Source organism: Arsukibacterium tuosuense (assembly GCF_900215315.1).
In the GTDB taxonomy this organism is placed as follows: domain Bacteria; phylum Pseudomonadota; class Gammaproteobacteria; order Enterobacterales; family Alteromonadaceae; genus Alishewanella; species Alishewanella tuosuense.
On record NZ_OBEB01000002.1, the window covers coordinates 461,374 to 519,044 of the forward strand.

Consider the following 57,671-nt stretch of genomic DNA (forward strand, 5'->3'; position numbering starts at 1 on the left):
TCCAGTTCATGCGCCAGCATTTCGTAGCTTAAACTTAGCGGCGAGCGGCCTGAACCGTTCAAACCATGTAGCTTGCCGGATTTGGCATCCCAGACGATAGCGTATAAATCACCGCCAATACCATTGCCGGTAGGTTCCATTAAACCCAGTGCTGCGTTGGCGGCGATGGCCGCATCAATGGCATTGCCACCCTTTTTCATGGTATCCAGCGCAATCTGGGTAGCCAGCGGGTGGCTGGTCGCGGCCATGGCGTTCTGGGCTATTACTTCTGAGCGGCTGGCAAAGTCGTGGCCGGTAACCCGGTCGTAGGCTGTGACAGCATAACTTGCCAGCAGCGCGGTGCTGGCAAGCAGGCTAACAGAGAAACATAATTTCATGGTGGTTTACCTTAGTTAATATTAATGCCACGCTAGCGGCTGCAGACAGTAATTGCCAGCGCCTTTCGACCAACGGGCCCTGGTTAACGATCAGCCGGGCTGACTAAATGCACTGACAGGGCGGTTTTTTGTGGTGCAGTTAATGGCAGAGCCTGTTGTTGCTGATAGTTAAACTGCACCATTGTGGTAGTGCCGGATGCGCATCTAACCCCGTTTTGCCAGGCCTCCTGATAAACGTCAAACGAGCTGCCACCAAGCCGGCTGATAAAGGTGCGAATTTCTACTGGCTCACCATACTGAGTTTGGGCATGATAGTCGATAGTGACCCGGGCGATGATCAGCGGCCATTGTTGCAGATTCAGTTGCGGGGTAAAAATGCGAAATACCGCGGTACGGGCCCCTTCAAACCACACCGCAAATACGGTGTTGTTAATATGCCCCAGGGCATCGGTTTCAGAAAAACGGGGCTGAATAACTTCGCTAAACATAACCAGGAATACTCATGACAGATTTTATAGAGGTGTACGATAATGCGTTAAGCCCGGACTTTTGCCAACAGCTAATCACGCTTTTTGACAGCAGCCCGCATCGGGTGCCGGGCCGCACTGGCGCCGGAGTAGACACCAGTAAAAAAATCAGTACCGACTTATATTTAAATCAGCATCCGGAATATCAGGCGGCGATGCAGCAGATAATAGATGCAACCAGCCAGTATGCTGCCGAGTACTTTGCCAAGTATCACTTCGCGCTGATCGCGCCGGTAGGGTTAACGGTCAGCCACCCGCAAACCGGCCAGCCATTGGCGATTACCCATGAAAATTATGCTGAGTTTGGCGCACCGAAAGCCGCCGATTTTATGCGGACCCTGTACCGTTTGGGGCCGGTTCAGGCGCAAAAGTATCAGGCAGGCAAAGGCAATTATAATTACTGGCACTGTGAGGTCTACCCGCAGTTACCGCATAACGAGCCCTTGCACCGTACTTTGTTATTTATGTTTTATTTAAATGATGTAGCCGAAGGCGGCCAGACCGAGTTTTTCTATCAGAATAAAGCCATTAGCCCGAAAGCTGGCCGGATGGTCATTGCGCCCGCCTACTTTACCCATACTCATCGCGGCTGCACACCGGTCAGCAACGATAAATATATTCTGACCAGCTGGATTTTATTTAACCGCGCAGAGCAGCTTTACGGTCCGCCACAAAGTTAGAATAATAAAAAGCCCCTGCAGAACAGGGGCTTTTTCGTGGCAGAAGCCAGCTTAGAAACTGTAGCTGACACCCAGTTCGAATGAACGCTCAGGGCCAACATAAATACCCTGGCGTAAGCCGGTGATATAGCGTTTATTGGTCAGGTTTTTCACCGCACCAAATACCCGGACATTGTCTGCCAGTTTATATTGAGCAGTTAAATCCAGCACCGTGTAAGAGGGCATTAAACCGCCCCAAATCCCGCCGGCAGCGCCGTCCGGGATGTCCAGCGTATTGCTGGCATCGCCATACTGCTCACCACGGTGGTGGGCTGTCAGGGCGGCACTTAACTTTTCCAGTTGGTAGTTAAGGGCCAGGTTGGCAATAATTTTCGGTGCATAAGGTAAACGGTTACCCTGGTTTTCACCGCTTTTAAACTCAGAGGTCGGCACCCAGGTCGCGTTACTGTGAATACTGAAACCACCAGCCAGTTGGTAGCCCAGCATAAACTCCATACCGCGATGTTCGGTTTCACCGGCGTTAGACTGCGATAAATTCGGATCACTGTTACCGGTAACCACCTGATTACTGAAATCCATCATAAAGGCAGCAACTTCATAACTGATCTTGCCCTGTTTGCCACGCAAGCCCAGCTCATAGTTGGTGGAACGTTCACCATCCAGGTCCTGATCAGTCAGACCATCCAGCGCTACACCGTTCGATGCCGGTGAGAATGCCCGGTATACACCACCATACAGCTGTGCTGCTTCATTCAGGTTATAAGTAGCACCGATACCCGGCAACACTTCGGTATTGCTGGTTTTGGCAGTGGCGTTATTGTCAGTCAGTATCAACCGGGTTTGCTCATATGATTCAACCCGCAAGCCAGGCGTTACGGCAAACTGGTCATTCAGTTCAATCCGGCTCTGGGCATAGGCTGCCACACTGTCGGCAGAATCTATCCGGTGGCGGTCATTGACACCGGTGCGATCTGCGCTACGCACTGCCCGGATCCGGGTATCGTTGGCTTCTTCCTGCATAAAACGCAGACCAAGTTCACTGTTGGCGGTTAAGCCAGCAAGGTTATGGTCTACATTTAAGCGGGTTTCAATGCCCACCCGGTCGAATGAACGGTTGTTGCCGGTTAATGCGTCGGTATAGACCCAGCGGCCTGCTTCGTTTGAGGCGGCGCTATCAACATTATAGCGCCAGTAGTCCCTGCTCATTTCGCTCCAGTACAGCAGTGTTTTTAATGTTGCGTTGCTGGAGAGGGTCCACTCATGGTTGATATCAAAGGCAGTGCGGTCAGTCAGAAAATAATCGTCTGGCGCAGGATTATAATCTGCACCTGCCAGATAATCGGCCAGTAATAAGCCGCGGTAAGAAATGTTAGCGTCGTTTTCATAACGCGATATTTTGATACCCAGCTTCTGGTTGTTACTGAAAATAACCCCGGCCTTGGCCATCACATCGGTCATTTCATAATCTTTGTCCATAAAGCCGTCACTGCTGGCATGGGTAGCAACAATACCGGCAAAGGCATCGCCCGAGGCAGATTTGCCGCCGGCTTCCACGTTAACTTCCTGCATATTGAACGAGCCAGCGCGACCCGTTAAGGTTACACCATCATCTGGTGTTTTAGTCTGATAGTTGACCACGCCACCGATGGTCGAAGGCCCATAACGCAATGATGCCGAGCCTTTTAACACTTCTACCTGCTCGACCCGCTGGATCCGTGGATTAAAATAACGGTCGTTACCAACAAATAAGCCAGGCGCTACCGGTACACCGTCTTCCAGCATTAACGACTTTGACTCGCTGGCAGATAAACCGCGGATACCAAAGTTTGCCACTACTGAGGTTTCTTCTTCACTTTTTATATTAATGCCCGGAATACGACGCAGAATATCTTCGGTAGATAACGGCTGAATTTGCTCAATTTGTTCACGGTTAATAATAACCACAGTACCGGTCTGGTCCAGTAATACCGGATTAGCAGTGCCAACCACCCGGATAACTTCCAGCGCTGGCATAATGGTTTTACGTTCTGCTTTGTTCTCGTTGTTTTCAGCACTAACTGTTTGCTGTTGAGCAACAGCGCTCAGTGATAGCGTGGCCAGAGCAACAGCCAGTGATAAGCGTGACATTTTAGCCCGCATAACGACTCCTTTAGATCGACAGACGAATTTTAATGGGCGCAATTAGAACACAACTTAAAATGCGAATCAATCTCATTAGTGTTATTTAGGTTTTGGTAAAGTTTAGCGTGATGAGTGTTTGGATAAGCGCTGGACAGCAGATCGCCTGAACAGGCGGATTGAAAAACAGCAGGCAGTTAAGTTAAGCCCGCTGTTTAGTCGGGGGGGCGGTAATTAGTTGTCGCGGTTAACCGGTTTTATCATCTTCAGGTGAGGAATATCATCTTCCAGATAAGGTTCACTGGCGCTTTCAAAACCAGACTCCTGATAAAACTGCTGCAAATAACACTGGGCAGAGATATGAATATCCATATCCGGCCAGAATTGTTCTGCCACTTCCAGGGTTTTGTCCATCAGAACCCGGCCAAGGCCCAGGCGGCGGGCGGTTTGTGACACGCATACCCTGCCAATACCCGGAAAGCCAGGGAAGCTGACATCTGGTGCCAGTACCCGGGAATAGGCAATGACTTTGTCGCCTTTTTTCAAAATAATATGGCGGGTTTGCGGATGCAGATCTTTATCATCTAATTCCGGATAGGGGCAATTTTGTTCTACTACAAATACGTCAACCCGTAACTGTAGCATCGAGTAAAGCGTTAAGGTGTCCAGTTCGGCAAAAGTCTGTACTTGCCATTGCATATACTAAGTTCCCTGTTTTACTGCGCGAACGCAATCTGCCAGAACTATATCAGAGGCAACCCTGGCAACGCCAGTAGCCAGCGGGAAACAGGCTGGCAAAAATATGGCAAGTATCACAAAAATGCTATTTTATTGTAACTGTTTTGCCATTTACTGCCGGTTTAATAGAGCGACCTAATCATCCGTTCAAATCCGGAGTAATAATAATGACCGACAGTAAAACCGCAACCAGTGTAAATATCGATAACTCAGGGATCGATCCACAAACTAACTTTTCTGTTAATCCGACTTTTGCTGCGATAGTGGAAAGCCGGATGGCCCGCCGCCGTTTTTTAAAAGGCAGTGTCGGTGCTGCCGTCGCCGCCATTATTGGCAGTTCTCTTACTGCGTGTAGCAGCAGCGACAATGAAGCAGCGCCAGCGCCGGTCGTACCGCCGGTAGCAGAAGCGCCGTTGCTGGGGTTTGCTGCAGTTGCTGCCAGCCGGGTTGATACCGTGCTGGTACCTGAAGGTTACAGTGCCAGCGTATTGCTGCCATGGGGCACCCCGCTGGCCGGAGATTATCCGGCCTACCTGGCAGATGCCAGTAATACCGGTCAGGACCAGGAGCAACAGGTGGGCATGCATCACGACGGTATGCACTTTTTCCCAATAGATGCCCGCAGCAATGGCAGCAGCTCTACTGAGGGCTTACTGGTATTTAACCATGAGTATATCGACCACAATCTTATTCATCCCAATGGCATTGATGCTATCCCGCGGCTGGCGGATCAGGTTCGCAAAGAAATGGCCGCGCATGGTGTCAGCGTTGCCCATATTCAGCAGCAGGCCGACGGTAGCTGGCAGCTGGTGAATAACAGCCCGTTTAACCGACGGATAACCGCGGCAACGCCAATGGAGCTGGCCGGCCCGGTACGCGGGAGTAACAAAGTCGTGACTAAATACAGCCCGGAGGGCAGCCGCACCCGCGGTACCCTGAACAACTGTGGCAATGGTTTTACGCCCTGGGGCACCTATTTAACCTGCGAAGAAAACTGGGCCGGCTATTTTGTTAACACCGACGCGGAGCAACCACGTGAACATCAGCGTTATGGCGTGTCTGGTAGTAACGGTCGTTACTTCTGGGAAACGGCAACACCGGCCGCTGACCAGTATCAGCGCTTTAATGCCAGTGCAACGGCGGCGAGTGCCAGTGAAGACTACCGCAACGAGCCCAATACCTATGGCTGGATTGTCGAGATAGACCCTTTTAATCCGGATAGCGTGCCACAAAAACGCACCGCGCTGGGCCGCTTTGGCCATGAGGGTATTATTTTTGGCAAACTGGAAGAAGGTAAACCCCTGGTACTGTACTCAGGTGATGACTCCCGCTTTGAGTATATTTATAAGTTTGTCTCGGCCGCACCTTATTATCAGAATACAGCTGGTGGCCATTTGTTAAATGACGGTGTGTTGTATGTGGCCCGTTTTAATGACGACGGCAGCGGTGAATGGTTGCCGCTGGACATTAACAACGCTGATTTTCAGACAAAAGCCAGTGCCGCCGGGGTGGCGTTTGCTGACCAGGCAGACGTACTTCTGAATACCCGGCTGGCGGCTGATGTGTCCGGGGCGACCAAGATGGATCGGCCGGAGTGGGGTGCAGTGCATCCTGACACCGGAGAAGTTTATTTTACCCTGACCAATAACACCCGGCGCACAGCAGAGCAGCTGGACGCCGCTAACCCCAGAGCAAACAACACCACTGGCCATATTATCCGCTGGCATGAGCGCGATACCCAGGAAGCTTTGGCATTTGACTGGGATATCTTCCTGTTAGCCGGTGATGTTGGCACCGAAACGCCGGGTACTGAGCTGGTGCTGGATGCCGACAATCATCTGGCCAGTCCGGACGGCTTGTGGTTTGATAAAAACGGCCTGCTATGGATCCAGACCGATATGAGCGGCAGTCAGCAGGGCGAAGGCCCCTATGGTAATAACCAGATGCTGGTCGCCGATCCGGTAACCCGGCAGATGAAACGCTTTTTAGTTGGGCCGACGGATTGTGAAGTAACCGGTATCAGCGCCACACCGGATATGAAAACCCTGTTTGTTAATATCCAGCACCCGGGCGATCGTTCCAGCCCGGATAACTTCACCAGCCACTGGCCTGACGGCGGCAGCAGCCGGGCGCGCTCAGCCACGGTAGTCATTACCAAAGACGACGGTGGGGTGATTGGTAGTTAAGTAACGGGAAGTAAGGTAACTACTTGCTAAGTAAAAAAAAGCCGGCAGAATCTCTGCCGGCTTTTTGCTTGTTATCGCTATGGACGCAGCCAATCCGCCTAACGCTTTTTCGGGATCCAGGCCATTTGTAACATGGTCTTTACCCGCTATAATATTTATCTGTGCCCTGATTGGTGTGGTTTTTGGGGTTTACCCTGCCATAAAAGCCTCAGAGCTCGATCCGACCACCGCACTACAAACCGACTAAAGCTAGCATGAGGTGAGTTTTATGCGTGATCCTTTTCTACAAGCTGCCATTGACGAAGCCAAAAAAGGCCTGGCCGAAGGAGGTATCCCTATTGGTTCGGTGTTGGTGATTGATGGCGAAATTGTTGGTCGCGGCCATAATCAACGAGTACAACAAGGTAGCGCCATCTTGCATGCCGAAATGGATTGTTTTGAGCAAGCCGGTCGTTTATCACCCGCCGATTACAAAAAAGCCACGCTTTACTCTACATTGTCGCCTTGTGATATGTGCAGCGGCACTGCGTTACTGTACGGTATACCAAAGATCGTGATTGGTGAAAATCACACCTTTCAAGGTCCGGAAGCTTATTTGCGTAGCCGCGGTGTTGAGCTAAATATCGTCCAGGATGAAGAGTGCATAAAACTGATGCAAGACTTTATTGCCGCTGCGCCAAACTTATGGTTTGAAGATATTGGCAAGGTATGAGTGCCCTTAGACAAAAATCAATAGAAATCAATAGGGTCAGAAAATCAATAGGGTCAGAGACATTGATTTTTGGTCACTAGCGGGCTAGCGCTTCTCAGGTATTTCACGGAAGAAACCCGATGGCCGCATGCCCCAAAGTTAATCAACTCAGCGCTTTTTCGGGATCCAGGCCCAGGTCATGCTGGCATTCACCGGCTCAACCCCGGCGCTGTCGGTGATGGTTACTGCTACTGTCACTTCGCCTTTATCATCGTTATGCATCGCTGCTATCTGCTCGTCGGTCAGGGTCGCCACCGCCGTTAAATCGCCGCTTGAGCGTTTAATATAATCAATTTGCATTTGTTTTAGCAGCGGTAACTTGCTGTCGGGCAGGTGAATGCCGACTAAAAAGCCGGTGGCTGATTCGGCCAGTAGGCCGGTAGCGGCCGCATGCACTGAACCGATGTGATTCTGGGCCTTTTTGCGGTTTTTCAACCGCAGTACCGAGCGGCTACCTTTTAGCTCCAGCACTTCCACCCCAGCGGTGCCGGCAAACTTAATCACCCGGCCAAATACCGTGCTTAACGCAAAAGCCTGCAATGCCGCAGGCAGCTGATAACACTTACTGACGATACGTTGCAGCTTGTTCGGTTTGGTTGCCGTTTGCTGTTGCGACTGGGCTTGGCTCATAGTGGTCTGACCTGGCGATTATTTTGCTTACTATGCCCTCGCGAAACTGCAATTGCAAGCAGCCGCTGCTGTAACCAGAGATAGCTAACACCACAGCTCACTCACCGGGGTATCCGGGCTATAGCGGTGGCTTAGCTGCGCCTGAAATAGTTCGGCACTGGCGATGGCGTCTGTTACTGCATGATGTGGCCGGTAAGGCGGCAACTGATAACGGCTGCGGCTGGCATCCAGCCGGATAGAAACCTGCTGGCGCCGGCGCAGTTTATCCCACCAGCTAAGTGGCCTGGCACGGTGCAGGCGGGCTTCCAGCTCCAGGGTATCGATTACCGGAAATAAAATACTCTCACCTAACCTGACTTTTACACTGGCAGCCAGAAAGTTGCGTTCAATCTGGCGGTAGTGTACCACTGCTACTTTTCCTGCCAGCAATGGCAGCAGTTCCGGCAATACGGCACTGAGGTCGGGCGCATTGCTTACTTCAGAATGGGTGATCCGGTGCACAGTAACTGAATTGTCAGTCAGGGCAAAGCGGGGTTTCAGCAACCATTGGCGGGCTTGCGAACTGAAAATTCGCTGCAGATTAAAAGGCACCAGGCCAATACTGACAATGCCGTTGTCTTCTGCACTTAAGCCGGTGGTTTCAAAGTCGATGGCAACCAGCGGTACCTGGCTGATTGGTGTGCTGGCCGCTATCATACCGTTACTATAAAACTGCTGTAGCAGCGGATGTTTAGCTATGGCAGCTTGCTGTTGATAGTACTGCTGCCAGTCAGTACTGGTACTATCCTGTTTAGTCTGGTCAGCCTGGTCGGGTCCGAGATAAAGCATGTTTACCTCAGGCTTTAAAATGAAACTTCAGGAATTTCTGCGCGTTGCTCAGCACCTGAAAGGCTTCTTTTAAGTGCTTGCGTTCAAATTCCGACAGCTGCTCGGGCAGGACATTGTTATCGGGCTCCTCGCCGTTTCTAAGGGCCGCCGCCTGATGCCGAATGCGGGTCATGGCGATGACTTCAAACGCATCACGTAAATCTTCAGCCCGGCCTTTGGGCAACACTTTGGCGGCAATAATCTGCTGTAAGCGGCTGAATGAGTTGCTTTCGGTTGAGCCAATAGCCAATGCATGAATGCGGATTAAATCGACAAAGGGAGCGGTGCCGCGGCGCTTTATATTTAAAATATTGTTTTGCTTGCCGTCCTGCTCCATGACGAAGTCTTTAAAAAAACCCAGCGGTGGCGTGCGGCTAAGCGCGTTGCGGGTCATGCTGGCTAAAAACAGCGGTTGTTTTTGGGCCAGCTTACTGACCAACTGCTGTAATTGTTCAGCCCATTTGAGCTCGCCCCATACGCCATCCAGATCAAAAAAAATGGAGCTGTGCAGTAAACGTTCAGCTGAGGGTTGGCTAATCCAGTTCTGAAAATACTGCTGCCAAACGTGCAATGGCTGACGCCACTCAGGATTAGTAGCCATTATCTTACCGGTGCAATAGGTATAACCACAGGCGGCCAGACCATCGGAGACAAAGCTGGCCAGTTGTTTAAAATAATCGTCGTGTAACCTGGGGTCAAAGCGGTTGTCCAGGATCAGAGCATTGTCCTGATCGGTCAGCACAAGCTGCTCGTCGCGGGCCATAGAGCCCAGCGCCAGAAAACAATAGGGTACCGGCGGCGGTCCCAGCTCAGCTTCAGCTAACTCCAGTAGTCGTTGTTTAAAGCTGCGGCCAATGGCTGCCATCGCGCTGCCAATCATTTGCGAATTGGCATCTTCGTTTACCATTCGCACGAAGCAGGCATGCACATCCGGTACCAGTGCCTGCAGTTCATCGACGGTTTGCTGGCGGAAAATACGGCTAACCACATACAGGCTGCTTTGTGATTCGAAACGGATAATATCGGAAATGGCTATTACGCCAACCGGTTGTTGCCGTTTTAACACCGGTAGATGATGCAGATTATGGCGTAGCATCAGCATCATCGCTTCAAAAATATACTGTTGCTGTTCAATGGTTACCGGGTTGGCCGACATGATATCGGTGACCGGAATTTCTGACTTTAAACCCGGTGCCACTAACCGGCTACGGATATCTTTATCGGTAATAATGCCGGCCAGGTGCTGCTCCGTATCTAAAATAAGTAAGGAGGAGACACTTTGTTCGGTCATCAGCTGTGCAGCCTGCCAGACACTGGCATCGCTGCCGATGGTCACCGGTTCCCGGCTAAGCAGAGTGCTTACCGTGGCGCCGAGTAAATCGGCCCGAGCCTGGCTGCTGGCCTTACTGGTTTTACGCCGCTCACTGTCGCCAACCTGGACATAGTCTGCAAAAAATTCATTGTCATCAAACAGCTGTTGAAATATTTCATCCGGAATAAAATAAATAAGGGTATCTTCCAGCGCTGTCGCCGGAAAGCGCACTTTGGCTCCGCGCAATAAACCTTGCTCACCAAAAAAGCCGCCTTCGCTCATCCGGTTGTATAAATCACCATTGCGCCGATAGGTTTCCACCGCGCCACTGCGGATCAGATGCAGGGCCTGCAATGGCTCGTTAAAACGTAAGATCTCGCTGCCTGCTTTGAAATAGCCGATATCAATACTAAGCGCCACTTGTTGTAGTTGCTCAGCTGGCAATTCCTGAAACGGCGGGTGCCGCTTCAGAAACTCCAGGATTTCAATCTGCTCAATTTCCATGGCTGCTGAACCTAGTTGCCACGGGGTTCAGACATCAGGCCTTTTACCACCGCCACACAGGAGGCCAGCAGCACTATGGTAAAGGGAAAACCGGTCGACACTGCCATCGCCTGTAATGCGACCAGACCCCCTCCCAGAATAAGCGCTATCGCAACCAGGCCCTCAAAGGTACACCAGAATACCCGCTGTGGTGTTGGTGCATTGACCTTACCGCCGGCGGCAATAGTATCGATAACCAACGAACCGGAATCTGATGAGGTCACAAAAAACACCACTACCAGGATAATAGCAATAAACGACGTAATACCTGCCAGTGGCAGGGCATCCAGCATACTGAATAACTGCAGCGGCAGGGCGGCCTCAACCGCGGCCATATAACTGTCCTGCACGACCTGGCTAATGGCAGTGCCGCCGAAAACGGTCATCCATAACACGCAGGCCAGTGACGGAATCAGCAGAACCGAGATTAAAAACTCCCTTACGGTGCGGCCGCGCGAGACCCGGGCGATAAACATCCCAACAAATGGCGACCAGCTAATCCACCAGGCCCAGTAAAAGGCAGTCCAGCCCTGGGAAAAGTTAGCATCTTCCCGGCCAAATGGGTTGGCCAGCGCCGGTAAATGCTGAAAATAGGCACCCAGGTTAGCAAAAAAGCCTGTCATAATTGCCAGGGTAGGACCAACGATAATGACAAACAGCAACAGTAACGCTGCCAGAGTCATATTAATTTCTGATAAACGTTTAACACCTGCTTCCAGACCAGCCAGCACAGAAAGCAGCGCTATCATGGTAATGCCGATAACCAGCAGAATTTGGGTCGTGACGCCTTCCGGCCAGTTGAACAGGTAGTTTAAACCGGCACTGGCCTGCGATGCACCCAGGCCAAGCGAGGTGGCAAGGCCAAACAACGTAGCAAATACCGCCAGAATATCAATAATGTGCCCGGGCCAGCCCCAGACGCGCTCGCCTAATAGTGGATAAAAAACGGAGCGAATAGTCAGCGGCAAGCCTTTATTGAACGAGAACAACGCCAGGCCCAGCGCCAAAATAGCGTAAATCGCCCAGGGGTGCAGGGCCCAGTGGTAAATAGTCGCTGCCATACCCAGCCTTTCGGCTGCTAATGCATCGCCAGCGGCACCAGCCAGCGGCGCCCAGTCGGTTCTTACGCCGTCCACCACGGTGGTGCCGGCAAAGGCGCTGTTAAAATGCGATAACGGCTCTGACACGCCGTAAAACATCAGGCCGATGCCCATACCGGCGGCAAACAGCATCGAAAACCAGCCAACATAACTGAAATCCGGGGTCGCTTCAGTGCCGCCGAGGCGCACCTTACCCAGTGGAGAGACAATTAAGCCCAGACACAGCAGCACAAAAATATTGGCGGCACTGATAAAAAACCAGTCCAGATTGCTGGTAAGCCAGCCGCGCATATCGCTAAACAATAATGCCGCCTGGCTTTGAAAGATTAGGGTTAATAGCACAAAAGCAATAATGCTCAGACCGGAGATTAAGAACACCCGGTTATGAATATCCAGGCCAAAGGGGCCCACTTTTACGACTATGTTGTCCTGGCCAACCTGATAATCGGTATCTATCGGATTAACTTTGCCATCTGGGATCATCGGATCCTTTTCAGTTGTCATTATTATGTCCTTATTGTTATTTTAAAAATAATAGCCAATATTAATATTGAAGCGCCGTTCGGTTTCACTGCTGTCGCCGCTGGCGCTGCCGCCAACAAAGGGTTGGTTTTTAGCATGAACTAAATCGAAATAGGTAAACAGACCACCCGCTGCCACAGAGAAGCCGGTAATGTTCATCATGGTGTCGCGGCTGCCATCAGACTTGTCGTACACCAGGCCATAGTTGTTATAAAACTGCAGGCCGGTCACCGGACCCCATTCCACCGGCATACTGTAGGCCAGGTTTACGGTAGCTGAGGTGGCCTCGGCGGCAATTGAATCATAAAATGCGTAGGCACCAACGGCCATCCGGTCTGCGCCATTGTCAACGTCGTACTGATACTTGGTGTATTGCAGTTGCAGGTTCCAGTTGTGGTAGTGACTATTGCTGTGCACTGCCCAGGCATGGTAATCACCGGCGCGGGTCTGACCGTTATGCAGCCCGCCCGCTAACGCCGATACACCCAGCTCGGTTTTCAACTCGCCCTGACTGACATGGTAACCAAAACGACCGCTCAGGGTATTGTATTCACCCAACGGTTGGGCCGGGTCGTCATAAATGCCATCACCGGGAAGGCGGGCACCAACAATATCATACGAATAGCGGTCAGCCCGGCTGCCAACGTAACCATCTACCCCGCCGAGTTCATCGTTTTTAAAGAAACCTAAATCCAGTTGCCAGTTATCACTCAGTTGGCGCTTAAATAAGATGCCTAAATCGTGATCATCTTCCAGCCCGATATAATAGTTAGTACTGAAAAACCAGTTGTGGGAGTTATAAGGCCAGTTGCCAAAAGGTACCTGAGTAATGCCGGCCTGCACCTGCCAGTCATCAGTAAACTGATAGCCGACATAGGCATATTTCACCGCGGTCATATAGTCGAAAAAGCGAATTTCAGCGTTTAGCAATACGTCACCGATACTGCCGTTTAAATTAAGCCGGAAAATATCAAACGCAAAATCGCCAGTACGGTCTTTATTGCCATCACTGTAAGAGGTATGGCTGTAATTGGTGCGGATGGCACCGCCCAGTTTAATACCGTCTTCGCTTACTGGTGCAGACTGTTCAGCCGATTCATTTGCCGCCAACTCAAGCTGCTGGTTGCTGAGCTCAGCCTGAGTTTCTTCTTGCTCTGCCAACCGGGCTTCCAGCGCGGCAATCTGCGCTTTCAGCTGGCTGAGTTGTTGTTTAATTTCGTCTGTTTCGGCAGGTGTTGCGGCGAAGGATGCTGGCGTAACTAAATATCCAGCGGCAGCGATCAGGGCGATTCTGCAGTGGGTTTTCATAAGCGGGCCTTATAGTTAGCGGAAAAACAGGTAACGCAGTCGGAATAAGAATAGTCTAATTAGCCGGTTATACCAAATCCAATGGTAACATAAAGGTTGCAGACACTGCTTCTATAACAATGATTTAGCTTAGAAGCAGGCGTAAATTAAAAGATATTGGCTGACAGATAGCGATCACCGCGGTCGCAAATTATCGCCACTATTACCGCATTGTCATGCTGTTCAGCCAGGGCAACTGCAGCATGTACCGCACCGCCGGAACTGACTCCGGCAAAAATGCCTTCTTCTTTAGCCAGACGGCGCATTGCAGTAAGTGCATCGTCCTGACTGATATCGATAATCCTGTCCACCCGGCTTTTATCAAAAAAGCCCGGCAGGTAAGCCTCAGGCCAGCGCCGGATGCCCGGAATGCTGGCCCCCTCGGCCGGTTGCAGGCCAATAATCTGAATAGCCGGTTTTTGCTGCTTTAAGTAGCGCGACACCCCCATAATGGTGCCGGTGGTACCCATACTGCTGACAAAATGGGTCACCTGCTGCTGGCTTTGCTGCCAGATCTCCGGCCCGGTACTGGCATAATGTGCTGCCGGGTTGTCGGGGTTATTAAACTGATCCAGTACTATGCCCAAACCATCGGCTTGCATCTGCAGCGCTAAATCACGGGCGCCTTCCATGCCTTGCTCTTTTGTCACTAAAATCAGCTCAGCGCCATAAGCGCGCATTGAACTTTTACGCTCTTCGGTGGCATTGTCAGGCATGACCAATGTCATGGCGTAGCCTTTAATCGCTGCTGCCATCGCCAGGGCGATGCCGGTATTGCCACTGGTGGCTTCTATAATCCGCTCACCGGGTTTTATAGTCCCGCGCCGCTCGGCCTGGACAATCATATTCAGCGCCGGCCGGTCTTTAACCGAGCCCGCCGGGTTATCGCCTTCAAGTTTCAGCAGCACCGTACTGTTAGTATGGGCCGCCATCCGCTGCAATTTCACCAGCCGGGTGTTGCCAACAGCATGCTCAATAGTGGGAAATGTCATGGTAAAACCGCCAGCCTTGTTACATCACAGTGGCACTAAGTTTAACCCAAAGCTGGCCAGCTGTTAATGGCTAAGCCTGAGCAGGTTGTCGCAGATAACCGCTGCGGCAATGCCGACATTCAGCGATTCAGCGCCGCCAAAGGCCGGAATGGTAATCTGGCGGCTGACTAGCTGGCCAATATCGTTGCTGATGCCATTGGCTTCATTACCCAGCACAATATAACCACCGGCGGCCTCTAGCTTAAGCTGATGAACATTTTCCCCGCCCAGATAAGCGCCGTATACCGGCAGGCTGGCATGGGCCAGGGCGTCGGCCAGTGGCAGGTAATGTAATTGCACCCGCAGGAATGAGCCTTTGGCGGCGGCTATAACTTTGGGGTTGTAGCAATCAGCGGTATCGGGCGAGCACAGAATATGCTCGATGCCATACCAGTCGGCGATGCGGATAATAGTGCCGAGGTTGCCCGGGTCATTGATGTTATCCAGCACCAGGGTCCAGCTGTGCGCTTTTGCGCTAAATAGCGGCCACTGGGGCATTGCCACTACTGCCAGTGCGGCATCATTACTACTATAAGTACCATTTTTTACCAGTTCGTCACTGCTGCATGGCTGCAGCATTGCAGCAGCTTTCACCGCCAGGCTGTGCTGCTGGATAAAAGCATCGGTGGCAAATAATGCCGGCACTGTCCAGCCTGAGGCTAAGACTTCCAGCACCGCTTTTTCGCCTTCGACAAAAAACAACTGCTCGGCTTTACGGTACTTTTTCAGGTGCAGCGATTTAATCAGCTTGGCCCATTTGATACTTATCATGCTGTTGGCTTTGGTCGGTGAATATTACGGCTATTTTAACCAGACTTTGCTGTGCTGTCTGATTTTATCGGCGATAAATTATTGAGCTTGGCCTTGAGTGTGACACTGAACGTCTCCAGATATGTAGCAGAAGCATGCAACCATTCGACGCGGGCAGGGTCTGTAAAGACAGTCCCGACTCAGTGTCATTTAACAGGAGTAGTCTATGCAAGTTCAAATTAACAGTGACCGTAATATTCAGGCCGACGAGCGGCTGGCAGAATTTGTGCGCGAGACACTACACACTAAATTAAGCCGGTTTGCCGACCACGTAACCCGGATTGAAGTGCATTTAAGCGATGAGAATGGCAATACCAAGCACGCCGGCAACGATAAGCGCTGCTTATTAGAAGCCCGGCCGGAAGGAATGGAACCGATAGCGATTACTGAGCATGCCGCGACGGTGGGCCAGGCCGTATCCGGTGCCGCGGATAAACTGCAACGCAAATTAAGTTCGGCTGTAGGTAAGCTGCGCGACAAGCACACCCGGGCCGGTAGCCCGGATTTCTCTGAACCAGAACCTGAAATTATCGAGCCTGAACAGGTTTAACCGGCCTGCATTACCGATAAAAACGGCGCCCTGGGCGCCGTTTTTATTAGCTTTTATGGTTGGCCGTTGCGCTTATATTTTTGCTGGCCATGCACCCAGGTTTGCTCAGGCAGTACCTGCCATAACTGGCTGGGATCAATATTAAAGATATCCTGATCAACCAGAATAAAGTCAGCCCAGCTACCCGGGGCCAGGGTGCCAAGGGTGTCTTCCTGAAAGGCACCGTAGGCAGCATCGACGGTAAATGAGCGCAATGCTTCTGTCAGTGTCAGACGTTGCTCTGGCAGCCAGCCACCTTCAGGTTGATTTTGTTGATCCTGGCGGGTAACTGAGGCGTGTAAGCCATGAAACGGATTGGCCAGTTCTACCGGGAAATCAGAGCCACCGACAATAATGCTGCCCTGGTCGATAAAGCTACGCCAGGCATAGGCGCCCCGTAAGCGAGCAACACCCAGCCGGTCACCCGCCATATTTTTATCAGAGGTCGCATGCACCGCCTGCATCGATGGCAGTACATTTAACGTTTTAAAACGCGGTATATCGTTCGGCGCCACTATCTGGGCATGTTCTATCCGGTGGCGGCCTGCCAGCCGCTGTTCAGGGGTGGCCAGTTGTTCAAACCGATCTAACGCCAGCCGGTTGGCACGGTCACCAATGGCATGCACATTAGCCTGAAACCCCGCGTTCATTGTCAGCTGCATAATCTGAGTTAATGCATCAGGCTGGGTGACCAGTAAGCCGGTCTGGCCGGGCTGATCGCTGTAATCTGCCAGCAGGGCGGCACCGCGACTGCCCAGCGCACCGTCGCCATAAATTTTAACCGAGCGGATATCCAGCCAGTCTTGTGGATCGTCGACAATGCCCTGCTCCAGCCAGCGGCCCAGTTCCGGATCTTTCGCTGACAACATGGCATACAAGCGCAGTGGTAGCTGACTGGTGTCAGCCAGTTGCTGATAAATATCAGCCAGCCCGGTATCGACTCCCGCATCGTGCACGCTGGTAATACCCAATGCCAGCAAATGCTCAAATGCCAGCTGCAACGCAGCGGTTTTATCATCACTGGTCGGCGCCGGGATTTGTCGTTGCACCAGTTGCATCGCATTGTCGATTAACACGCCGGTTGGGTTACCCTCGGCGTCACGTATAATTTCGCCGCCAGGCGGGTCCAGGGTATCCTTGCTGATGCCGGCTGCTGCCAGCGCTTTGCTGTTAGCCCAACCGGCGTGGGCATCTATCCTAACCAGCCAGACCGGCCGGTCAGCAATGGCTTCGTCCAGTAAACTTTTATCCGGGAACGCTTTATTGTCCCACAGCACCTGGTTCCAGCCGCGGCCAATAACCCAGGGCGCCTGTGGCTGACTGGCAGCAAAGCGGGAGACCTCTGCTACGGTAGCCTGCTCACTGGCTATGCCGCGTAAATCGGCCTGGTTTAAGTACTCACCCAGCCCCAGCATATGGCCATGCCCGTCAATTAAACCGGGTAGCATTGTTTTACCGGCACCATCCACCTTACGGGCACTGGCATATTGTTGCAGCAGGGCCTCATTACCGCGGGCCAGCACTTTGCCGCTGGCATCATCAAACGCCATTACGGTAAAGGGCACCAGCTGCCGTTCAGCGTTAAAACCATAACCGTTAATGTTATGGATTAGCACCGGATCAGCAGTAACAGCACCACTGACCAGTAAGCTGGAGAACAGGCTGGCAAGCAGCAGAGAAGTACGTTGTTTCATCGAAAACCTTTAATGTTGTCAATAAGCTGGCGATAACTATAGCAGCAATAAGCCTGGCGGGACATGCACCGCGGCTGGCAGGCGATTAGTTGCGACAAAAGCCGGTTGGCTGAAACATCCGCTTACTGATTACTGGTAAGTCGTACCGGATCGAGTAACTCTTGCAGCTGTTCTTTAGTTAAATCGGTATGTTCCAGCGCTACATCCAGCACGGGTCGTTGTTGCTGATAGGCCTGCTTGGCAATAGCTGCCGCTTTTTCATAGCCTATTACCGGGTTTAACGCTGTTACCAGAATTGGGTTTTTATCCAGAGAGCGGTCAATATTCGGCTGGTTCACTGTAAAGCCGCTGATCGCTTTATCAGCCAGGGCAATACAGCCATTACTCAGTAGCTCGATACTTTGCAGCAGGTTATAACCAATCACAGGCAGCATCACATTCAGTTCAAAATTACCTGACTGGCCGGCAACGGTAATAGTGGTGTCGTTACCTATTACCTGGGCGCTTAGCATGGCAACGGCTTCCGGAATAACCGGGTTTACTTTGCCGGGCATAATTGACGAGCCAGGCTGCAGCGCCGGCAGTTCAATTTCGGCCAAACCGGCCAGCGGGCCTGAGTTCATCCAGCGTAGGTCATTACTTATTTTCAGCAGGGCCACGGCCAGGGTTTTTAATGCGCCAGAGCAAGCTACTGACACATCCTGCGAGCCGATATTAAAAAAGAAATCGTTGCTGGAACTTAGCTGCAGGCCGGTATCCGTGCTCAGGTGACGGGCAAAGCAGCTGGCAAATTCCGGGTGAGTATTAACGCCGCTACCTACAGCCGTGCCACCCTGAGCCAGCTGCTGTAAACGCGGTAGTTGCTGTTGCAACAGCTGCTCTGCGTGAGCCAGCTGACTTTGCCAGCCCCCCAGCACCTGTTCAAACCTGACTGGCATGGCATCCATTAAATGGGTACGGCCGGTTTTTACAATGTTGCCAATTTGCTGGCTTTTTACCACTAACACAGCCTGAATATGGCGCAAGGCCGGAATGAGCTGATTATTGATTGCCAGGGCACTGCTCAACTGGATAGCGGTCGGGATAACATCATTGCTGCTCTGGCCGGCGTTGACATGGTCATTAGGGTGCACCTGCTGACCCAGCTGCTTGCTGGCCAGGGTGGCAAGCACTTCATTAACATTCATATTGCTGCTGGTGCCGGAGCCGGTCTGAAACACATCAACCGGATAATGTTCCAGCTCTGTGTTAGCAAGCTGTTGCTCCGTAGCATAAATAATGGCACCGGCTATTGCCGGGTCTAACTCGCCCAGCTCACTGTTAGCGGTTGCAGCGGCTTTTTTGATGCGCAGAATAGCCTGAATAAAAGCCCGCGGCAGGGTAAGCGGGCTTAACTTGAAGTTGTCAACGGCGCGCTGCGTCTGGGCCTGATACAGCGCGTTTGCGGGCACTTGCAATTCGCCCATGCTGTCATGTTCAATCCGGGTTGCCATTGCAGGCTCCTTTTCCTTATTAATATTAAGGCTGAACCTATAGCATGGGATCCTTTTCGCTGCTTCTCAAGGCAGCGAGCTCAAAGTTAGTACTTTGCCGCCTGGCCCTCTGCAGGTAGCGCATTTAAAATAAACTCGCGCAAATCGTCATTTGATTTCTTTAAGTCTTCGGCGCGTAAGTACATCATATGGCCGCTGCGATAGCCTTTGAAGCTCATCCGGTCTTTCATTTTGCCGCTTGGATCCAGCTGCCACATATTGTATTTGGCATCGAAATAATTGGTGGCACCGTCATAGTAGCCTGACTGGGTCAGTACCTGCAGGTACGGGTTCTGGGCCATGGCCTGGCGCAGGTTTTCACCGGTGTTATCGTTACTTCTATCCCACGGGTGCACTGGCCCGAACATATTGTATTTTACATCGGTTTTGTAGTTCAGCTCGTTACGCAGGTAATGGTTAATTGCCGGCGTAAACGAGTGCAGCCAGGAGGTCAGCTCAGCCCAGTAATCGGGGCGTTCGCCCACATCGTTTTTATCCAGCCCCAGATAGCGGGAATCGAGCCGGCCCACTGTCTGGCCACGATCGCGTAGCAGCTCTTTCCAGTAATAACTGGTGCTGATATCCAGATTGCTGCGCAGCACATTTTGCACGCTGATCCCCGAGTAACGGCTAACCTGCTCGGCAATCCGCTGTTTTTCCTCACTGCTAATCATATTGCCTTTGGCCAGCGCTGGCAGGTACTGATTAATGGTAAATTCTTCTACTTCTGGCAGAATGTCGTAAAGATCTTTTTGTTGTAAATCGGCGGCCAGTTTCTGATGATACCAGGCGGTGGCGGCAAAATAAGGCAGGCGGTTGGCCGCTTTTACCGGACCATCACGACTGATACCAATATCAGTAGGTGATACCAGCACCACACCATTTAAGTACATCCACTGCTGGTTTTGCAGCGCCAGCGCCAGGCCGGAGACCCGGGTAGTGCCATAGCTCTCACCAATTAAAAACTTCGGAGAACTCCAGCGTTCATAGCGGCTGACAAAGCTGTTAATCCACTCTGCCAGGTAGGTAACATCAGCGTTGGTGCCAAAAAACATTTTTTGTTGCTGATCTTTGCCGGGCATTTTGCCCTCTTTATCTGGCAGCACCCGTGAATAGCCGGTATTGACCGGGTTAACAAACACAATATCGGCTACGTCCAAAACTGAATGCGGGTTGGTTTTAACGCCATATGGCTGCACCGGATAACCTTCGTCATCAACATTGAGGGTTTTAGGGCCGGTATAGGCAACATGCATCCAGACCGACGCAGAACCCGGACCACCGTTAAACGAAATCAACAGCGGCCGTTTTGCCGTGTCTTTAATATCAGTGCGCTGATAATAGGTATAAAACAGGGTGGCAGTAGGGTTACCCTCGCTGTCCCACACAGGCTGGGTGCCGGTATGTGCTTTGTAGTTAACTCTTTTGCCATTGATTTCGGTGCGGTGTTCGGTGGTGACCACCGAGTCAGCTTCAATTTGAATTTGCTCAGCAGCATGCAGGTGCCAGCTAGCCATTAACAGGGCGGCAAAAAGGCCGCTGATTTTGATAAAACGCAGCATAAACAGCTCTCTTGTTTGGAATTACAGGGTTACTGTAACGCCAAAATCACCTGTTGCGAAGTCGCGATGCGACTGACTGCAGTTTTACAGGATAATCCGGCAGCAAGCTTGATGAAAATACGAATACTTATTAATTGTATAGCTATGATTTTACAAGTATTTTTGCTTAAATTAACCTGATGGCCTATGCTATGAGCATTGATTCTGTTTACCGGAGCCGCATTATGCAAGGCAACCCCAAAGTACTTAGTAAATTAAATGAAGTACTTACCTTTGAGCTAACCTCAATAAATCAGTATTTTCTGCATGCCCGTATCTATAAAAACTGGGGCCTGCAAGCGCTGAATGACGTGTGCTATAAAAAGTCGATTAAAGATATGAAGCAGGCCGACGAGCTGATTGAGCGGATTTTAATGCTGGAAGGCTTACCGAATTTACAGGCTCTGGGTAAATTGCGGATTGGCGAAGATACCGAAGAAATGCTGCAGTGCGATATGGATTTTCAGTACGAACAGCTACCCTTATTGCGCGAAGCCATTGCCTTGTGCGAAACCGAACAAGATTATGTCAGCCGCGATATATTGACTGACATACTGGAATACGAAGAAGAGCACATCGACTGGCTGGAAACCCAGCAACATCAAATTAGCGTAATGGGGCTGGCGAATTACCTGCAAGCTCAGGTTGGAGGCCAGTAATTATGAAAGGTAATCAACAGGTAATATCAGCACTAAACGAATTATTAGCCAACGAACTGGCGGCAATGGACCAGTACTTTATTCATTCGCGGATGTATCACGACTGGGGCCTGCACAAGTTATTTCAGCGGATTGATCATGAATTCGATGACGAAAAGGGCCATGCTTCTAAGCTGATTGAACGAATTCTGTTTTTGGAAGGTACGCCTGATTTAAAGAACCGCGACGCCATTCATGTTGGTAAAGACGTACCGGCGATGTTGCAGAATGATTTAAACGTAGAATATACCGTGGCAAAACTGCTGAAAAAAACCATGGCATTATGCGAGAAAGAGCAGGACTACGTCAGTCGCGATATGTTACAGCAGTTACTGGATGATACAGAAAACGACCACGCGCACTGGCTGGAACAGCAGCTGCGGCTGATTAAGATGCTCGGTCTGGAAAACTACCTGCAGTCGCAAATGTAGTCGCGTTTTAACAACGAATATCCAGAAAGCCGGCAGCTATTATTGCCGGCTTTTTTATTACACTCGCTTACACTTTATTAAGCTGCATATTTTGGCCTGTCCCGTGGCTTTATGTTAATTTCCAGACATGATTTTTTACTGAGCATCAATCTATGTATAGAAATGTAGTCACTATGCTACTGGCCGCCAGTTGTGTCAGTAGTTTCTGGCTTAACGCCAACGATCTTGACCTTAACGTGCCGCCGGTCGCGGTGCAGCAACCTTATACGGTAAGTTCACCACATGGTGACCGGCAAGACCCTTACTACTGGCTGCGTGATGACAGCCGTACCTCACCGACTGTGCTGGATTATCTGCACCGCGAAAACGATTATTTTGCGGCCTATGCCAAAGCCTATCAGCCATTAACAGACAAACTGACCGACGAGATTATTGGCCGGATTAAACAGGACGATAGCTCGGTTCCGTATACCAAAGGTGACTACAGCTATTACAGCCGTTATGAAACCGGTAAGGAATACCCTATTTATGCCCGTAAATCGTTAGAGGATGGCACCGAGCAGGTGATGCTGGACGTAAATCAGCTGGCTGCAGATAAAGATTATTACCGGGTAGCAAACTGGCAGGTCAGCCCGGATCAGAACCTGCTGGCCTATCTGGAAGATAGCAGCGGCCGGCGCCAATACACGTTGAAAGTTCGTGATTTACGCACCGGTCAGGATTTAGCAGATCAGTTAACCGGCTTATCCGGCAGCCTGGCGTGGGCGGCAGATAACCAAACCCTGTATGTGATTCAGAACGACCCGGTGACACTGTTAAGCACCACGGTATTGCAACATAAACTCGGTAATTCACCAGCGCAGGCGAAAGCGGTTTATCAGGAGCCTGATAACAGCTTTTATTTAAGCCTTGGTAACAGCCAGGATGATAGCTATGTGATGATCACCTCTGAAAGCACGGTGTCGACAGAAATCCGGGTGCAACCTAGCAATCAGCCACAAACAGAATTTAAAGTACTGGCACCGCGTCAGCGCGACTTTCAGTACAGTGCTGAGCATCATCAGGGCCGCTGGGTTATAAAAACGGACTGGCAGGCAGCAAACTTCCGCTTAATGACTGTCGCCGCTGATAAAATTGGTGACCGTCAGCATTGGCAGCCCCTGTTGGCGCATGATGAACAGGTATTTATTGAGGACTTTACTGCCTTTGCTAACTACCTGGCAATCAGTGAGCGTAGCAACGGTCTGCGCCGCATTAAAATTATGCCGTGGCAAGCGCCGGACAAAGCTTTTTATATTGCCTCCGATGAAGCCGCTTATGTCACCCGTTTTGAGAAAAATCCGGAGCAAAACACCGACTGGCTGCGCTACAGCTATACCTCGCTGACCACACCGAACTCGGTGTATAAACTGAATATGCAAACCGGCGAGAAGCAGCTATTGAAGCAAACTGAAGTGCTGGGTGATTTTGCGCAAAGCAACTATGTTACTGAGCGGGTCTGGGCCACGGCGGCAGATGGCGCCAAAATACCGGTGTCATTGCTGTATCGCAAAGGGCTGCAACGTGATGGCACCGCGCCACTGTATCAGTATGCTTATGGCTCTTATGGCAGCTCGTCCGATCCATCATTTCGCTCGACGGTATTTTCGCTGGTAGACCGGGGCTTTGTCTATGCCATTGCTCACATTCGTGGTGGTCAGGAAATGGGCCGGCACTGGTATGAAGACGGCAAACTACTTAACAAAGTCAATACCTTCACCGACTACATTGCGGTAACCGATCACCTGGTTGCTAATAACTATGTGGCGAAAGATAAAGTATTTGGTATGGGCGGCAGTGCCGGTGGCCTGTTGATGGGGGCCGTTGCCAATATGGCACCGCAGAAATACCGGGCGCTGATAGCTCACGTGCCCTTCGTCGATGTGGTCACCACCATGTTGGACGAATCCATTCCGCTTACCACCAACGAGTTTGACGAATGGGGTAATCCAAAGGAAAAAGCGTATTACGATTATATGCTGGCCTATTCGCCTTATGACCAGCTAAGCAAGCAGGCTTATCCGGCCCTGTATGTGACAACAGGTTTATATGACTCGCAGGTGCAGTATTTTGAACCGGCTAAATGGGTGGCCAAATTACGGACTCATAAAACCGACCAGAACCCGCTGCTGTTCAAAACCAATATGGAGGCCGGTCACGGCGGTAAGTCAGGCCGGTTCTCGCGCCTGGCGGAGTATGCGCAGGAATATGCGTTTATCCTGAACCTGCTTGGAATTGATGAATAGGTATTTACCTTATGAAAGAAAGCCGGGCACTGCCCGGTTTTTTTATTGATGTTTATGGCATATCCTTTACAAAACACTGAATGATAATTATTATCATTCAGTGTTTTAACAGTGGTCCAGTTATACGCTATTAAAGTAATAACGTTGTGGTCAGACTTAGGGCCTATACTCAAGGCTATATACTACAAATAATTATTTGAATTTACAGGCCACCGCTTAATTAGCGTTGGCAGGAGCAGGCATGAAACAATCGTTGATGCAGCAACCCTGGCTGAGTGGCCGCAAAGTGTTTGGTGCACTGATTATATTACTGGGAGCCAGTTACGCAATCCAGCAGCTGGTGTTGTTGATGCAGCAACAACAAAATGTTCGTTACGCCTTCTATGCCGGCATGGTTGCAGCTGGCGCAACAGCTGCCGGTGCAATACCGGCACTGTTTTTACGCCGCTTATCACAAAAATTGCATGATGTAATGCTGGGCTTTGGCGCCGGCGTAATGCTCGCCGCCTGTATGTTTTCATTAATTGTGCCGGCGTTAGCCATTCTGGACAACAGTGGGGCCTCGCCATGGCGTAGTTCGGGCAGTGTGGCACTGGCTATTTTGCTGGGGGCAGCGTTAATGTTATTGGTTGAGCGGCTGGTGCCGCATCAGCATTTTATTAAAGAAGAAGATCGTTTACTGAGCTTAAAATTGCGCCGCAGCTGGTTATTTGTGTTCGCTATTATTTTGCATAATATTCCGGAAGGGCTGGCAATAGGTGCATCCTATGCCAGTGGCGATACGGCTGCTGCAACTGCGCTGGCCACAGGCATTTCAATTCAGGATATCCCGGAAGGGCTGGTAGTGGCTATGGCGCTGTTAGCCGCAGGTTACAGCCGCACTCTGGCGGTCGGCATGGCCGTGCTGTCGGGCCTGACAGAACCTGTTATGGCGGTGATTGGTGCCGCCGTGCTGGGCGATTCCAGCTTGCTGTTGCCCTGGGGGCTGGCACTGGCCGCCGGCGCCATGTTATTCGTGATCAGTCATGAAATGATCCCGGAGTCACACCGTCAGGGCCATGAGCTACCCGCGACCACCGGCCTGATGCTGGGCTTTGTGCTGATGATGTTGCTGGATACCGCGCTGGGATGAGCGCGGCAGCAGCTAACCACCCCTTTCGACACATTTTATTACAATCTGCTGGCCGGCTTTTCCGGTAGCTTGCTTGCCTATTGCTGACGTTATTTATTACATTGGGTATTACAAAATTTCACATTTACGTGAAGTGTCGAAATCTACTACAGGTGCCCTAATGAAAAAAATATTTGTTATCAGTGCGGTAGCACTGGCAGTGTTGACTGGCTGCGCCGGTGAGCGTGCTACTGTAACGCCAGAGCCACGCATTGAGCAGCAGGTGGCTGGCCAGGTACTAGTCAGCCCGAATGATGAGCGCCAGTATAAAACGCTGGTACTGCCAAATAAGCTGGAAGTGATTCTGGTATCAGATCCGACTACTGAAAAATCAGCGGCGTCACTGAGTGTTGGCGTTGGTTTATTGCAGGACCCGATGAGCCAGCAGGGCATGGCGCATTACTTAGAACATTTATTATTTATGGGCACAGAGCGCTACCCGGATCCGGCGTCTTACAACGGTTTTATGTCGCAAAATGGCGGCGCTGCCAATGCCTATACCTGGCTGGATATTACTAACTACATGTTTCAGATAAATAATCCGTCTTATGATGAGGCGTTGGATCGTTTTTCTGATTTCTTTAAAGCACCGTTATTACTGCCGGAATATACCGAGAAAGAACGAAACGCCGTTAATGCAGAATGGTCGATGCGGCGGGAAATGGACTTTTTTGGCCAGTTTAAACTATCGCGCAGCATGTTTGGTGAGCACCCGGCCAACCGGTTTTTAATCGGTAACCTGGAAACGCTCAGCGATAAAGACGGCAGTAAACTGCATGATGAAACAGTGAAGTTTTATCAGCAGTATTATTCTGCCAACACTATGAAGCTGGCGTTGTTAAGTAATTTACCGCTGGCAGAAATGGAGCTGTTAGCCCGCAAACATTTTGCTGCCATTGAAAACAAAGAAATTGCCAGGCCGGCAGTCGACGCTGAGCTGAATTATGAAGACTTCGGGGCGAAAAGGATCCATTACGTACCAAATGAAGATGTAAAACAGCTGAAGCTGGATTTCACCATCACTAATAACAATGATGAATTTGCGGTAAAACCGAATGAATTTATCACTTACCTGCTGGGTTCTGAAATGCCGGGGTCGCCGGCACAGCAGCTCAAAGCGCTGGGTTTAATTTCCTCGTTATCGGCCAGTGCCGACCCTGGCGCCTACGGTAATTATGGCAGCCTGACTATTGATATCAATTTAACTGACAGCGGTATGGCGCAGCGTGAGGCCATTATTGCCACCGTGATGCAACATCTGGAGCTGATTAAACGCGAAGGGGTAGACAGTAAATATTTCAGCGAAATTCAAACCAGCCTGGCCAACCGCTTTCGTTTTCTGGAAAAAACCGATGGTTTCGGTTACGTCTCAAACCTGGCCCACGCCATGCAGTTTGTGCCGGCCCAGCATGCGGTAAATGCACCTTATCACTATGAGCGGTTTGACGCGGCTGCAATTAACCGGGTACTGCAGCAGCTGACGCCACAAAGTCTGCGGGTTTGGTATATCAGCCAGCAGGAGCCTGCTGACAGCGAACTGCACTTCTATGATGGACGCTACAAAATTGCCGGGATAAGCGAGCAGGAAATTGCCAGCTGGCAGCAAGACCAGGTTGCGACCAACCTGCCGGCAGTTAACCGGTTACTGCCGGAAAACTTTGAATTGCGTGAGCCGGCACAGGTGGATAAACCCGAGCTGGTGGTAGAGGAACAAGGCATAAAAGCCTGGTTGTATCCCAGCCAGCAGTTTGCCAGCCAGCCCCGTGGCCGGCTGAGCATTTTTCTGAATAGCCCGGCCGCATTGCAGGATAGTAAAGCAAAAGTGATGTTTGCCCTGTGGCAGGATTTATATAACCTGGAACAAAGTGTGCTGGCAACTGAAGCCTCGGTAGCCGGGATGGATTTATCGCTGAATGACAGCAATGGTCTGCTATTAAACCTGGGCGGTTTCACTGATAAACAACCGCAATTGCTGCAGCAGGCGCTGGCGGGCTTAATGCCACAAGTAAGCGCAGAGCGGTTCAGCCAGGCGGTAGACCGTTATGTCCGGGGCATTCGCAATTTAGAGCGGCGTTTCCCGTTCCAGCAGGCGTTTATGGCGTTCAATAGCCTGTACCGGGGCGGCAACTACAATAACGAACAGTTAATTGCCAGTGCTGAACAATTAACTGCGGCAGATTTGCAGCAGTTTATGCAGCAGGTACTGGTGAATCATCAGCTGCGTATTTTCGCATTTGGTAATTACAACCAGGCCGACGTTAAGCAGTTGGTTAATACCGTCGCCGCTACGTTACCGGCAGAGCGGACAACCCTGCCTTATACCCGCAGCCCGGTATGGCAACCTGCGCCGGGTGAAGTTATCAGTCTGCAGCAGGATTTAGTGGTAGCAGATGTGGCAGTAGTGGATATGCATATTCACCCGGACCCTTCGGTAAAACAACTGGCCCGCGGCCGGCTGTTACAAAGCCATTTTTCCAATAAGGCGTTCGACACCCTGCGCACTGAAGAACAATTAGCCTATGCGGTAGGCGGGGCGGCGGTAAGTGTTGAAGACTACACTGGTTTTGGTTTGTATATTCAAACCCCTGTTAAGTCGGTAGCTGAGATGCAGCAACGGTTCGATGACTTCAAACAGCAATACTGGCAAACCTTGCAGCAGCTGGATAATGCTGACTTTGAACAGTTAAAGCAAAGCTTGCTGGTAAGCCTGAAAGAGCCACCGAAAAACCAGCAGGAAGAAATGGCGCCACTGATCAGCGACTGGTACCAGGAAAAATTTGACTTCGACAGTAAGCAAAAACTGATAGCCGAAGTGGAAAAGTTAACGCTGGTCGATGTGCAGGCATTCTATCAGCAAACTCTGTTAAACAAAGACGCCGCGCGAATTTCTGTGCAAATGCGAGGTACCGGTTTTAGTCAGCAGCCTTTTGCTGAAATCGAAGGCCAGCAGGTGATTACCGATTTAGCTGATTTTCATCGCCGGATGAAAACCCAGTAACTGGCTTTTATCCACAAAAACGCAGCTTCGGCTGCGTTTTTTTATTGCCGTAGCAAAATAGTTTGAGTAAAGACTTTAAACAGCTGTTAGCTGCTGCTGATTCTGTTATCGCAGTTCAGCGCCTGTTAAGCCTGCACCACTGAGCTACCATTTTTTATCGCCACCGCTTATTAAAACATAACCTTACTCAAGAGCCCGGTTTCAGCCTTTTAGTCCCGAAAATTACCGCTTGCAATCAGTGGCTGCTGTTCTATTTTTGTTCACTGAGTCAGGACAGCATTACCAGTCTCAATCAATAAAAATAAGATAAAGACGAGGATCTGTGATGAAAAAATTAACAGGGCTGCTCAGTGCAGCTTTACTAGGCAGCTTAGCTGTCAGCTTTAACCTCTTTGCCGCCGTTGGTGGCTACCCGGTGGTACTGGTGCATGGTTTACAACCCGACCAGCTGGCAAGCCGGCCCAATGCCAGTGAAGTCAGCAGTGACGGCGCCGCATACTGGCAGGCGTATTGGCGGGATAGGGCCGATGTGCGGATTGACTGGCCAGCTCATGAGCGGGTCGCCGGTAAAATTGCCAGTGATTATGTCTGGCCTAAACTGCAGCAAATGTCAGTAAATGGTACTTGCGCCAATGGCTGCATTTTTGTTTCGCACTCCACCGGCGATTTAGTGACTCGTTATTTGCTGGATAACCAGGCGTTATGGCTGCAGAATGCCGGGCTGCAACCACTGAATATTGTCGCTACCTTTGATTTTGCCGGTGCGGGTGGTGGCTCTGAACTGGCTGATCTGGCGGTTAATGTCGCCAGTGGCTCTGGCCTTATTGACTGGACCTTACGGCTGGCGCTGGCCGCCTGGCTTGGCGAGATACCGAACGCCGGCACGGTAGGCGTATTAAATGATTTGCGGGTAAACAGTGCCCGCCAGCTGGCGTCGTTTCCGGACAGCCGGGTGCCGCGCTTACGTTTTGTGGGTGCCGGTTCTGACTATCTTGGCGCTACCGGGGTATTTTTACCGGGCGAAGATGACGGCGTTGTCGCCAGCCATTCAGCCTGTGGTGCCTCGACCGCTGCCAGCTTTAACAGTTGCTCACGTAGTGTGGCCTTCGACGGCAAGCTGGCCAGCCAAAGTAGTGGGGTGAGTAGTTTTATGCCTTACCATTATCCGTTGCTAATGAGCGAAGGTTATAGCCACGGTGGTTTAATTGAAAACCGGGTACAGGATGAAGTCACAGCAGCCAACAGCAGTGCTGGTTACCTGAATAACGACAGTTTGCAGTTCAGTACCTATGATGAAAAACGTGGTTGGTGGATATTCAGTTCGCGCTACCGGGTAGTTCGTAACTCCAATAACACCAGCATGTCGGCATTGGTTTATCAGGCAGCGAACTAAGCCGCAATGTCTAAACTTGTCTGGATATTACTGGGCCTGGCAGCATTGCTGTCAGGCGTGTGGTTGTTCTGGCCCGCATCAGAAACACCAACTCTACCGGCAGCCGTGCCAGAGGTCGCCACGGTAGCCGCGCCGCCTGCAGCAACGGCCAAAGCCAAACCGCCCGCTGCGCCCACTATTACCGTTACCGAACGCTTACCTGAACCTGTCAGCGACAGCTTTAAGTTACTGGCAACAGCCTATGCCGGCGAGCTGCAGTACCCGGGCTATTCGCGGCCACTGTCCGAGGCTGACAGCCATTTACTGAACCCCAATATTTATGTGGTGCAACCGGTACCACTGGAAGGCGGCGCCAGTGCCGCTATAGTGCTGCCGAAATACCGCTTTAGTTACCCTGAAACCATACCGGTAAGCCTGCAGGTAAGTGGCTTAACGGTGCATAGCGTCAGTGTGCAGTTACATAGTGAGCAAGACACTACATTACTGGCCAGCGAGGCGATGCAAAACACTGCCGGCGATGGATACAGTCAGAGTGCTGAGCAACACTGGCAGGCAGAGTTAAGCCCTGAAAGTGACTGGGATGGCCCGCTGGAAGTCAGTGTTACCTTTAGTGCTGATGGCCGGGAACAAACTCTGAAAACCGGTTTTGTTTACAGCCATCCGGTAGCAACCATCACCGGTGTAGGCTCCAGCCGTGGCGTTGGCAGCGATATGCTGATCCCGGTAAAGTTAAATGTTGAACAAGCCGGTTACTACCGGCTGCGAGCCAATTTGTTTACCGCAGAACGCCAGCCGCTGGCATTGCTGACAGCGACAGAAAAGTTGGCTGAGGGGAATGCTGAGCTAACCTTGCGGGCCTACAAAGCAGTGCTGCGCCGGCAGGAAGGCCCGTATATTCTCAGCAGTTTTGTGCTGGAACGCCGGCCCGCGGTGCCCGGTGAGCTAACCCGCTATGGCGACAGCGAGCAAAGCGAATATCCGCTGGAGTTCTTTTCTCTTAGCCAGCTAAGCGATGAGCCTTTTCAGGCCAGTGCCGAAGAGCGCCAGCGCCTGCAGTTCTTACAACAGATGGCAGAGCAGTAAGCAGCGGCATCATGCCAGTTGCGCCCGGGCTGATTGCAGTAACTTGCGGTTACGCAGGTGGGCCGTGGCCAGTAGTAAACCACCTGCTACCGACAAGGGTAACTCGGCGTCATGGCCGGCAAACAGCGCCGCAACCAATAACAGAAAACCGCTTAAGCCCAGAATAAATGGCGTTTTATTGCGGTGAACGCACCAGCCGCCGGGCAGGCTCCAGGCCAGTAAGGCACTGATTGGCAATAGCATCAGATAGTGAAACCATTCAGAGCTGAATATGCCCAGCAACAAGCCGGAACTGCCCACAGCTAACAGCACGGGCAGAGCTAAACATTGCACTACACAGAGCCCCGAGAGCATTGCCGCAATAAGATCTTTCATAGTAACTCCCTGAAAATTTAAAACCCGTTGCCAAAGCTGACTCAGCATTGCCAGCAAAAAAAACAATGTTATAGTATAACAAAATAGTGAAAAATGTTATAACATATCAATTATTCGGCCAGTTGAAGTGAGTTGACCGAAAAGCGTTGCCAGCGATTTTAGAGAGAGTCGGTATTCTTATGGGGAACAAGATGTTTAGAAAAACTATGATAGCCAGCGTTGTTGCTGCCGGGCTGCTGGCCAGTCCGTTGATGGCAGAGACTATTTCCGGTGTGGTGACAGATGAAAACGGCCAGCCGGTAGCCGGTGCCGAAGTGACCGTTATTGGTGAGAACCAACGGATTACTACCGACACAAATGGCCGCTTTACTGTTACTAATCTCAATGCGGGTGAAGCAGAACTGCATATTGAAGCCCGTCGTTTTGGCCATCGTAATTTCCGGTTTGAGGTACCTGCCCAGGGCCTGAGTAATATCAGCCTGACTTTGCTTAGCAGCACCATTGAAGTTATTGATGTTACCGCCAGCCCATTTCATGCCTCTGCTACTGAGTCTTCATTACCGGTTAGTGTGCTGGCTGGTGACGCCTTAAAAATGCGCCAGGCTGCCACTTTAGGTGATACTTTAAAAAATGAAGTTGGGGTGCATTCTAATTTCTACGGCAATGTGGCCAGTAGCCCGATTATTCGAGGCCTGGATGGCCCGCGGGTGCTTATTACCCAGAATGGCCTGGATGCCGGTGATGCGTCGCGGATAGGCCCAGATCACAGTGTGGCAAGCGAAACCAGTACCGCTACTCAGATTGAAGTGCTGCGCGGCCCGGCTACCTTGTTTTATGGCAGTGGCGCTATTGGTGGCGTGGTTAATGTGGTGGATGAACGCATCCCCACCGATAACACTACCCGGGCTGAATGGATGGTCCAGCGCGAGTCAGTTAATGATGAAAAACTGGCATCTGGCTCATTGGTAAGCGGCGTCGACAATATCGGTTTATATATTGATGGTTTCTGGCGTGATAACGACAGTTACCGTATTCCAGGTTTTGCTGAAGCACAGCCGGATGACGATGCAGTAAAAGGCCGGGTAGATAATACGGCCGCTACGGCCAAAGGTTTCACCGTGGGCGGCAGTTACTTACTGGATAATGGCTTTGTGGGTTTATCATACGGCCGGCTTGATCGTGAGTATGGTATTCCAGGGCATGCGCATGACGAGCACGGCGCTGAGGAAGAGGTTTATGCTGATCTTAGCCAAAACCGCTATCAGCTGCTAAGTGAACTGAATTTTTCCTCTGGTATTATCCGGGCGGTCAATACCAAACTAGCCGTTACAGATTATCAGCATAGCGAAATAGAAGAAGGTGAAATTGGTACCACCTTTAAAAACCGCAGCCACGAAGCCCGGGTTGAAATACTGCATCGCACTTTTCAGGACTGGCGTGGTGGCTTAAGCCTGCACTATAAGTTCAGCGATTTTGAAGCCCTGGGAGAGGAAGCCTTTACCCCGCCATCGGAAACCGAAATGCTGGCGCTGGGCTGGGTGGAAGAGCGCCATATCGGTGACTGGTTGCTGCAACTAGGCGCCCGGATAGAGCGGGTGACTCTTAAGGCTCCAAACGTATTATTGCCAGAGCTTGAAGTGCATGGTCATGATGATGCGCAACAGCATGAAGCTGAGCATGGCGCTGAAACTCCCCAGGTATTTGCTGTGCAGCAGCGTTTTACACCTTACAGTTTGTCAGCCGGTGCCGTGTGGGACTTTGCCGACGGCTACAACCTTGGCTTATCAGTATCGCACGCAGAGCGGGCACCAGCGGCCGCGGAGTTATTGTCCTTTGGCCCACATATCAGTACCGCCTCTTATGAAATTGGCGCACTGTTTGTGCAAGACGAGCATGGCTTTGAGCTGAATACGCAGCCAGTTGCACTGGAAAAGTCGAATAACCTGGATATTACCCTGCGTAAATTCAGCGGTAATACCGGTTTCGTCTTAAACGCCTTTTATAACCGTATCGACAACTATTACTACCAGCAAAATACCGGCCTGTTTGCTGAGGAAAGTCATCAGGATGAACCCGCTGCTGAGCATGGCGATGAGCATGTTGATGAACATACAGACGAGATGCCGGTATATTTATTTGCGGTTGCTGATGCAACCCTGCACGGCCTGGAAGCGCAGTATATCTGGCAAGTTAATGACCCCTTTAAGCTGACATTGCAAGGCGACTACATTCGGGCCCGTCTAAACGGCGGTGGTGATTTGCCGCGCACGCCGCCGCTGCGCATAGCAGCTGAGCTGGCTTATCAGCAGGATGCCATCAGCGCTGATTTACGTGCCACCCGTTATTTTAAGCAGGACAAGGTAGCAGAAATGGAGCAAGCCACTGCTGGCTACACCCTACTCGATGCCAGTGTCAGTTATCGCTTTGATGTTGGCCTGCAGGAACTGACCCTCTATCTGAAAGGCCAGAATCTGACCGATCAAACGGCCAGGGTGCATACCTCATTTTTAAAAGACTTAGCACCGCTACCAGGCCGCTCACTGGCGCTTGGCGTGCGCGGCCGCTTTTAATAACTGCGTTAAATACCGGAGCAACTTTAGCAACCGGTTCCGCAGTCTGAAGAAAAGAAATTGTGTATAAAAAAACCGCTGCACGCTAAATGCCTGCAGCGGTTTTTAATTTCCGGCGAAAGAACCTTACCGCCTACCCTGGATGCCTTGCGAGTGTTTAGCGCAAATCAAAGCGATCAGCGTTCATCACTTTTACCCAGGCCTTAACAAAGTCTTTTAAAAACTTCGGGGTGGCGTCCTGCTGGGCATACACTTCTGACAATGCCCGTAACTGCGAGTTAGAGCCAAATACCAGATCAACCCGGCTGGCGGTCCACTTCTGCTGACCGGTTTTACGATCAAACCCGATAAAGCTGTCCGACTCACTGGTCGCTGGCTGCCAGCGGGTTTTCATATCCAGCAGATTAACAAAGAAATCATTAGTCAGCTGGCCGGGCCGGTCGGTCAGAATGCCCAGTGCGCTCTGCTTGTAGTTCGCGTTCAATGCCCGCATACCGCCAATTAGTACCGTCATCTCCGGTGCGCTCAGATTCAGTAACTGGGCTTTATCCAGCAATAACTCTTCAGCGCTTACCGTGAACTCCTGCTGCTGATAGTTTCTGAACCCATCGGCTACCGGTTCCAGCACATCAAAGGAGTCTGCATCGGTTTGTTCAGCACTGGCATCGGTCCGGCCCGGACTGAAAGGCACGCTAATGTTATTGCCGGCCGCTTCTGCCGCTTGTTCAATGGCAGCGGCACCGCCCAGCACAATTAAGTCGGCCAGTGACACCTTCTTATTGCCGCTTTGGGCGCTGTTAAAATCCTGCTGAATGCCTTCCAGCACCTGCAATACTTTTTGCAGCTGTTCAGGCTGGTTAGCCTGCCAGCTGTTCTGTGGTGCTAAGCGAATGCGAGCACCATTGGCGCCACCACGGCAATCGGAGTTACGATAGGTTGAGGCTGACGACCAGGCGGTATACACCAGCTCGGCAGTCGACAAACCCGATGCCAGAATTTTCGCTTTTAAATCACCGATATCAGCATCGTTAATCAGTTCATGGTCGACCTCTGGTACCGGGTCCTGCCAGATTAAATCTTCCGCTGGTACTTCAGGGCCCAGATAACGCGATTTTGGCCCCATATCACGGTGGGTTAATTTGAACCAGGCGCGGGCAAAGGCATCGGCAAACTCGTCCGGATTCTGATGAAAGTGCTCAGATATTTTGCGATAGGCCGGATCTTCTTTCATCGCGATATCAGCCGTGGTCATCATCAGTTTAGCGTGCTCGCTGGCATCTTCTGCATCGGGAGCATGGTCTTTTTCAGCCAGATTTACCGCTTCCCACTGATGAGCACCGGCCGGGCTTTTGGTCAGTTGCCAGTCGTAGCCAAACAGTACATCAAAATAGCTGTTATCCCATTTGGTTGGGGTGGGGGTCCAGGCGCCTTCAATACCACTGGTAATGGTATAGCGACCCATGCCACTTTCAAAAGTGCTTTTCCAGCCAAAACCCATATCTTCCAGCGCACCACCCTCAGGCTCGACCCCAACCAGCGCAGCGTCACCAGCACCGTGCGCCTTGCCGAAAGTATGACCGCCGGCGGTCAGCGCCACGGTTTCATAGTCGTTCATTGCCATCCGCTCGAAGGTATCGCGAATGTCGCGGCCGGAAGCGATAGGATCAGGCTTACCGTCCGGCCCTTCCGGGTTAACATAAATCAGGCCCATTTGTACTGCAGCCAGCGGGTTGGCTAAATCACGATCACCTGAATAGCGGCTGTCGGGTTTATCACTGGTTGCCAGCCATTCTTTTTCCGCGCCCCAGTAAATGTCTTCTTCCGGTTCCCAGATATCATTGCGGCCGCCCCCGAAACCAAAGGTTTTAAAGCCCATTGATTCCAGCGCCACGTTACCGGCCAGGATAAATAAGTCGGCCCACGACAATTTATTGCCGTATTTCTGCTTAATTGGCCATAGCAGGCGGCGGGCTTTATCCAGATTACCGTTATCCGGCCAGCTGTTCAGCGGCGCAAAACGCTGGTTACCGGTGCTGGCGCCACCACGACCATCGGCGGTACGGTAAGTCCCCGCAGCGTGCCAGGCCATCCGGATCATAAAGGGGCCATAGTGGCCATAATCCGCCGGCCACCAGTCCTGTGAGTCGGTCATCAATGCAGTCAGATCTTGCTTTACTGCGGCTAAATCGAGTTTTTTAAATTCTGTGGCGTAGTCAAAATCCTCGCCCAGCGGGTTCGACTTTTTGTCGTTCTGATGCAGAATCTTAATATTCAGCTGGTTCGGCCACCAGTCTTTATTCTGGGTGCCACCACTGCCTGAACGGGTATTACCGCCATGCATCACCGGGCACTTACCGCCGGTATTATTGTTGCCGTTATCCATGTCTTACTCCTTGTGCTGTGCTTACTAATTGGGAATACAACAGGCTCCCGGTTTTCTATACACAAAACTATAGACCTGATTTTTCAACTATTAAAGCCACTTTTTACGGCCAACTTAATCGATTTAAGCGATACAAGGCGCTAAGTTGCTTGCTTTATACGTTTTATATATAATTCGTATATTATTTACCTGGAGGCAATAACTTGGGCATCGTAAAAATTAGTGATGAGCTGCATGAAGAAATTCGCAAAGCCAGTGGCGCCATGTCACGTTCTATCAATTCACAGGTAGAGTTCTGGTTAAAAGTAGGCATGCTGGCGGAACTGCACCCTAACCACAACTACCAGCAACTTCTGCAAATGCTGATGCAGCAGGCTGACGTTAAAATAGCGGGCGTAGCCGGAGTAACAGGAGCGACCGATGAGCGGCGTTCAGCTTAAAACTGCTGACGAGCTGGCATTGCAGCACGAAGCGGGCCGCTTGCTGGCCCGGGTATTTGCCATGCTCGACAGTAAAATTGCAGTTGGCATGTCAACGTTACAAATTAATGATCTGGTTGAGCGCTATATCGTCGATGAACTGCAGGCCCGCCCTGCCAGCAAAGGCCAATATGGTTTTGCTTATGTGCTGAATACCTCGGTTAATGACGTAGTGTGCCACGGTGTGCCGTCAGCGACGCAGCTGCTGAAAGACGGCGATATTGTTAATGCCGACATTACCCTGGAAAAGCATGGCTTTATTGCCGACTCCAGTAAAATGTACTGTATTGGCGAGGTCGGTTTTCTGGCGCGCCAGCTGGTAGATGACTGCTATCAGGCGCTTTGGCTGGGGATTAACGCAGTCAAACCGGGCGCCCGCCTGGGTGATATCGGCTTTGCCATTGAGCAATTTGCCCGCAGCAAAGGCTATAGCGTGGTACGGGAATATTGTGGCCACGGTATTGGCCGGCAAATGCACGAAGAACCACAAGTATTGCACTATGGTAAAGCAGGCAGCGGCATGCAGTTAAAGCCAGGCATGGTATTTACCATCGAGCCGATGCTGAACCAGGGTAGTGCTAAAACTAAAACCAAAAAAGACGGCTGGATCGTGGTAACCCGCGATAAAAAGCTGTCGGCGCAGTGGGAGCATACGGTAGCGGTAACTGAAACCGGGGTGGAAGTATTAACTCTGCGCCAGGAAGAGCAAGCTTTAAAAGGGTGAACAAGCACAATCCTGCTTATTCCCGACGAAACGACGGCCCCTGCTTAACTTACTCCCAGCGGGCGTCCTCTTCGCTGATATTAAAGGCGACAGCCTGGCCTTTTGCGCCAAGCTGAACCACCCGTTTGGGCGAGCCATCGGCATGAAGTTCTACCAGACCAATACCCGCCATATTAAGCAAGCGTTCGCCAGCTTTGGCGGTGTCGGGTTTATGCGGCACAATTTTCATCCGCCGCCGTTTGGTCAGCCAGTTTAATGGCGATCGTGGTGAATACAGCCAGCGGTTTAACCTGTCCAGAATATCCAGCAGCCGCCCTGGAAACTCATTTTTTAAACCACTGCTGGTAATTTGCCAGATATCCGGCCCATGCTGGCGACCACGTAGGTTTACTTCATAAACAAAAGAGTAGTGTACGTCGCCTGATAAAATCACAAAGTGTTTCGGGGTTTTCGGATGGCGGAATAAGTTCATTAACGCATAAGCGGTACCGCGATGAGCCATCCAGTTTTCGGCATCAACCATCAAAGGCTTGCCCAGCAGGGTAAATAGCCGTTGAATCCCTTCAATCAGTTTCACCCCGAATACCGGCGCCGGCGATACCAGCACGACCGCATCGTGGCCGATTAAATCCTGCTGTAATTCGGTAATGGCTTCCCAATCCAGCAAACCAGAAGGATTATCCAACGCCTTTTCAGAGCGCCAGCGCCGGGTTCGGGTATCCAGCACCAGCAAGGGTGGCTCGGTCGGCCATTGATATTGCCACTGGTTAAATCGCAGCAAATCAGTAATCAGTTGTTGATGTAAAGCGGAGCCACTGTCGCTAAGAGCCCGTTCTGCCTGTTGCAGCAGACCGTTGTTAAAGCGCTCTGGCGTGTTACCCCAGGCCTGACATAGTAAATAGCCAATCAATGCATTACCGATGATCCGGCGGGAAAAGTCATGGTTATAGGCAGTTTGCTCCCATTCAGCACTAAGATTCCAGTCGTCGGTAACATCATGGTCATCAAAAATCATGGCGCTGGGCAAATGGGCCAGCAAACGACGAACCTTGCCAAGGCCAGCTGCAAATTGCCGGATAATAGCCTGCTGTTCAGTGTATTGTTGCTGCTCATCGGCATTAAGGCTTTCAGTCAGGCTTGGGTTAAGTTCTGTGGCATCGGCTTGCCAGCCCGCTGGCGACCAGACCAGCAGGTACATGCCCAGCATTTCTGCCAGGCTGATTAAATGGTTGCGGGCATTGTCAGAGGTAAATACCGGCTTTTTTGCCCCTTTAAATACCTGAGTCAGTACCGCCTGACCGGCTTCAGTTTTTGGCAGCAGAGTGTCACGCCGGTAATAATGTGGCTGGCTGTTATGCAGTACTGCAGCCTGGCTAACGGTTGAACAGGGCAGGCTTTCGTCGCTAAACTCCAATTGGTTAATCAGCTGATGCACAGCTCTGAGCATCGGTGCAGCGACGTCGTCGGCATATATCTGATCGCCGCTTAACAACAACAGTGCCGGCCATTGCTCTGCCGGGTTTTGCTGCAAGTGTAAGTCTGCTGCCAGCAAGCCATCGTCAGCATAAAAGTGCGGTTTGCGGCAGGAGCCATGTAACAGGCTTTGCAGTTTAGGCTGAATCACAAAGCCGGGAGTGGTCCTGCCGGGATACACCAGATCCGGTGCCCAGTTTTGCCAGCCCAGCCAGGTCTGGCTCTCGGCAGCTGGGTGTTGCTGCTGTAGTGGCAATAGTTGTAAGTCGTAGCCTATCCAGCGGCTGACAGGCAGCGGCTGTGGCAGCGGAATATGAATAAGCTGCAAAAACAGCTTACCGGCGCAGCGGATGCTCTGACAATATTGTTGCATCTGTGCCGGATTAAAATGAAGGACGTCCTCGCCGTCCGGGCTAAGGTCTAATTGCAGCTGCACCGGCTGGCTGGTTGCCAGCCACAACGTCACGCTGGTTGGGGTGACTGCACGCAGTAGCGGTCCCGCCAACACCAGTGGCAAATTATTAGTAGCAGATAACTCTGCGTCAGGCTTTGTCATTTAAACCATCATCGAAGCGTTACAAACTCTTCGGCACTGGTCGGGTGCAGCGCCACGGTCGCATCAAAATCTGCCTTGGTCGCGCCCATTTTCATGGCTACCGCAAAGCCCTGCAATACTTCGTCCATGCCTTCGCCAATACCATGCAGGCCAACCACTTTCTCATTTTCGCCGGCACAAACCAGCTTAAAACGACTAAGCGCCCGGTGGCTGGTAATGGCGTTATACATGGCGGCAAAGCTGGAGCGGTACACTTTGATATTAGCATCGCCATAGTGCTCACGGGCCTGGGCTTCGGTTAAACCAATAGTACCAATCGGCGGGTGGCTGAAAACGACAGTAGGGATTAGCGAATAATCCATATGCGCATCGGGCAGGTCTTTATTAAACAAGCGCTCAGCTAACTGGCGGCCGGCTTTAATCGCCACCGGCGTAAGCTGGGCTTCACCGGTAATATCGCCTACCGCATAAATGCCTTTTACATTTGTATTCTGATATTTGTCGGTCCGGATAAAGCCGTCGTTATCGGTGGCAACGCCGGTAGCCTGCAGGTTAATATTGGCGGTAGCCGGTGCCCGGCCGATGGCCCAAATCAGGCAGTCTACATCGGTAAACTCGACATTCTTATCACAGAAAACCGTCAATTTGCCATCGGCGTTTTTCACTATTTTTCTGACGTTAGTATGCGTCTGTAACTGCAGTTTGTCCTGAGTCATCCGTTCCAGCAGCATATCAGTAATATCGGGGTCGAAGTCGCGTAGCGGCCGGTCATAGCGGATCAGCAGATGGCTGTCCGTACCCAGCGCATGCAGCACACCAGCTATTTCCACCGCGATATAACCGGCTCCTACCACTAAGGCTTTCTTTGGCTGGCTGGTTAAAGCAAAAAAACCATCAGAGTCGATACCATGTTCCGCTCCCGGCACATCAGGGATCAATGGCTGGCCGCCGGTGGCAATGGTGATATGGTCAGCCGTAATATGTTCGCCGTTAACTTCCACCGTATTAGCGTTAACAAAGCGGGCAAAACCTTCAATAAACTCTACGCCGTTGCTGCTGAAACCACGCTGGTAACCGGCATGAATGCGCTCAATATAGGCCTGGCGATTTTTCACCAGCGTGGTCCAGTCAAAGCCGTGTTCAGTCAGGTTAAAACCGTAATCCGGGCTGTACTTTATCGCTTCGGCAATATGGGCACCATACCACATGACTTTTTTGGGAACGCAGCCGACATTGACACAGGTACCACCCACCGCTTTTGCTTCAATAACTGCCGCGCTGGCGCCCCGCATTGCCGCCCGGTTAGCGGAGGCAATCCCACCGCTGCCGGCGCCTATTGCCAGATAATTAAAATGCCTTGCCATAATGATGCCCTTAACTTCAAAAAAAACGATTACGCGGCCAAGCCGGATATAGGCCAGATATAAGACTTAAAGCTGTTAAAAACAAGCATATTGCGACAGGTACAGCAGCCTTCGCCTTGACAAATGCTGCCGCCAACCCAAGATAAGCAGCATTATCAGCGCTATTTTCAGGATACTTTTATGTCGCAATCCGCATCACAACAAGAAGCCATGTCAGCAAGTAGCAACCCGTTACTGAGCTTTACTGATTTACCCCCTTTTTCGAAAATTAAACCTGAACAGGTTAAACCGGCGGTGGAAGCGGCAATTGCCACGTCGCGTCAGGCAGTAGAGCGGGCGCTGACGGCGGGCAACATCAGCTGGCACAGCCTGGTTGAACAACTGGAGCATGACAGCGACCAGCTGGGCCGGCTCTGGTCACCGGTGTCGCATTTAAACTCCGTGGTCAACAGCCCCGAGTTACGCGAGGCGTATGAGAGCTGCCTGCCACTGTTATCTGACTTCAGTACCTGGCTGGGCCAGCACGAAGGGTTGTATCAGGCTTACGAGAAGCTAAAAAATAGCGCTGAATTTACCGGCTTAACCCCGGCGCAGCAAAAGGTGATTACCAATGCCCTGCGAGATTTTAAATTATCAGGTATTGGCTTATCTGCTGCTAAGAAGAAACGTTACGGCGAAATTCAAAGCCGTTTGTCTGAGCTAAGCTCTACCTTTTCTAATAACACGCTGGACGCGACCGAGGCCTGGTTTAAACAGCTAACAGATGAAGCTCTGCTTAGCGGTTTACCGGAAGATGCCCGGCTGGCAGCTGCCGAGGAAGCAAAAAGCCGCGAGCTAGAAGGTTGGGTTTTTACCCTGGAGTTTCCCAGCTACATTGCCATTATGACCTATGCCGATAACCGGCAATTGCGCGAGGAGTTTTACAGCGCGTATTGCACCCGGGCGTCTGATCAGGGGCCACATGCCGGCAAGTTTGATAACAGTGCCATTATTGACGAAATTCTGACCTTAAAACATGAACTGGCGCAGCTGCTGGATTTTGACAATGCGGCTGAAGAATCACTGGTAACCAAGATGGCCGACAGCCCGGCCCAGGTGCTGGATTTCTTAACTGATTTAGCCCGGCGCGCCAAACCGCAGGCTGAGCAGGACCTGGCTGAACTGAGTGCCTTCGCCCGCGAGCAATATCAGGCCGCTGAGCTGGCCGCCTGGGATGTGACTTACTACGGCGAAAAACTGAAACAAGCTAGGTACTCGGTATCTGATGAGCAATTGCGGCCCTATTTCCCGGAAACGAAAGTAGTACCGGGCCTGTTTAAGGTTATTGAAAAATTGTTCGGCGTCACGGTTACCGAGCGCAAAGGTGTCGATGTCTGGCACCCGGACGTACGCTTTTATGATATTACCGACAGCGCAGGTGAGCTGCGCGGCAGTTTCTACCTTGACTTATACGCCCGCAGCCAGAAGCGGGGAGGTGCCTGGATGGACGATTGCCGTGGCCGGCGCACCCTGGCCGATGGCAGCGTGCAGACGCCGGTAGCGTATTTAACCTGTAATTTTAATAAGCCGGTCGGCGGTAAGCCCGCGTTGTTTACCCATGACGAAGTGGTAACCCTATTTCACGAATTTGGCCATGGTTTGCATCATATGCTAACCAAAGTTGAGGCGGCAGCCGTTGCCGGGATTAATGGCGTGGCCTGGGACGCGGTGGAGCTACCCAGCCAGTTTCTGGAAAACTGGTGCTGGGCGCCGGAAGCACTGGCCATAATTTCCAGCCATTATCAGACCGGCGAGCCGCTGCCACAGGACTTGCTGGATAAAATGCTGGCAGCCAAAAACTTCCAGTCGGCGATGTTCCTGGTGCGCCAGCTGGAGTTCGCGCTGTTTGATATGCGGTTACACGCCCAATACGATGGCGAGCAAAACAGTGCAGCCGGTGGCCGGGTGCAGCAACTGCTGGATGAGGTGCGCAGCGAAGTGTCAGTGATAGTGCCGCCGCGGTTTAATCGTTTTCAGCATGGCTTTGGCCATATTTTTGCCGGAGGTTATGGCGCAGGCTACTACAGTTATCTGTGGGCAGAGGTGCTGTCGGCTGACGCATTCAGCCGCTTTGAAGAAGAAGGGGTTTTTAATCCTGCTACCGGCCGGGATTTTTTAAGCTGGATTTTAGAACGGGGCGGCAGCGCCGAGCCAATGGAATTGTTTAAAGGCTTCCGCGGCCGGGAGCCATCGAATGAAGCGTTACTGCGCCATATGGGAATTGCCGGTTAAGTTGTTAACATTTAATTAATTGCTTATTCAGTTTTGCTCTGTCAGGATGATTAAAACCGGAGGTGGCGTATGAAATACCAAATAGGATTACTAACTTTATTGCTGGCTGTGGCGGGTTGTCAGCAGGGCCAGGCAGCCAATGAAGAGCGACTGGCGCCTGAGCCATTAGTGGAGGCAATCGATCCGGAAAAGGACCCTGTTGCCGCCGTAAAAGCGAAGGAGAAGCAAATGAACATGCAAGCAGATCAGGATGTCGGCGCATTACGTCGCGAAGCGTTAAAGCTGATTGGTGATGCCAGCGCGGACGATAACAGTCAGTGCCGGGTAACGGGCTTTGGCCATAAACCCTGTGGTGGCCCTGAACGATACGTGGCATATTCTACCAAAAATGGGAATGAGGCTGAGATTCTGAAGAAAATTGCCGCTTATAATGCTGCTGCTGAAGCAGAAAATATGCGGCTGGGCCGGATGTCAGACTGTGCCGTAGTACCCAAACCTAACGTAGAACTGTCGGGCGGCCAGTGCAAACTGGTTAAAGAAAACACTTACTAAGATGCCAGTAATTTAACGGAGCAGTATGGCTGATACAGTAGAACATTTTACCGCGATTTATCAGCGGGCCTGCGAGCGTAAAGGTGGTGAAGCAGCGTTAAAGGCATTAATCAGTAAACCGTTGCCACCGGCGAAGCTGGCGCAGTTGCCGGACAGCCTGCTACTGGCCGAGCTGACTAAAAAGGTGTTTCAGTCCGGGTTTGTCTGGCGGGTAGTACGACAGAAATGGCCGGGCTTTTGCGAACTGTTTTTCGATTTTGATATTGAAAAAGTGCTGCTGCTCAGTGATGAAATGCTGGAGCAGAAAGCAGCCGATCCACGGATTATCCGTAATCTGAATAAAGTGTTTACCATTCGTGATAATGCGTTGATGATCTTCGATGTCCAGCAGCAAGAAGTGCAGCAGAAAGTACAGCAGGAACAGCAGAGTTTCGCCCGCTTTGTCGCCGACTGGCCCACGGAGAATATTATTGGCTTATGGGCTTACTTAAAAAAGCATGGTGCCAGACTGGGTGGCAATACCGGCCCTTATGCGCTGCGGGCCATTGGCAAAGATACCTTTTTACTTACCCAGGAGATCGAGGGCTATTTGCGAGCGTATAATGTGTTTGATGGTGGTATTAACAGCCAGCGCAGTCTGAAACAAATTCAGCAGCAATTTAACCTGTGGCAACAACAGTCAGGGTTAAGTTTGCAGGAAGTCAGCCAGATAGTGGCGTTAAGTTGCGGCGAAAACCACGTAGGTATGCAGCGTTAATGTCGTCGATACCGCTATTACAATCTAAAGAATTAAGTGCTGATTATTGTCAGCAGCTACAACAGCAATTCGGCCTGAATTCCATAACCGAACCAGCCGGCTGGTACCTGAGTATGCAGCAGGGGGCATTAGTGCTGCAAAGTACTGAGCTGGCAAAACAGGGTGCCATTCTGGTTGATTTTGCCAGTGGCGCCAGCAGCTACCGGCGCAAGCACGGTGGCGGTAAAAGCGAAGCGATAGCCAAAGCGGTGGGGCTGAATAAAAGACACAATTTAACTGTACTGGATGCCACCGCGGGGCTGGGCCGTGATGCTTTTGTGCTGGCCAGCCTGGGCGCCACTGTTACGCTGGTGGAGCGCAATCCGGCAGTTGCCGCCTTATTAGCAGATGGCCTGCGCCGCGCTGCAGCCGATCCTAAGCTCAGCACGGTAGCAGCACGCATGCAGCTGCGCCATTGTCCGGCATTGCAGGCACTGACCAGCAGCGCCCCGGTGGATGTGGTCTTTTTAGATCCAATGTTTCCGGCGCGGGAAAAGTCGGCGCAGGTAAAAAAAGAAATGCGGGCCTTTCACGACGTGGTCGGCAGTGATACCGACGCTGATAGCTTGCTGGCCCCGGCGCAACAGCTGGCGCAAAAACGGGTGGTGGTAAAACGGCCGGGCTATGCCGGCTGGCTGGCAGATAAAGCGCCGACGATGGCAGTAAGCGGTAAAAATAACCGGTTCGATGTTTATGTTAATGCCGCTATCTGACAAGGCAATCGAATTAATAATTTCAAAAAAGCAAACTCAGGGGAAATACCAATGATTAAAACCGGCGATAAGTTACCAGAAGTCAGTTTTTCACAACTGACCAAAGAGGGCGTAATGAACCCGACCACCAGCCAGATTTTTGCCAATAAAAAAGTGCTGATGTTTGCTGTGCCCGGTGCTTTTACGCCAACCTGTTCTGCCGCCCATTTACCCGGTTATATCGCGCTGGCCGACCAGATTAAAGCAAAAGGCGTAGACACCATTATCTGCACTGCAGTAAATGATGCTTTTGTCATGAGCGCCTGGGGCAAAAGCCAGAATGCCGAAGAAATTGTCTTTCTGGCAGATGGCGGCGCCGCCTTTCATAAAGCTATCGGCCTGACCATGGAAACCGGTGACTTCGGCGGTGTGCGCTCGCAGCGCTATGCCATGCTGGTTGAAAATGGCGTGGTTACCTTGTTAAACGTGGAAGCACCGAAAACCTTTGAAGTCAGCAAAGCTGAAGTGATGTTAGCGGCGTTGTAATCTGTTACCAGCTAAGTGACACCTCAGCCATTAGTTAGCTGAGATGTCACTGTCCGGGTTGCTTTATCCGGGCTGGCGAAGGGCAACAATTTGCCAGCCATCGGCCCGGTATTTATCGACAATAGCACTGCGGGTGCCCCGGTGGTCCTGCGTCTGATAAGTAGCGACCTTTAACCGGCCGACTGCTTTGCCGAAATCCGGACGGCAACACCACAAGGATTGATCATTTGCCGGATGTGGCGGCACCAGGGTTTTAATCCCGCCATGTTTTAACGCCATATAAGATAAATGAATATCCTCACCGTTGTCCCAAAACTCCGGCTCTTCAATCCACATATAACGCACATAAGCCTTGCGCATAAACCAGGCGTGGCCGACCAGGTCGACTTCTGTGACCTCGCTATTCTGTACGCCATTCCAGCCCGCTTTACTTTTGCTGGAGTAACCGCCACTGGCAGGCAGTAATACACCTGAGCCACCGAGAATACCATCATGGCCCTGGTTGATTGTATCGAGACAGTTTTCGAACCAGCGCGGTTGCGGCAGGATATCGTCGTCAAAAAACGCAACGAATTCAGTGCGTACCAGGCTGGCCAGCGCAAAGCGGCCCCAGAATAAAAAGTTGGTATTGGAAACAATAACCCGGTCGGCTAACGCCGATACATCGAGTAGTTGGTCTTCACTGCGATTTGACCAGACCCAGATCTCATCGGGTGGCACCGTCTGGCTGCGCAAGGCTTTAATTTGCTCAGCTAAGTATTCGGCCCGCCGGTACGCCGTTAATATAACAGTAATACCGCTTTTTTTTGCGGCTGGCATCGGTGGTGCGTCACGATTAAATACGATGGTGTCGGCCGGGGCGGCCAGTTTGCGTTTTACCGCACCGGATAACTTAACCCGCCAGAAACCCATTACCCGGGTGTTCCACCACCAGCGAATGCTTTGTCCAATTGTCTTTTTACGTGCCATAACCGTCTCTGTTATTGATAGCGTTACTTATTAATCAGCGCCGACTTTATCCGGCGAATAGTTTTGCGGACAACCGACACCTTACTGTCTTCTTTATAGCGGCCTTTTTCGGCATGGCGGATAAGCAGTAAGTTTGGCAGTGCTATAGGCACGCCCTGGGTGCCGAGCAACCAGCGTACGGCACGGTCTTCATAGGTCTTGGTCCAGTGATGTTTGGGCTTCTGATACACCGCTAAATCATCGCAATAACCGCAGTTGCGGGCTACGTCGCCATGAATGATCTGAATGGCACCGGTTGCCCGGTCAAATTTACGTGGTTTAAATTTAGTTTTATCCACTTCCAGTAATTCGGTTTTATCTTTGCCGGCCGAAATCATTGGGTCGGCTTCGGTCAGCAAGGGAGTAACCAGTAAGGTGTCGGGAAACAGCAGAATTTCCTGGCGGCCTTTTAGCAGTTGCTCCAGGGTATCAAGACAGTTCTCGTGAAACACCATATCGCAGTCGGCAAACCACACCCAGTCGGCCTTGGTTTGTTTTGCTGCGCGGTTGCGGCCTATCGCCCGGCGCAGCAGCAGCGGGGTGGCCAGCGCCTGAAAGTTCCATTCGACATTCGGTACCGACAGGGTTTGAAAATGCTGTAGTAATTTCGCGGTGGCTTCATCTTCTTCTGAGTAAAACACGGTAAAACGCAGCTGCATATTGGTTGGCGGATACTTTACCAACGAGCTTAACTGGTAAACAAAAAAGCGGGCATAGTTCCAGCAGTGGGTCACTATCTCCAGTTTAATATTGTCATGCACCACCGCCAGCTCAGTTTTCAGCGGCTGGTTTTTAATAAAAGCGGTTGCCGGAAAATAACCCGAGGCAGCAAAGCGCAGCAAAACTTCTTTAATATTATCGAGCAGGCTCGCTTGCTCGAAAGTGGTGTTGTCTGAATTGACGTTAGGCATGCACAACTCCAGCGCGTGGTATTACTTATAAGATCTGGTAAAGAGTTCTGTTAAAGTAAACCGGCTTAAAAGGCAAAAAGTTTAGCATTAAAGCCGATATCGCAACAGATTCTTTTGGTGTCGCCGGCTGATATTTGGCATCATAACGCTTTTGGCAGCGCGGCCTTACTGCCAGTTTATATGGGATTTTACTATGGCTCAGGCGTTAAGCCGTGTGGCATATCAGCTGGCGTTATACCTGGGTTTATTGCCTTTACTGGCTTATCTGGGTTGGCGCACCCTGCGCGACCGCCGTTATGGCGAGCGTCTGGCGGAACGTTTTGGCTGGCTGCCTGGCCATATTCGTGCCGGCGGCATAGTGGTGCATACCGTGTCGGTTGGCGAAGCGATAGCCGCCATCCCGTTAATTAAGCAGTTGCAACAGCAGTACCCCGGAAAGCTTATTACCGTTACCTGTACCACCCCCACTGGCAGTGCTACTATTCGCAGCCGGCTGGGAGAAACGGTGCAGCACTGCTATCTGCCTTTTGACTACCCCGGTGCCGTGCGCCGTTTTATTAACCAGCTGCAGCCGCAACTTATTGTTATTCTTGAAACCGAGCTGTGGCCAAACTTGCTACAGCAATGCCATAGGGCACTGATCCCGACAGTATTGGTCAACGCCAGGTTGTCGGCACGTTCGGCCAGAGGTTACCGGCGTTTTGCCTGGCTTACCCGGCCGGCGTTGCAGCAGGTCAGCTTACTGTTGGCCCAGGATAAAGCCAGTGCCCGGCGGTTTCAGGCGCTGGGCCATACCAGGGTGCAGGTAGTGGGCAACTTAAAATTTGAGTTGCGCCTGCCTGATAACCTTGATGCGTTAAGTGCGGAATTGGTGCCTGCTCTCACTGACAGGCTGGTATGGGTGGCCGGCAGCACTCACGAGGGCGAAGACGAGCAGTTAATAGCAATGTATCGCCAGTTACAGCAGCAGTTCAGCAACTTACTGCTGGTGCTGGTACCACGCCACCCCGAACGCTTTAATAAAGTGGCTGCGCTGGTGACTAATGCCGGTTTGCAATTATGGCGGCGCAGTTCAAGTGGGGTGCCAGCAGCCGGCACCGAGGTAGCACTGGTTGACAGCATGGGCGAGTTACTGTCCTGGTATCAGCAGGCCAGTCTGGTTTTTATTGGCGGCAGTTTAATTAATCGCGGCGGCCACAATCCACTGGAAGCCATCTGTTTTGGTAAGGCCATCCAAACCGGGCCTCACTATTTTAACTTTGCCGATGCCTATAATCAGCTGGCGCAACGCCAGGCGGTCAGTATTGTTCAGGATGCTGCGCAGCTACAACACAATACCGCCGCTTTACTGGCCGATACGCTGCTGCGCCAACAGCAGGGTGAACGGGCCCGCCGGTTTTATCAGTCGCAGCAAGGCGCCGTTGTCCGAAGCGCCAAGGCGATAGCAGCACTGTGCGGCGACGCCCTGCAAAATGTGCGGCGCCATGCATCCGGCAGCAGCTTATACTGGTACCGCGCTGATGTGTTTGACGATATAGCTGCCGGGCAATTTGAGCCGCGCTGGTGGCAGCAACAACAGGCGGTAACCGGGAGCTCAACCGGCCGCAACACCGCCTGGTTTGTCCGGCATTTACATCAGGGGCGCCAACAGCAGTTAGTGCTGCGTCATTACTACCGTGGTGGTTTGGCGGGCAAAGTAAACAAAGACCGCTTTTTCTATCAGAGTGCGCTGTATAGCCGTGCTATGCAGGAGTTTGCCCTGTTGCAATGGATGCGTCAGCAAGGGCTGGCAGTGCCCTCACCTGTGGCGGCGCGTTACCGGCAGACAGGCCTGAGTTACCGCGCTGATTTACTGATTGAGCGGATCAGCGATGCGCGCGATCTGGCAACAATTCTACATTCTGAGCGAGCGTTGCAGGACAGCGAATGGCAGGCTGTCGGTATGGCAATCGCCCGCTTGCATACTGCCGGCGTCGATCATACTGATCTAAACTGCCGCAATATTCTGCTCGATAACAGTGGCACTATCTGGCTGATAGACTTTGATAAATGCCGGCGCCGGCCACCGGGACACTGGCAGCAACAGAATCTGCAACGCCTGCTGCGTTCGTTACATAAAGAGCAGGCAAAGCTTAGTCCTTTTCACTGGCACGCCACTGCCTGGCAAAATGTTATAAATGGTTATCTGCAACTAAAAAAGCCGTTAAACCCATATAATTAGCGCTTTGTCGCAGTTTCGGCTGGCTGTTTTACCATTATTTAACGCTTATATAATGGATTAAGCTGTTGGTGTCTTTGTTGAACTTTGGTATAACTAAGGCAGCGGAGGGGCATCTATGCGGCTAAATATAATAACAACAGCATTGCTCGCAGTCAGTTTGGTGGCAGCAGCAGATAATACCGAAATAATGGCGGAAGCGAAAACCGCTTTTCAGGAAGGCAGGTACACTAAAGCGGTAGAGCTTTGGCAGAACCTGGCGATGGAAGGGGTTACCGCTGCGCAGTTTGAACTGGCAAAAGCGTATTCTCTGGGCCAGGGGGTAGAACAAGACCCGCTGCAGGCGTCTTATTGGCTGGAGCAGGCAGCATCAAACAGCACCGATTTTGCTGAGCTGTCAGCAGCCCGTCGGGATATCGAGCGCGGTGCTGAACAGCTTAAGGCTGAGCAAACAGCCGCCGCTGTAGCGTCAGAGCCTGCACCACAGCAGGTTGCAGCACCTGCTGCTACAAAGAGCCCGGCGCAGGTCAGTAACACCTCTGAATTAACACTCGGCACCAGCAATCCGGCTGCGGCACTGGCGGCAGCACAAGCCAGCAAGCAAAGTCAGAGCGATGAAAATATTGCTGCTGAGCGCAGCGCGGAGAAATCCAGTGCTGACACAGCGGTGGCAACCAGCAGTGTCAGCTCGGTTGATGTTGGTTCAGCCGATTTCGATACCGGGATGCGGGCTTTTAACCGTGAAAATTACAGTGAAGCATTGGCGCAGTGGCTGCCACTGGCACAGAATGGTCACCGGGATGCCCAGTTTAATCTGGCGGCGCTTTACGCCAATGGTCATGGCGTAGCGGTCGATTTTACTGAAGCCGCCAACTGGTTTGTCGCAGCAGCAGAGCAGGGGATGGCTGCAGCCCAGTACCACCTGGCGACGTTATTTGCTAATGGCCGCGGGGTCAGCAAAGACGATGCCCAGGCGGTGTACTGGTATAACCAGGCCGCTGACCAGCAATATGTCCTCGCCCAGTATAATCTTGGTTATATGTATGCAAACGGTCGCGGGGTAAGCCAGGATGAGCGCGCGGCGCTTAACTGGTTTGAAAAAGCGGCTACGCAAGGCGATGTCGATGCCCAGTTTATTGTGGCCAACCGCTATAGCGACGGTCGCGGCACCGCCGTTGATATGGCGCAGGCGGCGCGCTGGTTGCAACAGGCATCGGCCCAGAATCATACCCGGGCGGCGTATCAACTAGGTTTATTATACCGTGATGGCAAAGGCGTCAGTAAGAACGATGACACGGCCTTTAAATTATTTTTAAAAGCGGCAGAGCAGGGCTTAGCTGAAGCTCAGCGTGAAGTGGGCGCCAGTTATTTGCAGGGGCGCGGCATTCGCGCCAATACTACCCGCGCCAAAGAGTGGCTGGAGCAGGCCGCTGCCCAGCAGGATGGCGATGCCAGCTACTATCTTGGTATGTTGCTGCAGCAAGGCAGTAGCCGGCAGGAAGACTTAAGCCGGGCAGTGGCGCTATTTGAGCTGGCTGCCAGCCAGGGGTCGGCTAATGCCCAGTACCAGCTGGGCTTATGTTACGCCAATGGCACCGGCGTTGCAGTTGACGATGCTCAGGCATTTAAGTGGTTTGAGGCTGCCGCGAAGCAAGGTCTGGCAATAGCCCAGTATACCGCAGCGCTGCGTCTGGCCAACGGCACCGGCACGGCGCAGGATGATGCCGCTGCTGTCAGCTGGTATCAACAGGCAGCAACTCAGGGCGAAGTATTCGCCATGTATAACCTGGGTTTTATGTATGCCAATGGTCGTGGCGTGCCGCAGGACGAGCAGCAGGCCGTATACTGGTATCAGAAGGTGGCAGAAACCGGCGATGCCGATGCTCAGTTTAATATGGGGCTGCGGTTTGAAACCGGCCGCGGGGTAAAGCAAAACGACCAGCAGGCGGTTTACTGGTATCAGCTGGCCGCTGATCAGCAGCATAGCCGGGCTTTGGCGCATTTGGGCTGGCTCTATGAAAAAGGCTATGGCGTACCACAGAACGAAGCCCGTGCTTTAGAGCTGTATCAACGATCGTTGGATGCCAGAGTACCCAGAGCGCTCACAGCATTGGGGATGTTTTATAAAAATGGCCGGCTGGTAAAAGCGGATGATAAGAAAGCGGTAGAACTGTTTAGTCAGGCCGCAGAGCAAGGCTACGCCACTGCCCAGTATAATCTGGGCTGGATGTACGAAAATGGTCGAGGGGTTGGTCGTGATCTGATAAAAGCCCGTGATTATTACCAGCTGGCAGCAGCGCAGGATGAGCCGTTGGCCAAAGCGCAACTGCACCGGTTACTTAATCCATAATTGCTTCGTTCTCAATGAAATAGCAAAGGGCGCCAACGGCGCCCTTAGTATTTCCTGCATAGCTAACGTTTAAGGCTTATATTCAACAACCAGCTTTACACCACTGAAGCTGCTGTAGGCACGCAGGCTGATATGGTAAGTAGCCGCCTGAGGGTTGCTGAAACTACAGCTTTCATTGTTGCCGGTTTTATATGGCCGGCAGTCATAACTGGTGGTGGTAGGCTGGCTGCCACGGCGCACATATAAATCCGCATCACCGGTGCCGCCAGAACTGTTAACCGTTAACGACGCCATACCCGCTGGTACCGTAATGGTATAGTGCAGCCAGTTATTTCTGGTGGCACTGAGGTTTTCCTGAGTACCGCCACCGCCAGTAGCACCGCCGCCAGCCGGCGCAGTGTAGTCAGCCACCAGTGACACGCCGGAATAGGCACTGTATGCGTTGATCATGACATGATAAACGCCTGCTTGCGGAGTGGCAAAGCTGCAGCTCTCTGTATTACCATTTTTATATGGCCGACAATCGTAATTGGAAGTCGTTGGCTGACTGCCAAAGCGCACATATAAGTCAGCATCACCACTGCCACCTGCCATGTTAAAGCTCAGGTTGGTCGCGCCGGCCGGTACTGTGAAGGTGTAGTAACTGGTCGAGTTGGTCGCGCCGGTTAAGTTGGTTTTAGCAACGGCTTTTTCTAACTCGTTACCAGTTGGCGGGGTAGGTTCTTCGCCACCGCCGCTGCCATCACAGCCTTGCTGGTCAATATAGTCGTAGGCAGCCTTTGTCCGCACCAGACCGTAGCCATAAGAGTTATCACGACCGGCGGTGCCAAGGTCTTCCGCTGTTACTGCCAGCACGTTTCTGATCTGTGCGTTTGAGCACTGTGGGAAATGGCTCCATAGCAGCGCGGCGACACCGGCAACATGGGGTGATGCCATAGAGGTACCGCTCATCAGGCCATAGTTGCTGGCACCTGAGCTCAGGTAAGCCGTCTGACCAAGCCGGCTCATCAGAGCCTGACCTACAGCCTGCGTTACCGCCAGTGCAGGTATCGACGTGCCAGGGTTATCACCCAGAGTGCCGCCAAAATCGCCGCTGGTATTATTGTAAATAACGGCCGCTAAGCCACCGCCATCTTCACATGACTGCACTTTTTGCACAAAACTGACATTACCGCGTTCAATAACACAAATTTTGTTTGCCACGTTGCTACAGGTTGTTTCGCCCAGGCCGCAGCTGGCCAGCGCCGCGTTGGCATCGCCGTCAGTCGAGTTGGTCATTGGTGAGCTGGCGTACTCGGTGCTACCTACACTGAGGATAGCCTCCAGACCCGTGCCCTCAGGATAGGTTGAACGAATATCAACGCCGGGACCGGCCAGTTCTACCTGAGTATTACGCTGGGAAAAGTCGGCAAGCTGCTTATTGCTATCAATAGCCGCAACAGAGATTACTGCATCATACGATGCCGGATACGACATAACGGTATTGCCATCGTTACCCGCAGCGGCAACTAACAATACGCCCTGGTCGAAAGCCGCCTGCATCGCATTGCTTTCGGTGGTATTTGAACCGCCGCCGCCCAGGCTCATATTGATAACAGTAGAGCCATTACTGACACAGGTGTTTACCGCATTTGCCAGAGTAGAACTGTAACCCCAACCTTCTTCGTTAAATACCTTAATAATGTGCAATTTGACATTACCATTAGGTAATACACCGACCATGCCGGTACTGTTGTTTAACGCAGCTATGGTGCCGGCAACATGGGTACCATGTGGACCACCATTGTCATACCAGTTACCGGTACCAGAATTGTTAGTACCGGTAATATTGCCGCTGAGGAAGTCTTCATGCGGCAGGTCTAAACCAGAGTCAATAACACAGACTTTCTGGTTAGACGCAAACTGATCACTGACCTGATTTGCCTGCACCATGGTGTAACCAAAAGGCACTTGCTGCGCCATAGGATAACGTTTTAAATCTTCTTCAATATAATCAACGTCTGGATCGGCTTGCAAGGTAACCAGATCAGCTTCGGTTAAATCAGCCGCAATGGCAGATTGCTGGGCTAATACATGATGTACCCGTAAACCTTTGCTTTGCAGTTTGCTGGTGACCTGCTGCAACGCATAAGCTGCCTGAGGTGAGGCATTGCCGGTGACTGTATTCTGGTTTAATAACACAGCGCCACCAAACGCTTCCTGCTTATATTTAATGATATAACGTTTGCCAGACTGGTTATCCAGTGAGGCAAACTGTTTGCTTTTCCTGGCAGTTGCGGCACTGGCCGGGGCAGCACTGGCGTAGGGCCGGGCCTGATTGGTATCAGCCATCGTGGCTGGTGACATCAGCACAGTCGCGGGTATACATAACACCGCGAGCTTACTAAGTTTAAATTTAGGTTTATACATGGATACACTCTTATTGTTTATAGTAATTATCAGAATAAATTTTTATAAATTCCTGGATGTGATGAACGCAAAGCGCAAACCTGCGATAACACCAAAGTTACTATTAACCAAAGTGTAACTAAGTGTAAATCCGTGAAATGGTGACAACTGTTAACAGTCTGAACGGGTCTTTTTGTTTGTTTCCGGAAAAGGGTTTTATTAAGTTTGGCGAAAAAAGCAACAAGCCAGACAGTGCAAGCCAGCCCGACCTGCTATCCATGACAATTAAGTGACCTCGTTTATAACTAATAATTATTAATTAGCAGTAAAGTGCATAAGCGCAGCGATTTTAATTGTCGTGGTTTCGGCATAGCCGGTTAATTGTCACTATTTAATTACCGCTAATTGCATCTGGCAACACAGTCGTCGACAATAGCCACTTTTCAGCAGACGGGCAGCAAAGCATGCAGCAGTGGGATGTAATAGTAGTGGGTGCCGGTGCTGCCGGCCTGATGTGTGCAATCGAGGCCGGTAACCGTGGCCGCAAAGTTTTGCTGCTGGACAATGGTAAACGGCCGGGGCGCAAAATATTAATGTCGGGCGGCGGCCGCTGTAATTTCACTAATATCTACAGCAGCCCGGAAAACTTCCTGTCGCAAAACAAGCATTTCTGCAAATCGGCGCTGAGTCGCTACACCCAGTGGGATTTTATCGCCCTGGTGCAAAAACATGCTATTCCCTTTCACGAGAAAACCCTTGGCCAGTTATTCTGTGGTGACTCGGCCAAAGATATCGTCGAGATGCTGCTAACCGAGGCCAAAGCGGCCAATGTGCAGATTGCTATGCAACAGCAAATCACCACCGTCAGCTTTGCTGATGGCGTATATACCGTGACTACGCCAGAGCTAAGCCGGCAGTGCCAGAGCCTGGTAATTGCCAGTGGCGGCTTAAGCCTGCCCAATCTGGGTGCCACTGCCTTTGGTTTTCAGCTGGCGGAACAGTTTGGTTTAAAAGTACTACCACTGCGCGCAGCGTTGGTGCCCTTAACCTGGCAACCCAGTGACAAAGCGGTGTTTGAGGAGATCAGCGGCGTGTCTTTACCTGTTACCGCTGAAGCTAATGGCACGCTGTTCCCGGAAGATATGCTGTTTACCCACCGCGGCTTAAGCGGCCCGGCCATCTTACAAATTTCCAGTTACTGGCAGCCGGGCGATAATGTCATCGTCAATATGTCTCCTGATACCAATGTGGCCGAGTTTCTGGCCAGCCAGCAACAAGCCCATCCGGAGCAGGAAGTAAAAACCGCGCTGGCTAAGTTGTTACCAAAGCGCTTAGTCGAAAAACTGCTGGAATTAAAGGTTTTCACTAATCAGCCGCTGAAAGCACTTAATCCGAAAAGCATTAAACAACTTGCTGACAGCCTGCATGGCTATATTTTTAAACCCAATGGCACCGAAGGCTACCGCACCGCCGAAGTGACCATTGGCGGGGTAGATACCGACGGCTTATCGTCGAAAACCATGGAAGCCAAGCAGCAACCGGGCTTGTATTTTATCGGCGAAGTAGTCGATGTCACCGGCTGGCTCGGCGGCTATAATTTCCAGTGGGCCTGGGCCAGCGGCTGGGTCGCCGGCCAGTATTGTTAGGGTTTAATAATTAAATGAAAAAACTCTCCAAAGTACAACTTAAACAACAAGCAGCGGTGCTGGACGCGGTGACTAAATTGGAACAGCTGGCACTGCTGGAGCTACCGGGCACGCTGCAGTGCTGGTTTAGCCTGGAGTATGAAGCTTTTCCCGGCTCGTTGCTGGTGCGGCTGCAGTTTGCTGATCAGGCTATGCTAGAGGCCGCGCTGCCGCAGTTGTTAACCTGGCAAAAACGGCTAAGTGGTTTAATGCTGAAAAAAGGGATAGTGCTGAAAGATATGCGCAAACATCTGGTGTTTACCCTTAATGCTCCTGATGAATAGCCCTGACGACTAATCCTGCCAAACGGATGAACCAAACTATGAAGTATTACCTTGGCGCTTATGCTGCATCACCCAACCACAGCGGCTGGAACCCTGCGCTTGAAACGGCGTTTTATAACGAATTAAAAGCCCTGCCCACTATCAAAGGGCTGGAACATCCGTTTCTGGGCAGCTTGCATCAACATGATGACAGCTGGTTTTTGGCCAATGTAGACCGGGCTTGGGATCACGTGTTTACCTGCATTCCCGGCATTATGAATGCGCTGGGCAAAAACCCGTTATTTGGCATTGCCTCAGTTGATGAAGCCGGCCGCGCGGCCGCGCTGGCATTTATGCAGCAGGCTTGTGCGGCGATTAGCAAACTCAACGCCCATCTGGGCCGCCAGGCGGTACAAGCTATTCAAATACAAACTGCACCGGCGCGGCATAACGCGGCTTCATCAAAAGAAGCGCTTGCGTCGTCGCTTCAGACCATGCTGAGCTGGGACTGGCAGGGCGCGAAGATTGTCATAGAGCACTGTGATGCCTATGTTGCCAGTCATACACCGTCAAAAGGCTTTTTAGCATTACATGATGAGCTGGCAGTACTGCAGCAGTTAAACTCACATTTACCGGCAGCACAGCAACTGGGCATGGTCATTAACTGGGGCCGTTCGGTATTTGAAACACGACGGCCAGAAGGTGCTGTTGAGCATATTCAGGCGGCGCAAACGGCAGGGTTATTAAGTGGTGTGATGTTCTCCGGTGTGTCGGACCAGCACAGCGAATACGGCGCCTGGCGCGACAGCCACCAGCCACCGCGCAACAGCGAAACCGTAAAGCATGGCGAGCCGGGCAGCTGGATGACCGAGCAGGCCATGCACGATTGTCTGGCCGCTTGCGATAACCCGGCAGCGTTAATGGTGCTCGGCGCTAAAATTGGCATCCGGCCGCTTAGTGCAACTATTGAGCAGCGTATCGGCACTATCCGCGATACGCTGGCGATTTTAGATCGTTATTTTAATTACTAGACGGGCAAAGTTACCTTGTCAG

Annotated in this window: 45 protein-coding genes (1 of these 45 running past the window's edge); 24 read left to right on the plus strand and 21 right to left on the minus strand. The window is 51.5% G+C overall.

Annotation, left to right across the window (positions count from 1 at the left end; genetic code table 11):
* Both ggt and CRO03_RS06595 read right to left on the minus strand, forming a co-directional pair.
* On the minus strand, positions 1–377 hold the beginning of the coding sequence (ggt, locus tag CRO03_RS06590) for a gamma-glutamyltransferase (protein ID WP_097110814.1). Its footprint begins 1,351 nt before the window's first position; only the first 377 of its 1,728 coding nucleotides appear in the window; its start codon is at positions 375–377; its stop codon lies beyond the left edge, outside the window.
* Positions 378–460: 83 nt separating this feature from the next.
* The gene (locus CRO03_RS06595) at positions 461–865 is read right to left on the minus strand and encodes an acyl-CoA thioesterase (RefSeq protein ID WP_097110815.1); all 405 of its coding nucleotides are present in this window, start codon (positions 863–865) and stop codon (positions 461–463) included.
* 14 nt (positions 866–879) lie between these two features.
* Between CRO03_RS06595 and CRO03_RS06600 the strand changes: the two genes are divergently transcribed.
* Entirely contained in the window at positions 880–1,584 is a 705-nt protein-coding gene (locus CRO03_RS06600; RefSeq protein ID WP_097110816.1) for a 2OG-Fe(II) oxygenase, read from the plus strand.
* A gap of 51 nt (positions 1,585–1,635) precedes the next feature.
* Here CRO03_RS06600 and CRO03_RS06605 read toward each other — a convergent pair whose 3' ends face one another.
* Positions 1,636–3,723: a TonB-dependent receptor family protein gene (locus tag CRO03_RS06605; RefSeq protein WP_097110817.1), complete on the minus strand. Its 2,088-nt coding sequence runs from the start codon at positions 3,721–3,723 to the stop codon at positions 1,636–1,638.
* Between the two features lie 213 nt (positions 3,724–3,936).
* Entirely contained in the window at positions 3,937–4,401 is a 465-nt protein-coding gene (locus CRO03_RS06610) for a GNAT family N-acetyltransferase (protein WP_097110818.1), read from the minus strand.
* Positions 4,402–4,607: 206 nt separating this feature from the next.
* Between CRO03_RS06610 and CRO03_RS06615 the strand changes: the two genes are divergently transcribed.
* Positions 4,608–6,626: a PhoX family protein gene (locus tag CRO03_RS06615; protein WP_097110819.1), complete on the plus strand. Its 2,019-nt coding sequence runs from the start codon at positions 4,608–4,610 to the stop codon at positions 6,624–6,626.
* Positions 6,627–6,894: 268 nt separating this feature from the next.
* Positions 6,895–7,338: a nucleoside deaminase gene (locus CRO03_RS06620; protein ID WP_097110820.1), complete on the plus strand. Its 444-nt coding sequence runs from the start codon at positions 6,895–6,897 to the stop codon at positions 7,336–7,338.
* A 147-nt stretch (positions 7,339–7,485) separates the two neighbouring features.
* Here the strand turns inward: CRO03_RS06620 and CRO03_RS06625 are convergent, their stop codons facing one another.
* From CRO03_RS06625 to CRO03_RS06655, 7 genes are all read right to left on the minus strand, one after another.
* Entirely contained in the window at positions 7,486–8,007 is a 522-nt protein-coding gene (locus CRO03_RS06625; protein WP_097110821.1) for a DUF4442 domain-containing protein, read from the minus strand.
* An 84-nt stretch (positions 8,008–8,091) separates the two neighbouring features.
* A complete protein-coding gene (locus tag CRO03_RS06630; RefSeq protein WP_097110822.1) occupies positions 8,092–8,835 on the minus strand; it encodes a 3'-5' exonuclease in 744 nt (247 codons plus the stop codon).
* Positions 8,836–8,842: 7 nt separating this feature from the next.
* On the minus strand, positions 8,843–10,690 hold the full coding sequence (locus tag CRO03_RS06635) for a putative nucleotidyltransferase substrate binding domain-containing protein (RefSeq protein WP_097110823.1): 1,848 nt from the start codon (positions 10,688–10,690) through the stop codon (positions 8,843–8,845).
* Between the two features lie 11 nt (positions 10,691–10,701).
* A complete protein-coding gene (locus tag CRO03_RS06640) occupies positions 10,702–12,333 on the minus strand; it encodes a BCCT family transporter (RefSeq protein ID WP_097110824.1) in 1,632 nt (543 codons plus the stop codon).
* Between the two features lie 21 nt (positions 12,334–12,354).
* Complete coding sequence (locus tag CRO03_RS06645; RefSeq protein ID WP_097110825.1) at positions 12,355–13,659, minus strand: porin; 1,305 nt, start codon at positions 13,657–13,659, stop codon at positions 12,355–12,357.
* 146 nt (positions 13,660–13,805) lie between these two features.
* The gene (cysM, locus tag CRO03_RS06650) at positions 13,806–14,690 is read right to left on the minus strand and encodes a cysteine synthase CysM (protein ID WP_097110826.1); all 885 of its coding nucleotides are present in this window, start codon (positions 14,688–14,690) and stop codon (positions 13,806–13,808) included.
* A gap of 63 nt (positions 14,691–14,753) precedes the next feature.
* Positions 14,754–15,500, minus strand: a complete 747-nt coding sequence (locus tag CRO03_RS06655; protein WP_097110827.1) for an RNA methyltransferase — start codon at positions 15,498–15,500, stop codon at positions 14,754–14,756.
* A 205-nt stretch (positions 15,501–15,705) separates the two neighbouring features.
* Here CRO03_RS06655 and CRO03_RS06660 point away from each other — a divergent pair, with 205 nt between their 5' ends.
* Positions 15,706–16,089 (plus strand): HPF/RaiA family ribosome-associated protein, encoded by a 384-nt coding sequence (locus CRO03_RS06660; protein ID WP_097110828.1) that lies wholly within the window; start codon positions 15,706–15,708, stop codon positions 16,087–16,089.
* Between the two features lie 53 nt (positions 16,090–16,142).
* On the opposite strand, the gene CRO03_RS06665 is transcribed toward CRO03_RS06660, so the two are convergent.
* The 3 genes from CRO03_RS06665 to CRO03_RS06675 form a co-directional block, all read right to left on the minus strand.
* Entirely contained in the window at positions 16,143–17,822 is a 1,680-nt protein-coding gene (locus CRO03_RS06665) for an amidohydrolase (protein ID WP_097110829.1), read from the minus strand.
* Between the two features lie 122 nt (positions 17,823–17,944).
* Positions 17,945–19,315, minus strand: a complete 1,371-nt coding sequence (locus CRO03_RS06670) for a class II fumarate hydratase (protein ID WP_097110830.1) — start codon at positions 19,313–19,315, stop codon at positions 17,945–17,947.
* An 86-nt stretch (positions 19,316–19,401) separates the two neighbouring features.
* Positions 19,402–20,916, minus strand: a complete 1,515-nt coding sequence (locus CRO03_RS06675; RefSeq protein ID WP_097110831.1) for a S10 family peptidase — start codon at positions 20,914–20,916, stop codon at positions 19,402–19,404.
* Between the two features lie 224 nt (positions 20,917–21,140).
* On the opposite strand from CRO03_RS06675, the gene bfr (CRO03_RS06680) reads away from it, so the two are divergent.
* The 7 genes from bfr (CRO03_RS06680) (at position 21,141) to CRO03_RS06710 (ending at position 31,014) form a co-directional block, all read left to right on the plus strand.
* On the plus strand, positions 21,141–21,614 hold the full coding sequence (gene bfr / locus CRO03_RS06680; RefSeq protein WP_097110909.1) for a bacterioferritin: 474 nt from the start codon (positions 21,141–21,143) through the stop codon (positions 21,612–21,614).
* A 2-nt stretch (positions 21,615–21,616) separates the two neighbouring features.
* Entirely contained in the window at positions 21,617–22,084 is a 468-nt protein-coding gene (bfr, locus tag CRO03_RS06685; RefSeq protein ID WP_097110832.1) for a bacterioferritin, read from the plus strand.
* Between the two features lie 152 nt (positions 22,085–22,236).
* Positions 22,237–24,369: a S9 family peptidase gene (locus CRO03_RS06690; protein WP_097110833.1), complete on the plus strand. Its 2,133-nt coding sequence runs from the start codon at positions 22,237–22,239 to the stop codon at positions 24,367–24,369.
* Between the two features lie 241 nt (positions 24,370–24,610).
* Positions 24,611–25,501, plus strand: a complete 891-nt coding sequence (locus CRO03_RS06695) for a ZIP family metal transporter (protein ID WP_097110834.1) — start codon at positions 24,611–24,613, stop codon at positions 25,499–25,501.
* 160 nt (positions 25,502–25,661) lie between these two features.
* Positions 25,662–28,538, plus strand: a complete 2,877-nt coding sequence (locus tag CRO03_RS06700) for an insulinase family protein (protein ID WP_097110835.1) — start codon at positions 25,662–25,664, stop codon at positions 28,536–28,538.
* A 325-nt stretch (positions 28,539–28,863) separates the two neighbouring features.
* On the plus strand, positions 28,864–29,931 hold the full coding sequence (locus tag CRO03_RS06705) for a hypothetical protein (protein WP_097110836.1): 1,068 nt from the start codon (positions 28,864–28,866) through the stop codon (positions 29,929–29,931).
* A gap of 6 nt (positions 29,932–29,937) precedes the next feature.
* Positions 29,938–31,014, plus strand: coding sequence for a hypothetical protein (locus CRO03_RS06710; RefSeq protein WP_097110837.1), 1,077 nt, complete (start codon positions 29,938–29,940; stop codon positions 31,012–31,014).
* 9 nt (positions 31,015–31,023) lie between these two features.
* Here the strand turns inward: CRO03_RS06710 and CRO03_RS06715 are convergent, their stop codons facing one another.
* A complete protein-coding gene (locus CRO03_RS06715) occupies positions 31,024–31,389 on the minus strand; it encodes a MerC domain-containing protein (protein WP_097110838.1) in 366 nt (121 codons plus the stop codon).
* 191 nt (positions 31,390–31,580) lie between these two features.
* Between CRO03_RS06715 and CRO03_RS06720 the strand changes: the two genes are divergently transcribed.
* The gene (locus CRO03_RS06720; protein ID WP_097110839.1) at positions 31,581–33,959 is read left to right on the plus strand and encodes a TonB-dependent receptor; all 2,379 of its coding nucleotides are present in this window, start codon (positions 31,581–31,583) and stop codon (positions 33,957–33,959) included.
* Between the two features lie 157 nt (positions 33,960–34,116).
* Here the strand turns inward: CRO03_RS06720 and katG are convergent, their stop codons facing one another.
* Positions 34,117–36,342 (minus strand): catalase/peroxidase HPI, encoded by a 2,226-nt coding sequence (gene katG / locus CRO03_RS06725; RefSeq protein ID WP_097110840.1) that lies wholly within the window; start codon positions 36,340–36,342, stop codon positions 34,117–34,119.
* 203 nt (positions 36,343–36,545) lie between these two features.
* Here katG and CRO03_RS06730 point away from each other — a divergent pair, with 203 nt between their 5' ends.
* Together CRO03_RS06730 and map are read left to right on the plus strand one after the other, a co-directional pair.
* Positions 36,546–36,782 carry a ParD-like family protein gene (locus tag CRO03_RS06730; protein ID WP_097110841.1) on the plus strand — a complete coding sequence of 79 codons (237 nt, stop codon included), beginning with the start codon at positions 36,546–36,548 and terminating at the stop codon, positions 36,780–36,782.
* A complete protein-coding gene (gene map, locus CRO03_RS06735; RefSeq protein WP_097110842.1) occupies positions 36,763–37,545 on the plus strand; it encodes a type I methionyl aminopeptidase in 783 nt (260 codons plus the stop codon). The genes CRO03_RS06730 and map overlap by 20 nt, the downstream gene beginning before the upstream one ends.
* A 49-nt stretch (positions 37,546–37,594) precedes the next feature.
* On the opposite strand, the gene CRO03_RS06740 is transcribed toward map, so the two are convergent.
* Both CRO03_RS06740 and gorA read right to left on the minus strand, forming a co-directional pair.
* On the minus strand, positions 37,595–39,574 hold the full coding sequence (locus tag CRO03_RS06740) for an alkaline phosphatase D family protein (protein ID WP_097110843.1): 1,980 nt from the start codon (positions 39,572–39,574) through the stop codon (positions 37,595–37,597).
* A gap of 8 nt (positions 39,575–39,582) precedes the next feature.
* Positions 39,583–40,938 (minus strand): glutathione-disulfide reductase, encoded by a 1,356-nt coding sequence (gene gorA, locus CRO03_RS06745; RefSeq protein ID WP_097110844.1) that lies wholly within the window; start codon positions 40,936–40,938, stop codon positions 39,583–39,585.
* A gap of 180 nt (positions 40,939–41,118) precedes the next feature.
* On the opposite strand from gorA, the gene prlC reads away from it, so the two are divergent.
* The 5 genes from prlC to CRO03_RS06770 all read left to right on the plus strand — a co-directional run bounded on the left by prlC (position 41,119) and on the right by CRO03_RS06770 (position 45,795).
* Positions 41,119–43,209: an oligopeptidase A gene (gene prlC, locus CRO03_RS06750; RefSeq protein WP_245861511.1), complete on the plus strand. Its 2,091-nt coding sequence runs from the start codon at positions 41,119–41,121 to the stop codon at positions 43,207–43,209.
* Positions 43,210–43,278: 69 nt separating this feature from the next.
* Positions 43,279–43,761: a hypothetical protein gene (locus CRO03_RS06755; RefSeq protein ID WP_097110845.1), complete on the plus strand. Its 483-nt coding sequence runs from the start codon at positions 43,279–43,281 to the stop codon at positions 43,759–43,761.
* A gap of 25 nt (positions 43,762–43,786) precedes the next feature.
* Positions 43,787–44,518: a DNA-3-methyladenine glycosylase I gene (locus CRO03_RS06760; RefSeq protein ID WP_097110846.1), complete on the plus strand. Its 732-nt coding sequence runs from the start codon at positions 43,787–43,789 to the stop codon at positions 44,516–44,518.
* The gene (locus CRO03_RS06765) at positions 44,518–45,270 is read left to right on the plus strand and encodes a class I SAM-dependent methyltransferase (RefSeq protein ID WP_097110847.1); all 753 of its coding nucleotides are present in this window, start codon (positions 44,518–44,520) and stop codon (positions 45,268–45,270) included. The genes CRO03_RS06760 and CRO03_RS06765 overlap by 1 nt, the downstream gene beginning before the upstream one ends.
* Positions 45,271–45,321: 51 nt before the next feature.
* Positions 45,322–45,795 carry a peroxiredoxin gene (locus CRO03_RS06770; RefSeq protein ID WP_097110848.1) on the plus strand — a complete coding sequence of 158 codons (474 nt, stop codon included), beginning with the start codon at positions 45,322–45,324 and terminating at the stop codon, positions 45,793–45,795.
* Positions 45,796–45,858: 63 nt separating this feature from the next.
* Here the strand turns inward: CRO03_RS06770 and CRO03_RS06775 are convergent, their stop codons facing one another.
* Both CRO03_RS06775 and CRO03_RS06780 read right to left on the minus strand, forming a co-directional pair.
* Complete coding sequence (locus tag CRO03_RS06775; RefSeq protein ID WP_097110849.1) at positions 45,859–46,764, minus strand: glycosyltransferase family 2 protein; 906 nt, start codon at positions 46,762–46,764, stop codon at positions 45,859–45,861.
* A gap of 23 nt (positions 46,765–46,787) precedes the next feature.
* Positions 46,788–47,714, minus strand: a complete 927-nt coding sequence (locus CRO03_RS06780; protein ID WP_097110850.1) for a glycosyltransferase family 2 protein — start codon at positions 47,712–47,714, stop codon at positions 46,788–46,790.
* A gap of 193 nt (positions 47,715–47,907) precedes the next feature.
* Between CRO03_RS06780 and waaA the strand changes: the two genes are divergently transcribed.
* Both waaA and CRO03_RS06790 read left to right on the plus strand, forming a co-directional pair.
* Positions 47,908–49,935, plus strand: coding sequence for a lipid IV(A) 3-deoxy-D-manno-octulosonic acid transferase (waaA, locus tag CRO03_RS06785; RefSeq protein ID WP_097110851.1), 2,028 nt, complete (start codon positions 47,908–47,910; stop codon positions 49,933–49,935).
* Positions 49,936–50,050: 115 nt separating this feature from the next.
* Entirely contained in the window at positions 50,051–52,282 is a 2,232-nt protein-coding gene (locus CRO03_RS06790; RefSeq protein ID WP_097110852.1) for an SEL1-like repeat protein, read from the plus strand.
* 69 nt (positions 52,283–52,351) lie between these two features.
* Here the strand turns inward: CRO03_RS06790 and CRO03_RS06795 are convergent, their stop codons facing one another.
* Positions 52,352–54,691: a S8 family serine peptidase gene (locus tag CRO03_RS06795; protein WP_097110853.1), complete on the minus strand. Its 2,340-nt coding sequence runs from the start codon at positions 54,689–54,691 to the stop codon at positions 52,352–52,354.
* 443 nt (positions 54,692–55,134) lie between these two features.
* On the opposite strand from CRO03_RS06795, the gene CRO03_RS06800 reads away from it, so the two are divergent.
* Genes CRO03_RS06800 through CRO03_RS06810 form a run of 3 tightly spaced genes read left to right on the plus strand, consistent with a single transcriptional unit; the run spans position 55,135 to position 57,649 of the window.
* Positions 55,135–56,316: a BaiN/RdsA family NAD(P)/FAD-dependent oxidoreductase gene (locus CRO03_RS06800; RefSeq protein WP_097110854.1), complete on the plus strand. Its 1,182-nt coding sequence runs from the start codon at positions 55,135–55,137 to the stop codon at positions 56,314–56,316.
* A gap of 14 nt (positions 56,317–56,330) precedes the next feature.
* The gene (locus tag CRO03_RS06805) at positions 56,331–56,639 is read left to right on the plus strand and encodes a hypothetical protein (protein WP_097110855.1); all 309 of its coding nucleotides are present in this window, start codon (positions 56,331–56,333) and stop codon (positions 56,637–56,639) included.
* Between the two features lie 38 nt (positions 56,640–56,677).
* Positions 56,678–57,649 carry a DUF4862 family protein gene (locus CRO03_RS06810; RefSeq protein WP_097110911.1) on the plus strand — a complete coding sequence of 324 codons (972 nt, stop codon included), beginning with the start codon at positions 56,678–56,680 and terminating at the stop codon, positions 57,647–57,649.
* The last annotated feature ends 22 nt before the right edge of the window (positions 57,650–57,671 follow it).

Excerpts from the sequence above, each read along its gene's own strand:
- CRO03_RS06740 (WP_097110843.1), bottom strand. The coding sequence starts at position 39,574 with ATGACAAAGCCTGACGCAGAGTTATCTGCTACTAATAATTTGCCACTG.
- CRO03_RS06765 (WP_097110847.1), top strand. The coding sequence starts at position 44,518 with ATGTCGTCGATACCGCTATTACAATCTAAAGAATTAAGTGCTGATTAT.
- bfr (WP_097110832.1), top strand. The coding sequence starts at position 21,617 with ATGAAAGGTAATCAACAGGTAATATCAGCACTAAACGAATTATTAGCC.
- CRO03_RS06635 (WP_097110823.1), bottom strand. The coding sequence starts at position 10,690 with ATGGAAATTGAGCAGATTGAAATCCTGGAGTTTCTGAAGCGGCACCCG.
- CRO03_RS06760 (WP_097110846.1), top strand. The coding sequence starts at position 43,787 with ATGGCTGATACAGTAGAACATTTTACCGCGATTTATCAGCGGGCCTGC.
- CRO03_RS06715 (WP_097110838.1), bottom strand. The coding sequence starts at position 31,389 with ATGAAAGATCTTATTGCGGCAATGCTCTCGGGGCTCTGTGTAGTGCAA.
- cysM (WP_097110826.1), bottom strand. The coding sequence starts at position 14,690 with ATGACATTTCCCACTATTGAGCATGCTGTTGGCAACACCCGGCTGGTG.
- CRO03_RS06700 (WP_097110835.1), top strand. The coding sequence starts at position 25,662 with ATGAAAAAAATATTTGTTATCAGTGCGGTAGCACTGGCAGTGTTGACT.
- waaA (WP_097110851.1), top strand. The coding sequence starts at position 47,908 with ATGGCTCAGGCGTTAAGCCGTGTGGCATATCAGCTGGCGTTATACCTG.
- CRO03_RS06660 (WP_097110828.1), top strand. The coding sequence starts at position 15,706 with ATGCAAGTTCAAATTAACAGTGACCGTAATATTCAGGCCGACGAGCGG.
- CRO03_RS06670 (WP_097110830.1), bottom strand. The coding sequence starts at position 19,315 with ATGGCAACCCGGATTGAACATGACAGCATGGGCGAATTGCAAGTGCCC.
- CRO03_RS06665 (WP_097110829.1), bottom strand. The coding sequence starts at position 17,822 with ATGAAACAACGTACTTCTCTGCTGCTTGCCAGCCTGTTCTCCAGCTTA.
- prlC (WP_245861511.1), top strand. The coding sequence starts at position 41,119 with ATGTCGCAATCCGCATCACAACAAGAAGCCATGTCAGCAAGTAGCAAC.
- CRO03_RS06655 (WP_097110827.1), bottom strand. The coding sequence starts at position 15,500 with ATGATAAGTATCAAATGGGCCAAGCTGATTAAATCGCTGCACCTGAAA.
- map (WP_097110842.1), top strand. The coding sequence starts at position 36,763 with ATGAGCGGCGTTCAGCTTAAAACTGCTGACGAGCTGGCATTGCAGCAC.
- CRO03_RS06755 (WP_097110845.1), top strand. The coding sequence starts at position 43,279 with ATGAAATACCAAATAGGATTACTAACTTTATTGCTGGCTGTGGCGGGT.
- CRO03_RS06620 (WP_097110820.1), top strand. The coding sequence starts at position 6,895 with ATGCGTGATCCTTTTCTACAAGCTGCCATTGACGAAGCCAAAAAAGGC.
- CRO03_RS06780 (WP_097110850.1), bottom strand. The coding sequence starts at position 47,714 with ATGCCTAACGTCAATTCAGACAACACCACTTTCGAGCAAGCGAGCCTG.
- CRO03_RS06630 (WP_097110822.1), bottom strand. The coding sequence starts at position 8,835 with ATGCTTTATCTCGGACCCGACCAGGCTGACCAGACTAAACAGGATAGT.
- CRO03_RS06795 (WP_097110853.1), bottom strand. The coding sequence starts at position 54,691 with ATGTATAAACCTAAATTTAAACTTAGTAAGCTCGCGGTGTTATGTATA.
- CRO03_RS06615 (WP_097110819.1), top strand. The coding sequence starts at position 4,608 with ATGACCGACAGTAAAACCGCAACCAGTGTAAATATCGATAACTCAGGG.
- CRO03_RS06805 (WP_097110855.1), top strand. The coding sequence starts at position 56,331 with ATGAAAAAACTCTCCAAAGTACAACTTAAACAACAAGCAGCGGTGCTG.
- CRO03_RS06705 (WP_097110836.1), top strand. The coding sequence starts at position 28,864 with ATGAAAAAATTAACAGGGCTGCTCAGTGCAGCTTTACTAGGCAGCTTA.
- CRO03_RS06790 (WP_097110852.1), top strand. The coding sequence starts at position 50,051 with ATGCGGCTAAATATAATAACAACAGCATTGCTCGCAGTCAGTTTGGTG.
- CRO03_RS06675 (WP_097110831.1), bottom strand. The coding sequence starts at position 20,916 with ATGCTGCGTTTTATCAAAATCAGCGGCCTTTTTGCCGCCCTGTTAATG.
- CRO03_RS06595 (WP_097110815.1), bottom strand. The coding sequence starts at position 865 with ATGTTTAGCGAAGTTATTCAGCCCCGTTTTTCTGAAACCGATGCCCTG.
- CRO03_RS06770 (WP_097110848.1), top strand. The coding sequence starts at position 45,322 with ATGATTAAAACCGGCGATAAGTTACCAGAAGTCAGTTTTTCACAACTG.
- CRO03_RS06800 (WP_097110854.1), top strand. The coding sequence starts at position 55,135 with ATGCAGCAGTGGGATGTAATAGTAGTGGGTGCCGGTGCTGCCGGCCTG.
- CRO03_RS06775 (WP_097110849.1), bottom strand. The coding sequence starts at position 46,764 with ATGGCACGTAAAAAGACAATTGGACAAAGCATTCGCTGGTGGTGGAAC.
- CRO03_RS06625 (WP_097110821.1), bottom strand. The coding sequence starts at position 8,007 with ATGAGCCAAGCCCAGTCGCAACAGCAAACGGCAACCAAACCGAACAAG.
- gorA (WP_097110844.1), bottom strand. The coding sequence starts at position 40,938 with ATGGCAAGGCATTTTAATTATCTGGCAATAGGCGCCGGCAGCGGTGGG.
- CRO03_RS06600 (WP_097110816.1), top strand. The coding sequence starts at position 880 with ATGACAGATTTTATAGAGGTGTACGATAATGCGTTAAGCCCGGACTTT.
- CRO03_RS06645 (WP_097110825.1), bottom strand. The coding sequence starts at position 13,659 with ATGAAAACCCACTGCAGAATCGCCCTGATCGCTGCCGCTGGATATTTA.
- CRO03_RS06640 (WP_097110824.1), bottom strand. The coding sequence starts at position 12,333 with ATGACAACTGAAAAGGATCCGATGATCCCAGATGGCAAAGTTAATCCG.
- CRO03_RS06605 (WP_097110817.1), bottom strand. The coding sequence starts at position 3,723 with ATGCGGGCTAAAATGTCACGCTTATCACTGGCTGTTGCTCTGGCCACG.
- CRO03_RS06720 (WP_097110839.1), top strand. The coding sequence starts at position 31,581 with ATGTTTAGAAAAACTATGATAGCCAGCGTTGTTGCTGCCGGGCTGCTG.
- CRO03_RS06610 (WP_097110818.1), bottom strand. The coding sequence starts at position 4,401 with ATGCAATGGCAAGTACAGACTTTTGCCGAACTGGACACCTTAACGCTT.
- CRO03_RS06710 (WP_097110837.1), top strand. The coding sequence starts at position 29,938 with ATGTCTAAACTTGTCTGGATATTACTGGGCCTGGCAGCATTGCTGTCA.
- CRO03_RS06695 (WP_097110834.1), top strand. The coding sequence starts at position 24,611 with ATGAAACAATCGTTGATGCAGCAACCCTGGCTGAGTGGCCGCAAAGTG.
- CRO03_RS06690 (WP_097110833.1), top strand. The coding sequence starts at position 22,237 with ATGTATAGAAATGTAGTCACTATGCTACTGGCCGCCAGTTGTGTCAGT.
- CRO03_RS06810 (WP_097110911.1), top strand. The coding sequence starts at position 56,678 with ATGAAGTATTACCTTGGCGCTTATGCTGCATCACCCAACCACAGCGGC.
- katG (WP_097110840.1), bottom strand. The coding sequence starts at position 36,342 with ATGGATAACGGCAACAATAATACCGGCGGTAAGTGCCCGGTGATGCAT.
- bfr (WP_097110909.1), top strand. The coding sequence starts at position 21,141 with ATGCAAGGCAACCCCAAAGTACTTAGTAAATTAAATGAAGTACTTACC.